At 66.1% G+C, this 56,778-nt stretch carries 52 protein-coding genes (1 of these 52 cut by a window edge); 21 read left to right on the forward strand and 31 right to left on the reverse strand.

Annotated elements, in window-relative coordinates; all coding sequences use genetic code 11:
- A protein-coding gene (locus RJT48_RS14800) for a choice-of-anchor D domain-containing protein (protein WP_311173112.1) crosses the window boundary here: on the forward strand, window positions 1-3,053 show its end. 10,468 nt of this gene lie to the left of the window's left edge; the window shows 3,053 of its 13,521 coding nt (coding positions 10,469-13,521); its start codon lies beyond the left edge, outside the window; the stop codon is at window positions 3,051-3,053.
- A 97-nt stretch (window positions 3,054-3,150) separates the two neighbouring features.
- On the opposite strand, the gene RJT48_RS14805 is transcribed toward RJT48_RS14800, so the two are convergent.
- The 8 genes from RJT48_RS14805 to RJT48_RS14840 form a co-directional block, all read right to left on the reverse strand.
- Entirely contained in the window at window positions 3,151-3,837 is a 687-nt protein-coding gene (locus RJT48_RS14805; RefSeq protein ID WP_311173113.1) for a DUF6663 family protein, read from the reverse strand.
- Window positions 3,834-4,793 carry a bifunctional 2-dehydro-3-deoxygluconokinase/2-dehydro-3-deoxygalactonokinase gene (kdgK1, locus tag RJT48_RS14810; protein WP_311173114.1) on the reverse strand — a complete coding sequence of 320 codons (960 nt, stop codon included), beginning with the start codon at window positions 4,791-4,793 and terminating at the stop codon, window positions 3,834-3,836. Before kdgK1 ends, RJT48_RS14805 begins: the two co-directional genes overlap by 4 nt.
- Window positions 4,794-4,919: 126 nt before the next feature.
- Window positions 4,920-5,354 (reverse strand): arsenate-mycothiol transferase ArsC, encoded by a 435-nt coding sequence (locus RJT48_RS14815; protein WP_311173115.1) that lies wholly within the window; start codon window positions 5,352-5,354, stop codon window positions 4,920-4,922.
- A 6-nt stretch (window positions 5,355-5,360) separates the two neighbouring features.
- Window positions 5,361-6,521, reverse strand: a complete 1,161-nt coding sequence (arsB, locus tag RJT48_RS14820) for an ACR3 family arsenite efflux transporter (protein ID WP_311173116.1) — start codon at window positions 6,519-6,521, stop codon at window positions 5,361-5,363.
- Window positions 6,514-6,915 (reverse strand): ArsR/SmtB family transcription factor, encoded by a 402-nt coding sequence (locus tag RJT48_RS14825; RefSeq protein WP_311173118.1) that lies wholly within the window; start codon window positions 6,913-6,915, stop codon window positions 6,514-6,516. The genes arsB and RJT48_RS14825 overlap by 8 nt, the downstream gene beginning before the upstream one ends.
- A 504-nt stretch (window positions 6,916-7,419) precedes the next feature.
- The gene (locus RJT48_RS14830; protein ID WP_311173119.1) at window positions 7,420-8,505 is read right to left on the reverse strand and encodes a metal ABC transporter permease; all 1,086 of its coding nucleotides are present in this window, start codon (window positions 8,503-8,505) and stop codon (window positions 7,420-7,422) included.
- Entirely contained in the window at window positions 8,502-9,323 is an 822-nt protein-coding gene (locus RJT48_RS14835) for a metal ABC transporter ATP-binding protein (protein ID WP_311173121.1), read from the reverse strand. The genes RJT48_RS14830 and RJT48_RS14835 overlap by 4 nt, the downstream gene beginning before the upstream one ends.
- Window positions 9,320-10,372 (reverse strand): metal ABC transporter substrate-binding protein, encoded by a 1,053-nt coding sequence (locus RJT48_RS14840; RefSeq protein WP_345784754.1) that lies wholly within the window; start codon window positions 10,370-10,372, stop codon window positions 9,320-9,322. Before RJT48_RS14840 ends, RJT48_RS14835 begins: the two co-directional genes overlap by 4 nt.
- Before the next feature lie 115 nt (window positions 10,373-10,487).
- On the opposite strand from RJT48_RS14840, the gene RJT48_RS14845 reads away from it, so the two are divergent.
- Entirely contained in the window at window positions 10,488-10,628 is a 141-nt protein-coding gene (locus tag RJT48_RS14845) for a hypothetical protein (RefSeq protein WP_311173123.1), read from the forward strand.
- A 63-nt stretch (window positions 10,629-10,691) separates the two neighbouring features.
- On the opposite strand, the gene RJT48_RS14850 is transcribed toward RJT48_RS14845, so the two are convergent.
- From RJT48_RS14850 to RJT48_RS14875, 6 genes are all read right to left on the reverse strand, one after another.
- Entirely contained in the window at window positions 10,692-11,021 is a 330-nt protein-coding gene (locus tag RJT48_RS14850; RefSeq protein ID WP_311173124.1) for a carboxymuconolactone decarboxylase family protein, read from the reverse strand.
- 398 nt (window positions 11,022-11,419) lie between these two features.
- Entirely contained in the window at window positions 11,420-13,777 is a 2,358-nt protein-coding gene (gene mutL / locus RJT48_RS14855) for a DNA mismatch repair endonuclease MutL (protein WP_425604720.1), read from the reverse strand.
- A complete protein-coding gene (locus tag RJT48_RS14860) occupies window positions 13,774-14,208 on the reverse strand; it encodes an NUDIX hydrolase (protein WP_311173125.1) in 435 nt (144 codons plus the stop codon). The genes mutL and RJT48_RS14860 overlap by 4 nt, the downstream gene beginning before the upstream one ends.
- Window positions 14,209-14,375: 167 nt before the next feature.
- Entirely contained in the window at window positions 14,376-15,116 is a 741-nt protein-coding gene (locus tag RJT48_RS14865; protein ID WP_311173126.1) for a zinc ribbon domain-containing protein, read from the reverse strand.
- Between the two features lie 89 nt (window positions 15,117-15,205).
- Window positions 15,206-16,633, reverse strand: a complete 1,428-nt coding sequence (locus RJT48_RS14870; protein ID WP_311173127.1) for a PGF-pre-PGF domain-containing protein — start codon at window positions 16,631-16,633, stop codon at window positions 15,206-15,208.
- Complete coding sequence (locus RJT48_RS14875; protein ID WP_311173128.1) at window positions 16,626-21,758, reverse strand: alpha-2-macroglobulin family protein; 5,133 nt, start codon at window positions 21,756-21,758, stop codon at window positions 16,626-16,628. The genes RJT48_RS14870 and RJT48_RS14875 overlap by 8 nt, the downstream gene beginning before the upstream one ends.
- Window positions 21,759-22,114: 356 nt before the next feature.
- Between RJT48_RS14875 and RJT48_RS14880 the strand changes: the two genes are divergently transcribed.
- Window positions 22,115-22,915, forward strand: a complete 801-nt coding sequence (locus RJT48_RS14880) for a helix-turn-helix transcriptional regulator (protein WP_311173129.1) — start codon at window positions 22,115-22,117, stop codon at window positions 22,913-22,915.
- On the opposite strand, the gene mutS is transcribed toward RJT48_RS14880, so the two are convergent.
- Together mutS and RJT48_RS14890 are read right to left on the reverse strand one after the other, a co-directional pair.
- Window positions 22,912-25,758, reverse strand: coding sequence for a DNA mismatch repair protein MutS (gene mutS, locus RJT48_RS14885; protein ID WP_311173130.1), 2,847 nt, complete (start codon window positions 25,756-25,758; stop codon window positions 22,912-22,914). The genes RJT48_RS14880 and mutS overlap by 4 nt on opposite strands.
- Before the next feature lie 221 nt (window positions 25,759-25,979).
- The gene (locus tag RJT48_RS14890; RefSeq protein WP_311173131.1) at window positions 25,980-27,653 is read right to left on the reverse strand and encodes an NADH-quinone oxidoreductase subunit D; all 1,674 of its coding nucleotides are present in this window, start codon (window positions 27,651-27,653) and stop codon (window positions 25,980-25,982) included.
- Between the two features lie 85 nt (window positions 27,654-27,738).
- Here RJT48_RS14890 and RJT48_RS14895 point away from each other — a divergent pair, with 85 nt between their 5' ends.
- The gene (locus RJT48_RS14895; RefSeq protein ID WP_311173132.1) at window positions 27,739-28,419 is read left to right on the forward strand and encodes a helix-turn-helix domain-containing protein; all 681 of its coding nucleotides are present in this window, start codon (window positions 27,739-27,741) and stop codon (window positions 28,417-28,419) included.
- A gap of 91 nt (window positions 28,420-28,510) precedes the next feature.
- On the opposite strand, the gene ubaA is transcribed toward RJT48_RS14895, so the two are convergent.
- From ubaA to leuS, 4 genes are all read right to left on the reverse strand, one after another.
- A complete protein-coding gene (gene ubaA, locus RJT48_RS14900; RefSeq protein ID WP_311173133.1) occupies window positions 28,511-29,323 on the reverse strand; it encodes an SAMP-activating enzyme E1 in 813 nt (270 codons plus the stop codon).
- Window positions 29,324-29,381: 58 nt separating this feature from the next.
- Entirely contained in the window at window positions 29,382-29,813 is a 432-nt protein-coding gene (locus RJT48_RS14905; protein WP_311173134.1) for a hypothetical protein, read from the reverse strand.
- A gap of 181 nt (window positions 29,814-29,994) precedes the next feature.
- Window positions 29,995-30,288 carry a helix-turn-helix domain-containing protein gene (locus RJT48_RS14910; RefSeq protein ID WP_311173135.1) on the reverse strand — a complete coding sequence of 98 codons (294 nt, stop codon included), beginning with the start codon at window positions 30,286-30,288 and terminating at the stop codon, window positions 29,995-29,997.
- A gap of 169 nt (window positions 30,289-30,457) precedes the next feature.
- On the reverse strand, window positions 30,458-33,337 hold the full coding sequence (gene leuS / locus RJT48_RS14915) for a leucine--tRNA ligase (protein WP_311173136.1): 2,880 nt from the start codon (window positions 33,335-33,337) through the stop codon (window positions 30,458-30,460).
- A gap of 119 nt (window positions 33,338-33,456) precedes the next feature.
- On the opposite strand from leuS, the gene RJT48_RS14920 reads away from it, so the two are divergent.
- The 4 genes from RJT48_RS14920 to RJT48_RS14935 all read left to right on the forward strand — a co-directional run bounded on the left by RJT48_RS14920 (window position 33,457) and on the right by RJT48_RS14935 (window position 35,829).
- The gene (locus RJT48_RS14920; RefSeq protein WP_311173137.1) at window positions 33,457-34,329 is read left to right on the forward strand and encodes a TIGR01548 family HAD-type hydrolase; all 873 of its coding nucleotides are present in this window, start codon (window positions 33,457-33,459) and stop codon (window positions 34,327-34,329) included.
- Between the two features lie 15 nt (window positions 34,330-34,344).
- On the forward strand, window positions 34,345-34,554 hold the full coding sequence (locus RJT48_RS14925; protein WP_311173138.1) for a hypothetical protein: 210 nt from the start codon (window positions 34,345-34,347) through the stop codon (window positions 34,552-34,554).
- A 112-nt stretch (window positions 34,555-34,666) separates the two neighbouring features.
- Window positions 34,667-35,335, forward strand: a complete 669-nt coding sequence (gene npdG, locus RJT48_RS14930; protein ID WP_311173139.1) for an NADPH-dependent F420 reductase — start codon at window positions 34,667-34,669, stop codon at window positions 35,333-35,335.
- Between the two features lie 59 nt (window positions 35,336-35,394).
- The gene (locus RJT48_RS14935) at window positions 35,395-35,829 is read left to right on the forward strand and encodes a hypothetical protein (RefSeq protein ID WP_311173140.1); all 435 of its coding nucleotides are present in this window, start codon (window positions 35,395-35,397) and stop codon (window positions 35,827-35,829) included.
- 87 nt (window positions 35,830-35,916) lie between these two features.
- Here the strand turns inward: RJT48_RS14935 and RJT48_RS14940 are convergent, their stop codons facing one another.
- The 6 genes from RJT48_RS14940 to RJT48_RS14965 form a co-directional block, all read right to left on the reverse strand.
- Window positions 35,917-36,318 carry a hypothetical protein gene (locus RJT48_RS14940; protein WP_311173141.1) on the reverse strand — a complete coding sequence of 134 codons (402 nt, stop codon included), beginning with the start codon at window positions 36,316-36,318 and terminating at the stop codon, window positions 35,917-35,919.
- Entirely contained in the window at window positions 36,315-36,593 is a 279-nt protein-coding gene (locus tag RJT48_RS14945) for an AbrB/MazE/SpoVT family DNA-binding domain-containing protein (RefSeq protein WP_311173142.1), read from the reverse strand. Before RJT48_RS14945 ends, RJT48_RS14940 begins: the two co-directional genes overlap by 4 nt.
- 84 nt (window positions 36,594-36,677) lie before the next feature.
- The gene (gene hisE / locus RJT48_RS14950) at window positions 36,678-36,980 is read right to left on the reverse strand and encodes a phosphoribosyl-ATP diphosphatase (RefSeq protein ID WP_311173143.1); all 303 of its coding nucleotides are present in this window, start codon (window positions 36,978-36,980) and stop codon (window positions 36,678-36,680) included.
- A 69-nt stretch (window positions 36,981-37,049) separates the two neighbouring features.
- Window positions 37,050-38,927: a PINc/VapC family ATPase gene (locus tag RJT48_RS14955; protein ID WP_311173144.1), complete on the reverse strand. Its 1,878-nt coding sequence runs from the start codon at window positions 38,925-38,927 to the stop codon at window positions 37,050-37,052.
- A gap of 235 nt (window positions 38,928-39,162) precedes the next feature.
- Complete coding sequence (locus RJT48_RS14960) at window positions 39,163-40,920, reverse strand: methyl-accepting chemotaxis protein (RefSeq protein WP_311173145.1); 1,758 nt, start codon at window positions 40,918-40,920, stop codon at window positions 39,163-39,165.
- A 187-nt stretch (window positions 40,921-41,107) separates the two neighbouring features.
- Complete coding sequence (locus tag RJT48_RS14965) at window positions 41,108-41,365, reverse strand: HAH_0734 family protein (RefSeq protein WP_311173147.1); 258 nt, start codon at window positions 41,363-41,365, stop codon at window positions 41,108-41,110.
- Between the two features lie 140 nt (window positions 41,366-41,505).
- Between RJT48_RS14965 and RJT48_RS14970 the strand changes: the two genes are divergently transcribed.
- Genes RJT48_RS14970 through RJT48_RS14990 form a run of 5 tightly spaced genes read left to right on the forward strand, consistent with a single transcriptional unit; the run spans window position 41,506 to window position 43,771 of the window.
- On the forward strand, window positions 41,506-41,787 hold the full coding sequence (locus tag RJT48_RS14970; RefSeq protein ID WP_188786109.1) for a 50S ribosomal protein L44e: 282 nt from the start codon (window positions 41,506-41,508) through the stop codon (window positions 41,785-41,787).
- 2 nt (window positions 41,788-41,789) lie between these two features.
- Window positions 41,790-41,975 (forward strand): 30S ribosomal protein S27e, encoded by a 186-nt coding sequence (locus RJT48_RS14975; protein WP_311173148.1) that lies wholly within the window; start codon window positions 41,790-41,792, stop codon window positions 41,973-41,975.
- A 24-nt stretch (window positions 41,976-41,999) separates the two neighbouring features.
- Window positions 42,000-42,803 carry a translation initiation factor IF-2 subunit alpha gene (locus RJT48_RS14980; protein ID WP_311173149.1) on the forward strand — a complete coding sequence of 268 codons (804 nt, stop codon included), beginning with the start codon at window positions 42,000-42,002 and terminating at the stop codon, window positions 42,801-42,803.
- A gap of 22 nt (window positions 42,804-42,825) precedes the next feature.
- Window positions 42,826-43,008, forward strand: coding sequence for an RNA-protein complex protein Nop10 (locus tag RJT48_RS14985; RefSeq protein WP_311173151.1), 183 nt, complete (start codon window positions 42,826-42,828; stop codon window positions 43,006-43,008).
- 4 nt (window positions 43,009-43,012) lie between these two features.
- Window positions 43,013-43,771: a proteasome assembly chaperone family protein gene (locus tag RJT48_RS14990; RefSeq protein ID WP_311173152.1), complete on the forward strand. Its 759-nt coding sequence runs from the start codon at window positions 43,013-43,015 to the stop codon at window positions 43,769-43,771.
- 28 nt (window positions 43,772-43,799) lie between these two features.
- Here the strand turns inward: RJT48_RS14990 and RJT48_RS14995 are convergent, their stop codons facing one another.
- Together RJT48_RS14995 and RJT48_RS15000 are read right to left on the reverse strand one after the other, a co-directional pair.
- Complete coding sequence (locus RJT48_RS14995; RefSeq protein WP_311173153.1) at window positions 43,800-44,699, reverse strand: PhzF family phenazine biosynthesis protein; 900 nt, start codon at window positions 44,697-44,699, stop codon at window positions 43,800-43,802.
- Window positions 44,700-44,780: 81 nt separating this feature from the next.
- Window positions 44,781-45,422 carry a metal-dependent hydrolase gene (locus RJT48_RS15000; RefSeq protein ID WP_311173154.1) on the reverse strand — a complete coding sequence of 214 codons (642 nt, stop codon included), beginning with the start codon at window positions 45,420-45,422 and terminating at the stop codon, window positions 44,781-44,783.
- Between the two features lie 199 nt (window positions 45,423-45,621).
- Between RJT48_RS15000 and RJT48_RS15005 the strand changes: the two genes are divergently transcribed.
- The gene (locus tag RJT48_RS15005; protein ID WP_311173155.1) at window positions 45,622-46,158 is read left to right on the forward strand and encodes a zinc finger domain-containing protein; all 537 of its coding nucleotides are present in this window, start codon (window positions 45,622-45,624) and stop codon (window positions 46,156-46,158) included.
- 21 nt (window positions 46,159-46,179) lie between these two features.
- On the opposite strand, the gene RJT48_RS15010 is transcribed toward RJT48_RS15005, so the two are convergent.
- On the reverse strand, window positions 46,180-47,193 hold the full coding sequence (locus RJT48_RS15010; RefSeq protein ID WP_311173156.1) for a disk-shape morphogenesis protein volactin: 1,014 nt from the start codon (window positions 47,191-47,193) through the stop codon (window positions 46,180-46,182).
- 92 nt (window positions 47,194-47,285) lie between these two features.
- Window positions 47,286-48,170: a cell division protein CdpA domain-containing protein gene (locus RJT48_RS15015; protein ID WP_311173157.1), complete on the reverse strand. Its 885-nt coding sequence runs from the start codon at window positions 48,168-48,170 to the stop codon at window positions 47,286-47,288.
- A 97-nt stretch (window positions 48,171-48,267) separates the two neighbouring features.
- Between RJT48_RS15015 and RJT48_RS15020 the strand changes: the two genes are divergently transcribed.
- A complete protein-coding gene (locus RJT48_RS15020) occupies window positions 48,268-48,924 on the forward strand; it encodes a potassium channel family protein (RefSeq protein WP_311173158.1) in 657 nt (218 codons plus the stop codon).
- Between the two features lie 348 nt (window positions 48,925-49,272).
- Complete coding sequence (locus tag RJT48_RS15025) at window positions 49,273-49,878, forward strand: DUF7384 family protein (RefSeq protein WP_425604724.1); 606 nt, start codon at window positions 49,273-49,275, stop codon at window positions 49,876-49,878.
- A gap of 90 nt (window positions 49,879-49,968) precedes the next feature.
- On the opposite strand, the gene RJT48_RS15030 is transcribed toward RJT48_RS15025, so the two are convergent.
- Window positions 49,969-50,559 carry a 50S ribosomal protein L15e gene (locus RJT48_RS15030; RefSeq protein WP_311173159.1) on the reverse strand — a complete coding sequence of 197 codons (591 nt, stop codon included), beginning with the start codon at window positions 50,557-50,559 and terminating at the stop codon, window positions 49,969-49,971.
- Between the two features lie 224 nt (window positions 50,560-50,783).
- On the opposite strand from RJT48_RS15030, the gene RJT48_RS15035 reads away from it, so the two are divergent.
- From RJT48_RS15035 to RJT48_RS15055, 5 genes are all read left to right on the forward strand, one after another.
- Window positions 50,784-51,098: an EMC6-like membrane protein gene (locus RJT48_RS15035; protein WP_311173160.1), complete on the forward strand. Its 315-nt coding sequence runs from the start codon at window positions 50,784-50,786 to the stop codon at window positions 51,096-51,098.
- 3 nt (window positions 51,099-51,101) lie between these two features.
- Entirely contained in the window at window positions 51,102-52,931 is a 1,830-nt protein-coding gene (locus RJT48_RS15040; RefSeq protein ID WP_311173161.1) for a ribosome biogenesis/translation initiation ATPase RLI, read from the forward strand.
- A 90-nt stretch (window positions 52,932-53,021) separates the two neighbouring features.
- Window positions 53,022-54,299 carry a bifunctional cysteine desulfurase/selenocysteine lyase SufS gene (sufS, locus tag RJT48_RS15045; RefSeq protein WP_311173162.1) on the forward strand — a complete coding sequence of 426 codons (1,278 nt, stop codon included), beginning with the start codon at window positions 53,022-53,024 and terminating at the stop codon, window positions 54,297-54,299.
- Window positions 54,300-54,445: 146 nt separating this feature from the next.
- The gene (locus RJT48_RS15050; RefSeq protein WP_311173163.1) at window positions 54,446-55,993 is read left to right on the forward strand and encodes a TrkH family potassium uptake protein; all 1,548 of its coding nucleotides are present in this window, start codon (window positions 54,446-54,448) and stop codon (window positions 55,991-55,993) included.
- A gap of 147 nt (window positions 55,994-56,140) precedes the next feature.
- Window positions 56,141-56,713: a mechanosensitive ion channel family protein gene (locus RJT48_RS15055; protein ID WP_311173164.1), complete on the forward strand. Its 573-nt coding sequence runs from the start codon at window positions 56,141-56,143 to the stop codon at window positions 56,711-56,713.
- Window positions 56,714-56,778: the final 65 nt, after the last annotated feature.

Raw genomic sequence — 56,778 nt, forward strand, 5'->3', positions numbered from 1 at the left:
GCGCGGCGGCCGACGCGAAGGTCGACACGGGATCGATCGACTTCGGCGACGTCCGGACGGACGCCGAGAGCAACAGGCGGACGGTCACGATCACCAACGACGGCGGCGCGGACCTGAGTCTGGATGGCGCCTCGATCGACAGCGAGCAGTTCACGATCGTCGACGGCCTCGATCGGGAGACCCTCGTGCCCGGCGCGTCCGAGGAGATCACCGTCACTGCGCAGCCCGATACGACCGGCACGCAGAGTGGTACTCTGACGATCTCCACCGATGACGAGGACAAGACGGTGTCGCTGACGGCCAACGGGATCGCCCCCGAACTGACCGTCACGCGGCCGCTCGACGGCACCTTCGGCGACGTCCGGGTTGGCAGCTCCGCCCGGAACACGCTGACCGTCGAGAACACCGGGAACGCGACGCTCGTCCTGAACAGGCCCACGATCTCCGGGTCGAACGACTTCACGGTCGTGAGCGGCGATTCGTCGATCCGGCTCGGCCCCGGTGGGACGACCACCTACGCGGTCGCGTACACGCCCACCAGTACTGGCGACGCTCCGGATACCACGTTCACCCTGTCGAGCGCGAGCGGCGCGAGCAACGAGACTGACCTCTCGGGCTTCGGCATCCAGGCCGACGCCTCGCTCGATCCGTCGACGGTCGACTTCGGCGACGTCGCGGTCGGCGACAGCGACTCGACGACGCTGACGCTCGAAAACGACGGGGCAGCGGGCCTCGACGTCACGGGCGTCTCGGTGACTGGTGACGACGCCGCGGCGTTCTCCGTCTCCGACGTCACGACCGGCACTATCCAGGACAGCACGACCTTCACCGTCTCGACCTCGCCGAGCGTGCGCGGGAGCGTCTCCGCCCAACTCGCCGTCGAGACGGAGCAGGAAGGGACGCTCACCGCGACGCTGGGCGCGACCGCGACCGAACCCGACATCGAGGTCTCGCAGGGCAGCATCACCTTCAACCGAACCCGCCTCGGCGAGACCGACACCGCGACACTGGAGATCCGGAACACCGGGAACGCCGACCTCAACGTGACGAACATCGCGAAGGCCGGCGCGAATCCCGGCAAGTTCGCGCTCGAACGCTCGCAGGTCACGGTCCCGGCACAGAGCACCGAAGAGGTCGAAGTGACGTTCCAGCCGACTGACAACGTCACTGCCGCACAGGACGGCACGCCGCAGACCGCGGCGCTCGTCGTCCAGAGCAACGACACCGACGAGCGGGTCAAAAGAACCACCCTCAGCGGCACCGGCAAGACGCCGGCGCTGACCGGCACCGACGCCGTGCAGTTCGGCGCGACGTCCATCGGCGACACCTCGACCCGAACTGTCACGATCACGAACGACGTCAGCGCGTCCGCGGACGTGACACTCGAGACGATCTCCGTTGCCGGCCCCGCGAGCGACGAGTTCGACGTCATCGCGCCGTCCGACCGGACGCTCTCACCGGGCGAGTCGGCGTCGGTGACAGTCGAACTCACGCCGGATCGTCCCGGGGCGAAGTTCGCCTCGCTGATCATCACGACGAACGATCCGCGACAGTCCGGGAAGGCGGTGTTCCTCTCGAACACCCAGACGATCGTCCGGACGCAGTTCGGCAGCGTCGATCTGACGTACAGCAACGTCAATTCGGGCCAGCAGCCCGAAGCTTCGTTCCGCCGTAGTGAGGACCGCAACGCGTCGGTGATCGCCACTCAGCCGACGGTGAGGACCGACGACGACTTCGGGCTCTTCCTGGAGTCGCAGGCGAGTCCGTTCGGCGACACCGCAGTCGGCACCGACAAGATCGAACCGCTCCAGTACGTCTCGGTGACCAAGCAGAACTTCACCGAGAGCGAACTGGAGAACAGTTCGCTGCAGTTCCGCGTCAGCAAGTCCGCACTCGCCGACGCTGACGCGCCGCCCGAACGCGTGACGTTCTACGAGTACAACACGACGACCTCGAGCTACCAGTCGCTCAACGCGACGCTGGTCCGCGAAGAGCGGACGAACTTCATCTACCAGACCGAGACCGATCACTTCTCGCGGTTCGCGATCGGTGTCAGTCAGCAGGCGGACATCAGCGTTGACGACACTAGCCTGAGCCAGTCGGAGATCACGACCGACGAGAGCGCGACCGTGGACGTCACACTCGAAAACACCGGCGGCGCCGACGGTCAGACAGACGTCGAACTCACGCTCACTGGATCGGAAACGGGAACCACGATCACCGATACGAAGTCGAGCGTGACCGTCAACAGTAGCGAGACGAAGACCGTCACGTTCACTGTCGCACCGGACACGGCGGACAGCTACTCGGTCACTGTCGACCAGCCGACCAGCGTGAATGTCGGCACCCTCACCGTCGAAGAGCCCTCGACTGGGCCTAGTGGTCCCAGCGGTGGTGATGATGATGATGCACCCGCCGCAACAGAAACGCCCGGCGCACCGTCCGAGCCGGTCTCGGCGACGGTCGATCTCGACGAGACCGGGTCGGCGACAGTCGAACTCTCCGGAAGCACCGGCGCGACGGGCGCATCGGTGACGGTTCCGGAGACGACCGGACAGACCACCATCGAGGAGCTACCCGACCCGCCGGCCGACACGCCTGAAACGATCGGGCAGTACGTCACCGGTGTCGACATCGAGGCGCCCGATCCGCCGGCCGGCCAGACGGCGACGGTGACGATCACCGTCTCGCAGGACCGCCTCGACGAACTGGGCGTCGCCGCCGACCAGCTGACGATCGAGCACTACCGCGACGGGGCGTGGCAACAGCTCGAAACGAACGTCCAGTCGACCGGCGAAGAGGTCACGGTGAGTGCGCCTGTCACCGGCTTCTCGCCGTTCGCGGTGACGTATCAGCAGCAGACTGCTACCTCCGAGCCAGGAACGGACACGCCCGAACCGGACACCGACACACCCGAACCGGACACCGACACGCCTGAGCCGGACACACAGACAACGACCGACACCGGCACGCCCGGGTTCGGCATCGTTGTTGCGATCATCGCGCTGCTCGCTGCTGCACTGCTGGCCGTCCGGCGGCGCGCTGAGGACTAACTGACGAAAATCTCTTTTCGGTCGGGTCCTTCCGCGATCTCTTCTGTCTCGACTGTGAGTCCGAGTGTGAAGCGTCCGAACGCTCCACTACCAGATTTCAATTGCCGTACGTCGATCGCATCGTCTCGGCGAGCATCCCGTCGCGCCGGAACACGACATAGACCACGAGAAACGGCTCGTCTGCGGGGCGCAGCACGAACACGGCACGTGGCTGTTCACGTTCCGGCGGGAGCGACTCCGCGTCATCGACCCGACGGACTAGGGGATCCAGCGGTGTGACGCCGGTCCGAAACTCCTCGAAGAGGTCTCGGGCGCCGGACTGCTTCGCGAAGACGTACAGCGCGCCGTTGGGGTCGCCGTCGGTGCTCTTGGTGACGCGGCTGTTCATCCCCTCGTTTTCGGCCTCTGCGAGCATCCACGTCTCCTTTGCAGCCTCGAAGATGCCGGTCACGCCGTCGTAGAACTCGAAGGTCGTCTCGGCGACGATATCGACCGTCTCGAATCGCGGCTCGCCGTCGGGCCACGACAGCGTCACCTCGACGAGCGCGCCGGCGTGGAGGTCGTCGATCGTCTCCGCCGACCCGCCGCTGTATCCGGTCGTATCGACGTACACGGGTGCGAACGCCTCTTCGGCGTCGGTTTCGCTGCTGTCCGCGCCTCCGGGACGTTCACCGTCGACCCCCGCGTCGCTGCCGTCCACCGTCACCAACAGGAGTTCTGCCGGATCGCGCGGGCGACCAAGGACGCGGTAGCGACCGCTCGTCGTGGGCGTCGTCGAGGTCATCGGGAGATCTCGGCCCCGCTGTCCTCGATGACCGCCTCGATCTCCGCGGGGGTGATGACTGCCATATCGCCCGCCATCGTGCGCTTCAGCGCCGCCGCCGCGGCCCCGTGGGCGAGTCCGTCCTGGACGGTGCCCCCGTCCAACCGCTTCGCCAGGTAGCCGCCGACGAACGCGTCGCCCGTCCCGATGGCGTCGCACGTGTCGGCGTCGTACGTCGCCTGCTCGAACACCTCGCCGTCGTTGACGGCCACGGACCCGTTTTCCCCGCGGGTGAGTACGACCGTCCGGAGATCGAAGTCCCGCAGGAGGCCGTTGGCCACCTCGATCGGGTCGCCCTCCCGACCGAGACAGGTCGCGGCGTCGCGCTCGGCAGCGACGAGGATGTCGACGTGCGGAAACAGCGACTCGTAGGCCTCGCCGGCCGCGGCCGGCGACCACAGCTTCGAGCGGTAGTTCAGATCGAAAGCGGTGGTCGCACCCGCCTGCCCGGCCGCCCGCAGGAGCGCCTCCGTCGTTTCGGCGAGCGTCGACGACAGCGCGGGCGTGATCCCGCTGGTGTAGAAGACCGACGTAGACTGGAGCACGCTCGCGGGCAACTCCGACGGCGTCGCGGTCGTCACCGACGCGTCCGCGCGGTCGTAAATCGCCTCCGTCGCGCGCGGTTCGCTGCCGTGTTCCAGGTAGTACGTGCCGACGCGTGCGCCCTCGCGGTCGTCCCACGCAACCTCCGTCCTGACGCCGTGGCTCCGCAGCTCGGCGGTGATCCGCCGTCCGAGCGGGGAGTCGGGGAGTTTCGAGAGCCACACCGCCTCACAGCCGAGCCGTGACGCCGCGACGGCGACGTTGCTCTCGGCGCCGCCCGCGTGCACGTCGAGCCTCCGGGCCCGTTCGAGGCGGTCGCCCCGCGGCGGCGAGAGCCGGAGCATCGTCTCGCCGAAGGTTACGATGTCTGTCATACCGCCCTGTTCTGCAAGCCGACACATAAGGATTCGTTACGGAGGTCTGTCCGACACGCAGGAGCCCCGAAGGAGTCGAGCGTGCGACCAGGGACGAATCCACGAAATGCGCGACGGTTCGCGAACTCAAAACCGAGACGCGACTTCGTCGAGCAACCGGGTGACCCGGTCTTCGATATCGTCTCGAATCGTGGCGACCGTATCCGCCGATTTCCCGTCGGGATCGTCGAGATCCCAGTCGCGGTTCTCGCCCGCCCAACCGGCCGGACACACGTCTGTGGCGGAACACCCCATCGTGATGACGTAGTCGCTTTCCCGCGTCTCCTCGAACGTGATCTCCCGGGGCGTCCGGTCGGAGATATCGATTCCGACCGCGTGCATCGCCCGGACGACCTCGTCGTGAACGTGGTCGGCGGGGCGCGTGCCGCCGGTGACGAGGTCGATCTCGTCCGACAGTCCCCGTTCCCCTACTTCCTGTTGTGCGAACGCGTACGCCATCTGCGAGCGGCCGGCGTTCTGGACGCAGACGAACGCGACGGTCGTTTGTTGGTGGTCGGGCATCGTCTCTCAGTCGTCCGTGCCGGGCCCGCCGGCTGTTTCAGTGAGGCTCCCAGTGGTGTAGCCGCGCCAGTCGAAGCGGCGCTGGAAGTACAGCGCGACGTTGACCAGCGCCAGGAGCACGGGTACTTCGATCAGCGGCCCCACGACAGTGGCGAACGCGACGCCGGAGCCGACGCCGAAGACCGCGACTGCAACTGCGATCGCGAGTTCGAAGTTGTTCGAGGCGGCGGTAAATCCGATCGCCGTGGTCGTCGAGTAGTCGGCGCCGATCTCCCGGCCCATCCCGAAGCTCACGAAGAACATCACCACGAAGTAGATCGTCAGCGGCACGGCGATGAGCAGGACGTCGCTGGGCTTGCCGACGATGCGCTCGCCCTGCATCGCGAACATCACGATCACCGTGAAAAGCAGCGCGACAAGCGTCAGCGGGCTGATCGTCGGTTCGAACTCCTCTTCGTACCACTCGACGCCTTTCGTTCGCGTGCCGACGTACCGCGAGAGGATCCCCGCGGCGAACGGAATCCCGAGGAAGATCGCGATCGCCTCGAACACCTGCATCGGCGTGATGCCGAACTGCGAGATGCCGGCGACGAGCGTCTCCATCCCGAAGAGCGGCGGGAGGAATAAGGCGAAGAACCAGACGTAGACGCCGTAGGTGACGATCTGGAAGACGCTGTTGAACGCGACCAGCCCCGCGGCGTACTCCGAGGAGCCCTCCGCGAGTTCGTTCCAGACCAGCACCATCGCGATACACCGGGCCATTCCGATGAACACGAGGCCGAGGAAGAACTCCGGCCGGGCCGGCAGACCGGGGACGAGGCCGCTGAAGAAGATCACCGCGAGCGCGAACATCACGGTCGGGCCGATCAGCCAGTTCTGGACGAGGCTCAGCCCCAGCACCTTCACGTTCTTGAAAACGGTCGGGAGCTGCCCGTAGTTGACCTTCGCCAGCGGCGGGTACATCATCAGAATCAGGCCGATCTCGACGAGATGGAGGTCCTGGATCGGCTGAGTCACCGACGGCGCGACGTACCCGAGACCGACGCCGACGGCCATCGCGCCGAAGATCCACACGGTGAGGTACTTGTCGAGGAAGTCCATCGATCGGGGGTCCCCGCAGTCGGGACACTCACAGTTCGGCCCGTGGTCGTGTTCGACGTTACTCATCGGCGGTCACACTCCCTTCGAGGACGGTGACGAGCGCGACCGCGCGGTTTGTCGCCCGGTACTTCTTCCAGCGGCCGTCCTTCCAGCCCTCGACGAGGCCGGCATCGACGAGCTTCGAGAGCGCGTGGCTGAGCCCGCTCTCGGTCACGTCGACGACCGCGTTCAGTTCGCAGACACAGAGTTCCTCCTCGGCCGCGACGAGGACGCGGACGAGCGTGTAGCGCGTCTCGTTTGCGAGCGCCGACAGCGTATCGAGCTCGGCGTCGACCTGGGGTTCCCCGAGCGCTGCCTCGAGTGTCCCGAGTTCGTCGAGCCGCTTTTCGACGTCCTCGTTGCGACACTCCCCGAGTTCGTCGTCGAGATATCGGCGAAGTCGTTCCGTCGCTTGACTCATCGAGCTCAAATTGAATAGAACCTCAATTAATGGTTCCGATGCAATCGGAGATATTGCGTCTCTATTCTCTTCGTACTGGATATATACGGTGTCTGAGGAGAATGGAGAATATATAATTGATTGTATTCTAAACTCAATCGGGGCCAAACGTGACGGTCGACTCGCGGAGATGCGAGGCGGAAGTCCACGACTGCAGTCGTGGATAGCTGACAGCTAAAGTGGCGTCTGCCAGTCTTCGCTCGTATGATCGCACGATTGCGTGGGGCCGGATGAGCAATCAGTTACTGCGAGTTTGACTGTCAAGCGGACGCCAGCTTCCGAGAGGTACTCTTCTACGACCGGACGTAATAGACCGTTCGACAGAGCCAGCTGACCGCCCTTGTCGCTTCGGACGCGACCGTCGAGTAGCGAGTCGCCACCGTCGTAATGACTGTTGTAATTTTTCACCGGTGCTCGCCGTCCCCAGTACTGGCGGGCACCGAGAAGAGACGACGACAGTCAGTCTCAGTCCCCCTTCGGACTGCTTCCAGCATCTTCGTCTCCGGCCTCGATGCTCCCCATAGTCGGCATTTGCTGTTCCCCGCGGACGGACTGAACTTTGCCTAACACGACGGCGCAGACGTAGATCGCCACGGCAACGAGGACGATGGCCCCGCCGGCCGTAACGCCCCCGTAGTAGGCAACGCTGATGCCCAAAAGGACCGCGAGTTCCGCGAGGACGACCGAGACCACCAGCGATTCGGAGAAACTCCGGGACACCTGCGTGGCGCCCGCGACCGGAACCACGAGCATCGCCGCGACGAGGATGACCCCCATAATCTGCATCGCGCCGACGACGACAAGCGCCGTCAGCATCACCATCACCCGGTTGTACCAGTTGACGGGGATGCCGGAGACCGCAGCCGCCGTCTCGTCGAAGGTCACGTACAGGAGCTGGTTGCGCGTGACAGCTACCGTCCCGACGATGACGGCGAAAAGCACGAGGAGGATAGCCGCGCTCCGTGGCGACACCGTCGAGAGGTTGCCGAAGAGGAACTGGTTGACGCCGACGGCGAGCCCGCCCGCGTTGAGGCTGATGAGCGTCGTTCCCAGCGCGAACCCCGTCGACAGGACGATGGCCATCGAGACGTCGTTGTAGGCGTCTGTGACCTCCGAAATCAGTTCGATAAACAGCGCGGCGATCATCGCCACGACGACGGCGGTGAGGTACGGCGACACACCCAGGTCGATGACGGCGTTCAGGAACAGGCCGACGGCCACCCCCGCGAACGCGGTGTGAGCGAGCGCGTCTCCGATGAGCGCGAGCTGCCGGTGGACGAGGAACGTGCCGATGAGCGGCGCCATCACGCCGACGCAGAGCCCGACAAGTACCGCCCGGTGCATAAACCGATAGCGCGGGTTCAGCATCTCCAGGCCCGTGAAATAGTACACCCAGTCCATCAGCCAGTACCACTGCTCTAAGAACCACAGGAGGACGCCGAAGACGAGGTCGCTGAAAGCGCCCAGCACGCTCTGCAGCGGGAGTGCGACCGACGGATCCACGGTAGCGAGGAGGCTCGCCACCAGCGTGGCCGCCACTTCCCCGATCATCCGTCCTGCCCCGTGAGAAACTGCGTGTCGGCTCCGAACGCCCGGGCCAGCGCGTCGCTCTGGGTGAACTCGTCGGTCGGCCCGTCGAAGTAGACCTCGCGGTTCAGGCAGACGACACGGTCGGCGTGCTCGACGACCGCCCCGAGGTCGTGCTCGATGAGGAGGACGGTGATGCCCTCGGCGTTGAGCGCCGCCAGCAGATCGTAGAAGGCGTCGACCGACTCGGCGTCGACGCCGACCGTCGGCTCGTCCAAGACGAGCAGGTCGGCTTCGCTTGCCAGCGCTCGCGCGATGAACGCACGCTGGCGTTGCCCCCCCGAGAGTTGTGTGATGCGCCGGTCGGCGAACGCACTCATCCCGACGGTCGCGAGCGCGTCCTCGACGATAGTCCAGTCCTCGCTCGACAGTCGACCGAATCCGACGTGCGCGTATCGTCCCATCTTAACGACCTCGCGGACGGTGATGGGCATCTCCTTTGCGGTACTGGCCCCCTGAGCGACGTATCCGATCCGTTCGCCGTCGTCGAAGCGGTCGGCGCGCTCGCCGAACAGGGAGGCTGTCCCCGCGTCGGGCTCGAGCAGGCCCAACATCACCTGCATCAGCGTCGACTTCCCGGAGCCGTTCGGCCCCACGACGGCGACGTACTCTCCCGGATGGATGGCCAGCGAGATGTCTTCGATCACGGGTGTCGCCGTGTACCCGAAGGTGACGCCTGCGAGATCGATGACTGACTCGCTCGCCGTGGCGCCTGGGTCAGTCTCGGTCGTCGCCCGGCCTGTGCTCGCTGCCGTCGGTGGGTCGGCGTCCTGTCTGCTCATATCGCTTCAAAGTTCCGCCACTGCTCGACCCAGCCCTCCCGCGGGGCTGCATCCTCGGGTGTCTCGTTGCCGAGGACGATCTCGAACGTGGGCATATTGATGTTGTACGCTATCTCCTTGTACCCCCAGTTCTCCTCGACCCACTCCTCACGGACGCCGGCGTACGGTGTCACGGGGAAGTACGCCTCCACGGCCGTCTCGCGGACGAGCTGCTGGGCCGGACGCTGGGACTCGAAGATGCCGTTGGCGATGTATCTGATGTCGTTTTCACGGATTACTTCCGCCGCTTCCCGGATGTCGGCGGGCTTGACGTCGTTGCTCGCTGCCAGGTTCGTCACCAGCGGCCGCATCCGCACGCCGTAGCGCACCCCGATATACTGGAACGCGTTGTGGGCGGCCAGTTGGACGATGTCGCGCTCAGCCCGCTCGAAGATGGCCTGGTAATCCGCGTCGATGCGGTCGAGCACGTCGGCCTTGTACGTCTCGGCGTTCTCCCGGACGGTATCGGCGTACTCCGGGACGATCTCGGCGAATCCCTCGGCGATGTTGTCGACGGACTGCTTCGCGCGTTGGGGATCTAACCAGAAGTGCGGATCCTTCCCGCGCCCGTCCCCGACGCCCTCCTCTTCGCGGTCGAGAGACGCGGCGAGGTCCACCAAGTCGATGTCTTTCCGCACGTTGATGAGCGCCGTGTCGATGTCGTCGCCTTTGATCGTCTGGATGGCCCGATCGGCCCAGGGCTGGAAATTCTCCCCGACGTGGACGAACGCGTCCGCCTCGATGATGCGCTGGGTGATCTCGGCGTTGGGCTCCCACCCGTGGCCGTGCAGCCCCGTCGGAACGAGGTTCTCCACCGTCAGCGGGGTATCCTCGGCGACCTGCCGCCCGAAGTCGAAGAAGCTGAAAAAGGAGGCCACGGCGACGGGCCCGTCGCTTCCGTCGCCACCGACACTCGCTGCCTCTCCCGGTGCGCTCGGCAGTGCAGTGCACCCAGCCAATCCCACTAACGCCGCTGCACCGCCGGCGCGTAGTGCGTCCCGACGCGTCACCGCTCGGCCGTCGTATATCTCGCGTTTCATAGTTAGTCACTAAATAATAAATTAGACTACTCTAATCTTTAGTTTTGCACAAGAACATATATACATTTGCATACAGGAAACGGAGGTGGCACGGGTGCGCGACGATCGGTTCGCCCGATTCGCCGGGTTCCCGGATCGCCGGAACGAGTGGGATCCGTCCCAGCAACGGGAGGTCGTACGCGTCGGCGAGGCGCTCGATTCTCACGGAAGCAATCGGGCTGTGTGACGGTCTCAGGTGGCGTTCACACGCCCCAAGTCGCGGAAAATCGGCCGCAACCGACAGAATCAGTCAGTCCGCCAGGTCGTCGATCCACGTCAACGCCGCGACTGCCTTCGGGAAACCTATCGTCGGGGCCGCAAGAATCGCGACGTGACGGAGCGTTTCGGGGTCGACACCTTCGTCCAGCCCCCGGCGGACGTGCGAGTGAACGGCGCCCTCCGACTGGGAGCCGACGGCGAGTGCCAGCTTCACGAGTCGCTTCGTTTCGCCGTCGATCGGTCCGGCCTCCGCACAGGCCTTCCCGAGTTCGGAGTAGGCGTCCCACGCTTCCGGGTACGATTCGGCGACTTCGCTCGCGGTCGCCGGCAGTTCGCTCGGATCATCCACTTCGTCAGTCATACTGTGGACTCTCGGCCACTACTACAAGAGGAGACGTGTGGATTCCACGGAATCGGGAAGGGCCGAGAGATACATATCCACCGTCCGAAGGGAGCGATCGTCGCCGAGTGACGTTTCATACTGACCACTCTCGTCGCTTCCCGCCGAGCGCCATCCCCGCTGACGGCGCTCGGGGGTACAAAGTGAGAGTAACAGTATCAGCGGCGGATCGCGCCGCGGACCCCAACCCCAGGCCTCACTCGGGATCGTCGATTTTCTTCGGTCCTGTCGCAGCGAGTTCGACCAATCGGCCCATACCGGATCTCGGGGAGGAACGAATCAAACGAACCGGGATTGTCCTCGCCGGCGGCTACTGCACGAGATTCGGCGAGCGCGAAAAGGCACTATGACAGTCTGTATCAGTGCCCGGGATAATCCCGCTCGAAGCGGTCGTCGATCTCCGCGGAATCGATGTGGATCAGTACGGGCCGACCGTGCGGACACGACCACGGATTCTCACAGTCGTCGAGCGCCGAGAGCAGGTCGACGACCGACCCTTCAGTCAGGGACGTGTTCCCGGTAATAGAGGGATGACAGGCCATATCGGACAGCAGTTCGTCGGCGATCGAATCGACAGTTCGATCGGCATCCGTTCCGTCGGCGACCAGATCCACCAGCACGTCGCGGACCACTTCCGGTCCCGCCGCTTCGGCCAGCAGTGCGGGAACGGTCGACACCGCGATGGTCCGGTCGCCGATCCGGTCGGCGTGGAATCCCAGCCGGGCCAAGGCCTCTCTGAAATCATCGAACGCCGCCGCTTCGCGGGCCGTCAGTTCGACCTCGACCGGTTCCGCTAACTCCTGGGCGGTCGTGTCGCCGCCGAATCGGTCCCGGAGACGCTCGTAATTCACCCGTTCGTCGGCAGCGTGCTGATCGACGAGGACGAGCCCGTCGTCGGCTTCAGCGACGATGTAGGTGTCGTGCAACTGACCCAGTACACGGAGGTCGGGGAGATTCTCGTATCGTGTCTCCGGCGTCGCATCGTCGCCCGTAAGCGTCGTCTGAGTGTTCGGGTCGGTGACTGTCGACGACTGCGACCGGTGCTGACCCGACGGTCTGGCCTTCGCGTCCCGATCCGGACTGTCTGTATCCGGGAATTCGGTGACGTCCGCATCCGGTGTGTCCGTATCCGAGATATCAGCGACGTCCGCATCTGATGTGTCCGCGTTCGGCTCTCCGGCGTTCGATACATCGGACGCCAGTTCGGATCGTGTCTCCGACTGCGACGCTGGACCTGCGGACGTGGACTCGGTTTCCGGTTCCGCCGACGCAGAGCGGGACGTTGACGACGGCGACCGAACCGAGTCGGAGGGCTGTACCGACCACGTATCCGGATCAGTCACCGTTTCTCCCGTCGAATCGTCGGTCGACAACTCGGGGACTTCCTCCGGCGCCTGATCTGTGGTCTCGTCGGCCGACAACTCGGGGGCATCTTCCGACCCTCGATCGGTGGTATCCTGGGTTTCCGACGCAGTCGAATCGTCGGGCGTTAGTTCCACTGTGTCGTCGGGTGCGACCGGATCAATTGGCGTTTCGTCGGGGGCGCTCCGGCCGCGGGGCGCCGACGACCGGAGAATGCCTTCCTCCCGGAGCGCGTCTTCGATAGCGGTACGGACTGCGTCTTTTACCGCCTCCGGTTCGTTGTATCTCACCTCCATCTTCCGGGGGTGGACGTTCACGTCGACGGAGTCGGCGGGAACGTCGACGAAAAGCACGGCGAAAGGATACCGATCGCCGGCCAACTGGCCGCCGTAGGCGTCGAGAACCGCCTCCCGGAGGACGCTCGACGTGACGTACCGCCCGTTGACGAACGTCGAGAGGTACTCGCGGGTGCTCCGGGTCGTCTCGGGGTGACTGACGAGTCCGCTCACCGATTCGACCGGCCCGTCGCCGTCCGCCGTTGCGGCCCTCGCTGCGGAGTCGCCGGCCGTCGATCCGCCCGCTGGATCCGACTCCGCCGACGTCTCTGGCTCGGCATCCACGCGGATCATCGACTCCGCCACCTCGCGGCCGTAGACCGCGAGCACCGCCGACTGACGGCTCCCGCGGCCCTCGGTTGCGAACACTTCCCGGTCGTCGTGCTCTAAGGAGATCGCGACGTCGGGGTTCGCGAGCGCGTAGTGGGTGACGACCGTGTTGATGTGGTCGAACTCCGTGGCGGTCGTCTTCAGGAACTTCCGGCGGGCGGGCGTATTATAAAAGAGGTCCGCCACTTCGACGACGGTCCCCTCGGGACAGCCTGCGGGCCCGACGTCCGTGACTTCGCCGCCCTCTACCCGGAGTTCGGTTCCGGCACCGTCGCCGCCGCGCGGTTTTGTGCGGACGGTCAGCCGCGAGACTGCGCCGATGGTGTGCAGCGCCTCCCCGCGGAAGCCGAGCGTCCCGACCCCCGCTTCGAGGTCGTCGATGTCGTCGATCTTGCTCGTGGTGTGCTCTTCGACGGCGCGCTCGACCGACTCGCGGTCCATCCCGCGGCCGTCGTCGCGGACCCGGATCCCCTCGGTGCCGCCCGCCTCGACCGCGACGGAGATCCGGTCCGCGCCGGCGTCGAGGCTGTTCTCGACGAGTTCCTTCACGACCGAGGCGGGCCGCTCGACGACCTCCCCGGCGGCGATCTGTCTGACGGTCCGATCGTCGAGTTCCCGGATCGTCGGCGGGTCGTCGGCCGCGCCCGCCGATCCGGTCGCTTCCGATCCGCCCTCGTCCTCTCCGCTCACGGGCCGTACACCTCCGTCGCGATCGAAACTGCCCGCTCCTGGACGTCGCTCAGACGGCCGACGGCGTCCTCGGGCGACAGCCACGCGTGGTCGGTGTGTTCGTGGCTGAGACTGACCGGGCAGCCGTCGTCGTCCGCTCCGGTTGCGGCGCCGTCGGTTATCTCACACCAGTAGTAGACCGCGAACCGCCCCCGGCCGTCGTCGTTCCGCCACGACACCGCGTGGATCGGCCGCCCCACGTCGATGTCGAGCCCCGTCTCCTCGCGGATCTCCCGGTGGACGCCCTCGTGGGCGTCCTCGTGGGGGGAGAGACGCCCACCCGGCAGTTCCCACCCGCCGTCGCTGGTCCGCTTGACAACGAGCACGTCCGCCGAGGGCGAAAACAACACCCCGCGGAGGCTGACCGTCGCTTCGAGGTGTTCCTCCGTCACGCTCGCACCCTCCGGTGGGAGACGCCGACCTGTCGCCCCCGAGTGACCGTTCGGGCGAGAACGCGGCGCGATCGCTCCTCTCTCCTCATTTGCTATCTACTCCCTCGTTTCTCACGCCTTAATCGTTACCGGTCGAACCGGCTCTTCCTCACGGCGACTGCCGCCGATCACAACTGGGTCCCGCACTCGTGACAGAAGTTCACCGTCTCGGCGTCCGGGAGGTCGGCGCCGCAACTCGGGCAGTCCGACGGTTCCGGCGATTCGGGGTATATCTCGGTCGGTCTCCCTCCTTCGTCCGGATCGTCGTAGATTCTTGTCGGCTCTCCGGCGTCGTCCGCGTCCGTGAACACGTCCGTCTCCGAGTCCGTCTTCCCCGAGTTCGCCATCTCCCCTTCGGGATACACGTCCGTGCCGGAGCCGGTGTCGTCGTCGGATTCAGAAGCCCCCGCGGCTGTGACGTTCGAGGAGATATCGATGGTTTCCGAGGAGATATCGATGTCGTCCCTGGAGATATTGACGCCGTTCGAGGAGATACCGATGTCGTCCGTGGAGATGTCGACGTTCGCCGTCGACTCGACCGAGATGTTCGTTCCGTCCGACTCTGCGCGGGTCGTCGCCTCCGCCTCCGAAATCGGCTCCCGGACGACGTCCGCGTTGGTGCCGGTCCGCGTGACGGACGCGTCGATCTCGGGAGCGATCGTTGCCGTTCCGTTCGTCCCCGACAGCGAGAGATCGACCGACCCGCGCCCGTCGATGGCGATTTCGACGTTCGTCCCTCCGGCGTCGATCGACACCGACTGACCGGCCGGGACGGTGCACGTGACGTCCGCGTTGGTGCCGGAGACGACGAGATCCTCCGTCAACACGCCGACATCGTGGTCGGCGTTCGTTCCGCTGACCCGGATCATGCAACCGGGTTTGTTGTCAGGTGATTAAAACGCTGACTCTGAAGAGTTTCTACCGGACCGGTGACCGAAAGCCGACGGCGGCGCGGTCGTTACTTTCGCCGCACGGCGACGAGTGCTGCGCCAAGAACGGCGACAATCGCGACACCGAGGCCGAACCCGGGCGTTCCGGTTTCAGTGGTCGACGCCGACGTCTGGCCCGAATCTGCTGTCGCAGCGGTGTCGTCCTCCGACGTCGCGGTATCCGTCATCGTCGTCTCGGCGGCCGTCTGTGTCGCCGTCGTTTCGTCGTCCGCTTCGGTCACTGCGAAAAGCGAGAACCCGGGCGTCTCGGCTTCGAGCTCTACGACGTCGCCGCCGGTCTCGACGGGGGTCGTTTCCAGTTCCGTCCAGGTGTCCGCCCCGGCGTCGTACCGTTCGATCACCACCTGCTCGGGCGACGTCTCGATCTCGTCGGCATCGACGCTGACCCGGATCGTCGCCGGTTCGTCTCTGAGATCCTCTGGGACGGTAATCTCGACTGTGGTGCGGACCCTCCCGTTCGGCGGGTTCACGTCCGTCGGAACGGTGTCCGCTTCCTGCACCTCGACCGAACCGGTACCGGCGACGTCGTCGTTCGCAAAGCTGAGTTCCCTGACCGATCCCTCCTCGAACTGCACCTGGACGCCGGCACGATCCGGATCGGCGTCGACGAGGTCGCGAGTCTCCTGATTACGGATTGCGTCTGCCGGGAGTAGGCGGTCGCTGGTCGGCATCGTCGTGGAGACATCATCTCCGCTCGATCCGCTCCCGCTCCCGCTACCGCCGCCACCGCCATCAGACGTCACTTCGATCGTCTCCGACTCGTTCAACGTCTGTCCGTTGTCGCCGGTCACCGTGATATCGACCGTCTGATCACCGTCGCTGTTCTCCCCGGTGAGCGTGTACTCCGTCGAGTCGATACTGCCGCCGTCGACCGAACCGCTGGCGGAGGAGGTATCCACCGAGAGCCCGCCTCCTGGCGACACCGACACGTCGTAGTCCGCCGAGACGTCGCCGGTGTTGTGGACCACGACGGTCAGCCCACTCGAACTGTCTTCCTCGACCGAGTTTTGATCGACACTCGTCGAGAGCGTCAGGCTAGCGGGACTGAGGACGTCGATCCCCGACTGGGTCTGATCGTCGAGGGTCTGCCCGTCGCTGGTCCGGTCTGCGGTGACGGTGACGCTGATGTCGCTGTCGTACTCGCCCGGCGCGTCGGCGGTACACGAGAAGGTGGCGGTGCCGTCACCGTTGGTCAAGGTCACGTCCTGAGTTCCCGTGGGCGTACAAGACAGCCCGTCGGGAAGCGAGAGGGTCGCCTCGACGTTCTCGACGTCCGACCCGCTGATACCCACTTCGAGGTCGAACTCGTCGCCCTGTGTGACGCTGCTGGGCAGCGATACCTCGTCGATGCTCAGTTCGGCGGCTGCGACCGGCGTCGCTGCGACGCTCAGGAGAACGACCGCGGCGAGAACGGCCGCGAAGATTCGCTTACGCATCGTCGCTCACCTCGATTATTTGGCTATCGACGTCGGTGGCGTTCGGCCCGTCGAGGCGGACCAGGTAGGTCCCCTCGGGACGCTCCGCGGTGAAGGTTCCGTAGTAGACGTCACCGCTCTGCTGGTTCAGGGCGACGGTCCGCGTGCCGTTCGCACTGATGATCGTCGCACTCATCTCCGCGCTGTCGGTTCGGATCGAGATCCTCTCCGTCGTGTCGAAGGTAGTGGCGTTGGTCCGCAGGTCGGGACCGACTCGGAGCACCGGATCGTCTTCCGTCCCGTCGACGTTCCGCACGACGACTTCCGAGCCGACGCCCGGGACGTCGAGTTCGATGACGTACGTGCCCGGCGACGAGAGCGTGACGTTCGATGTCGTTCCGTTGTCCTTGTCGATGCTCAGGTCACGCTCGGCGACGACCGAACCCGTGCCCGGCGAGTACACCGAAAGCGTCGCGGAGCTGTTGACGGTCGCGTTCGCCGTCGTCTCGAACTCCGTGCCCGCGGTGAGTTCTTCGGGCACCGTCAGTGACGCGTTCTCGGAGGCGTTGCGGACCTGGATGATCGTCGAGTCGATATTGATCGAACTTCCGCTGCGGACGCCGACGTCGATCGTCTGAGTACCGGTGAGTTCCGAGTCTTCGGGCAGCGTCACGTTGACGTCGTAGGGACCGGTCCCGGTCTCGTTGAACGGCTCGAACTTCTCGCCGCCGCCGGGGAGTTTCAGGCGGACGACGCCCTCGACGTCGGAGACGTTGTTGCCGGTCGTCCGGTTGGTCACGTCTACGGTGAGGTTGACGGTCTCACCGACCGCGTAGGCTGGTTCCTCGGACTCGACGTCGACGTTGATCCGGGTGAGCAACAGGCCGTCGGAGGCCGTGATTCCCCGGTTCGGCAGCCGAACCTGCAGTCCGTACTCCCCGGCGGTGAGGTCGCTCGGGACCGTCGGCTCTATTGTCGCGCTGCCGCCAGCATCGGTCGTCGTCCTGCCGATTTCGCGCTCGACCGAGTCGCTGACCAGCACGAACTCGACCGGCTCGTTACGCAGTGGTGAGCCGCCCTGAGAGACGGTCGCGCTGAACGTGCCGTTGTCGCCGGGCGTGTAGATCCGGTCTTCTGCGTTCGCCTCGAGTTCGATAGCGCTGGAACCGCTCACTTCGACGGCTCCAGTCGCCCTGTCGAATCCGTTGGGAGTCCGGACGTTCACGCCCAGCGGGTACGTCCCGCTGGCGTTCGACGGGACGGAGAAGGTGACGCTTGCGGTTCCGGACGAGATGTCACCTTCGCCGAGCCGGATCAGTTCGCCGTCGACGAACACGACGGCCTCGATCCCGCCGTCGTTGATCTGGTTTCCGGCTGCGTCCGTCACGTTGACATAGACCGTTTCCTCCTCGCTCGCGTTGACGGTGTAGGTGTCGACCTGATCCCCGTTACTATCGACCAGCGTGGCGTTCACGTCGCTCACGCGGACCGGCTGATACGCCTTTTGTCCCTTCGCAGCGGCGACGACCACGTGTGAGCCGGTCGCGTCGCTGCCGGTCGCAAGCGTCGCTGTCGCGACCCCATCGCTGTTTGTGGTGACACTGCTGTCGTTCCCGTCGACCTGGATGAGCCGGTCACCGACCTGGTTCAGCGTGAGCGTCACCGGCTGGTTCTCGACGACGCTCCCGTTCGGATACCTGGCCACGGCCGTAACGTTGACCGACTCGCCGCCCGGCTGATAGGAGAACTGGTCGGTCTCAACCGACAGCGAGAGTGAGGCGACCTGCACCCCGGTAGTATCTTGTGCGGTCTCTCCTTGGTTGTTCGTCACCTCGATCAACACGCCGTTCGGCCCTGGCTCCAGGACGCTCGAATCGATCTCGACTCGGAAGTACTCGCCCGCATCGGTCACCGTGTAGTTGCTGTCTGCGACGTTGTTTTCGTCACCTCTGAGCGCCGCGACGGTCACGTTGCTCGTGTCGACGTTCGTTCCGGGCGGCACGAGCACGTTGATCGTGGCGTTGTCTTCCGGCTGAATTCGCGGCTGGGCGGCCGAGGCTCTGGTATCGAACGCCCTGACTTCGATCGGGGCGCCGCTGTCCAGTTGCGTCACCTCGCCGTCCTGCTGGACCGTCGCGGTCACCTGGACAAACGTGGTCCCCGACCACTCGCCGTCGGCGACCGTCGCCGGATCGAGCACGAGCGTCGCTTCGCCGTCGCTCGCGTTCGTCACCGACGAGTTCGACGTGCCGGAGACGGTCGTCTCCACGGTCGCGCCGCCGATTGGATTGCCGTCTGCATCCTCGACCGTCGCCGTCACTTCGACGGGATCCGTCGGCCGGTAGACGGACTGATTCACGTCCACGTCGACGCTCGCGCGTGCCACGCGGAACCACGTCGTCGCGTAGCCCTGCTGGCTGTTGTTCCGCTCGACGAGGACGCTCATCCGGTACTGCCCGACGTTCGTGGGCGCGGCAATCTGGGCCGAACCGTACCCGTTCTTGACGCGCTCGCCGCCTGCTTCGCTGACCGTCGTCTCGTTGATCTTGTTGCCGGCCTGATCGTAAATCGCGACCGAGATGTTCTCCGCGGTGGCGTTGAGTCCCTCCGGCGGGTCCGCGGTCAGGTTGAACGCCCTGATATCCGGCTGGATCGTCTCCTCCGGCGAGATGACCCGCTGGTTCGGCCGGACGTCGACGGCGAAGTCCGAGACTTCGATGCCGTCGCGGACCGTCGTGTTGTACGTCCGGGTCCCGTTCTCGTGGGTGATCGTGATATCGACGACGTACAGCCCCGACTCCAGTCCCAGGTCCGCGGGATTGAGCGTGCTCGTGTTGAACGACTCACCGGCCGCGTTGTACGTGAGCGTCTGCTCGTCGGTGGCGACGGTGCCGTTGAGGTGTTTGAACTGGATTGCGACGCTCACGTTGCTGTCGTCCAACAACTCCTCTGTCGCGGGATCAGCGACCCAGAACCCGATGGAGTTGTCCTTCGATCGGCGGAAGGGGCGTTCAGTCCGTTCGGGGTCGACCTCGAAGAAGAAGTCACGGCCGCTGTCGAGTGCGACCTGCGTCGTGTTGTTTGCGGTCACGGTGTGGTTGCTCGTGTCACGGACCGTCGTCCGATCCTGGAACTGCTCGGACGGCCGCAGTTCGACTGTGTAGTTGCCCGGCGGGACCGGGAGATCGAGAGTTTGTGCGCCCCCCCCGGCGGCGAACGGCTGGACGCTCCCGGGACCGAGGTAGGTGGTCACGTTGCCGGTCGAGGCGTTGCGGACCACCAGCACGTTCCTGAAGTAGAAGCCGCCCTGGCCGACGTCGAGATTTCTCGACCGGCCTGTCTGATCGACGATGCTTTCGTACTGTGTGAGTTCGATCGACAGCGTTCCGTTCGTCTCGAGTTCGCACCCCGAATCCGTCGTTCGCCCCTGCGACACGTCGATCTGTGCGGCGCAGACGTGCGTGACCTTGTCCGTCGACTGATCTAACCCCCAGACGTTGTAGCCGACGTCCGACTGTGGTCCGGTTGTCGGCGAGGGGAGCCGAACCAGCGCCTGCGTCGGCTGGCTGGGGCCCAACTGGAAGGTGGAGAATGACTCGGTCAGCGCTGTCCGCGTTCGCTCGCCGGTGCTGTCGGTCGTCCTGCTCAGACTCGGAATCCCGACCGGAGCGGGCACGTTGCCCCCGGAGGCGTTCGTGACGCTGATATCGACTTCCCCTCCTTGCTTGAGTTCGAGTGTCGGGACCACGGTCTGGGTCTCGTGGACGGCGTACCCGTTCCCGTCGTTGTTCTCCGTGGTGGGGAAATACTCGATGGTCCCGCCGCTCGTCTCGTTGCTCACGATCCGGAATTGGTATCTGAAGTTCGTCGTATCGGTCTCCGGGAGCCGCATCGAGAACGTTCCGTTCTCGTCGGTCGTGCTGCTGTTGAACGTCTGCAGCATCGGAGAGGGATCGTTCAGCCGCTCGGCGGCGACGACCGCGTTCGGGACGGGTTCGCCCGAATCGTTCAGAACCTGGCCCGTCACGGTCGACGTCGGAAGCGGCTGATTGCTCTCCGAGATCAGGAAGACCTGTCGGGTGATCCCCTTCGTGGGAATCGTGGTGTACCGCCGCTTCGTTTCGCTCTGCGTCTCGTTGACGAACGTTATCTTGTAAGGCGTCTTCGGCGAGAGGAACGCCGGCTGCTGCGGCGAGACGACCCGCTCCCACCGGTAGACAACTGCCCCGCTCGTCCGGTTCGTGATCCGCACCTCGTCGGCGAACGACGACGGACCGCCGGAGGGAGTGAACGTCTCGGCGAAGTACGGAGCGGTCGACCGATTGATCCGCAGCGTCGTTGTCTCGTTGACCGCCAGCGCCGTCTGTGCCGTTCCGTTCGCCGTCTGGAGTCGGAACGCCTGGGCGGACAGCGAGGTCGGAAGCGGCTGGGGTGATTCCCCCCGCGTCCTGCCGGCCGAGTAGACGGTCGGATCGACATCGTCCGGAGCCACGCAGGCGTCACCGCTTACGACACCCCCGCAGTGGAGGCTCTGTGCGCCCCCGGAGGTGAACGCGGCGCCGCGCAGGGTCGCCGACGAACTGTTGTACAGGAGCATCGGCGCGGGGTCGGACAGCTGGCTGCCCGTCGCGTTCTGCAGCGTCACCTGGTACGCGTTGGCGGTCAGCACCGACCGGTTCGCCGCATCGGCGCTTGCGTAGCTGGTCCCGTACGCCGAGACATTCAACTCAAGGAGATTCGGGCTGTGCGGCGCCGAGTCGTTCAGCACGAACCGGACCATTCCGTGGTCTCCGTCGCTCTGGTTGAACCCGCTGCCACCATACGGAGATCCGTCGTCGAACTCCGCGGAGACGACTCCGTTGCCGAGAGTCAGCGGTCCGACTTCGTCAGTCTCGTTCTCGTATCGAAACTGCAGCGTGTCGACCGTCTCGTTGCTTTTCGCCTGGACGACGACCACGAGGGAGCCACTCTCATTCTGGTACGCGTCGACGATCTCGACACGATCACCGCTCTCCTGTGCGGCCGCTTCGCCCGGAACGAGGCCGACGAACAGGAGTGCGAGTACCAGCGCGGCCAGCAGTAGCAATACCCTGTGGCTTCGACCTGCGGCGGCCGTCCCCGACGCCCGAGCGCGCCCACGGGTCACGGTTGTCCACCTCCCAAATATGTCGGCAGCAGCGGGTTACCCGTCCGTCGATCACACTGTCGATCGCCCCCCTGACCGATTCCTGAACCCCACATATCGGGGAGGTTCATATGGATCCTAATAATGCTACTTTCCGGGAACGTTTCACCCCGTGATCACTGTGCACGGCGTGCACACTCTCTGTGCGCTGGATATTCTACAAAAAGTCAACGAAAGACAACTTTCGGATATGTGTCGGTAGCGGCGATTATTCGACAGCTGCTTCTTCAAGCGGCGGAACTGTATCCCTAATCTGGGTCACGTTTTCGTTCTCCGACAGATTAAGTATGATCGATGGAATATCCTGCGGACGAGTAATGAGTGGAAACGACGGTCCCCTCGAAAAGGTCCGGTTTCTCGCCGGGGCGACATCCCGCGTTCGCGTTATGGAGTACCTCGCCGGATTGGGGCCGGCCGATCAGCCGGAACTCCGGGCGAACGTGGCGGGATCGCGAACCACAATCTCGCGGGCCCTCCGTTCGCTTGAGGATGAGGGGTGGGTCGCAACCGAGGACAACACCTACCGGCTGACCCACACGGGCAGTGTCATCGCCGACGAGTTCGCCGATCTGCTCGCGACGATCCGACGGACCGAGGAACTCTCGGAGTTCCTGCGGTGGTTTCCAACCGACTCCGACGCGCCCGACTTCCTGCGGGCACGCGACGTCGACGTGACCGCCTCCACCGACGCCAACCCGTACGCCCCGGCGAAGCAACAGGCCGCGATACTCAACACCGCCGAAGAGCTCCGCATTCTGCTTCCCTCGGTGGATCCGGATTCGACCGAGACGCTCACCGAACAGGTCACGAACCGAGGGCTCCGGGTCGAGACGGTGATCTCTCCGGAACTCGAACCAGTCTTTGAGTCCGACGAACTCGCGCCGCTTATCGCGGAGATGGTCGACACCGAGCGGTCCGATATCCTCGTTTCATCCGACCCGCTCCCGTTCTATCTGGGGCTCGCGGACGACGGGCTGGTACAGATCGGTGTCGAGGACGACGAGGGTTTCCCCCGCGCGCTGCTGGAAACGACCGACGGGGACGTCAGAGCCTGGGCCGAGGACACCTACCGGACGTACCGCGAAAACGCCCGGGACAAGCCCTTCGCGGAGTTCTAGCCCTCGTCCTCGCCGAGTTCCTCCTGCCACTCCAGCACTTTCCCCATCAGCTCTACGGGTGGCGTCTCGTCGACGTCGACGGAGCGAAGCTCGTCGAGAACCGACTCGGTGGCCGGATCCGTTTGCGGCTCGCCACCTGACTCCTCCGGTCCCAGTGATTGCTCGGCCGCCCCGCCTCGACTCGTTTCTCCCCCGTCTGCGCTCGCCTCCGCCCGGAATTCCCCGGAGTCGACGTCGAAGACGACCTGGTGGGTGTCGTCGCCGCCGCTTGCGCCTCCGCTGCCACGGATGTCGATCGCCTCGTCCCCCCGGAGTTTCCGGAGGACCTCCCGCGCCCGGGAGACCACCGGATCCGGCACGCCGGCCAGTTCGGCGACGTGGACGCCGTAGGAGCGATCCGCCGGCCCGTCCCGCACCGTCCGCAGGAACGTGACCTCATCGCCGGACTCGTCGACGGCGACGTGGACGTTCTCGACGCCGTCGATGTGCTCTGCGAGCGTCGTGAGTTCGTGGTAGTGGGTGGCAAAGAGGACCTTCGGCGACGGCGTGGCCGCCTGCGCCGAGGAGAGATATTCGGTGGCGGCCCAGGCGATAGAGATCCCGTCGTAGGTCGCGGTCCCGCGCCCGACCTCGTCGAGGACGACGAGCGACTCCGAGGTCGCCGAATGGAGGATATTCGACAGTTCCTGCATCTCGACCATGAACGTCGAGCGGCCCTGCGCGAGTTCGTCGAGCGCGCCGACGCGCGTGTAGATCCCGTCGACGATGCCGATCGTCGCCGATCGCGCCGGGACGAAACTCCCGATCTGTGCGAGCAGCGTGATCAGTGCGGCCTGCCGCATATACGTCGATTTCCCGCTCATATTCGGCCCGGTGACGATCAGGAAGTCGCGATCGGCGCCCGAGGAGCCGCCGCCGACGTCGTCCGGCGCGCCCGCTCCCGGCTGTTCCCCGCTGTCGTCCGGTGCGCTTGGCGCCGTATGCTCCCCGCTGCCATCGACACCGCCCATCCGCAGGTCGTTCGGGACGAACTCGGTGGTCCGCTCGACGACGGGATGCCGGCCGGCCTCGATCCGGAGCGGTCCCGGTTCGGTCAGTTCGGGGCGCGTCCAGTCGTTGCCGGCGGCGTGGGTCGCAAGCGACGCCAGCGCGTCCACCTCTGCGAGCGCTCGGCCGACGTCCTGCAGGAGCCCCGCGTGGGCCCCCACCCGGTCCCGGAGGTCGCAGAACAGGTCGTACTCCAGGTCGCCGCGGGCGTCTTCGAGTCGGAGGATCTCCCGTTCGCGCTCCTCCAGTTCGTCGGTGACGAACCGCTTTGAGTTCTTCAGCGTCTTGATCTCCCGGTAGTGGGCGGGTACCTCGTCGGCGACGGACTTGCCGACCTGGATATAGTAGCCGTCGGTCTTGTTCCGGTCGACCGTGACGTGGCTGAGGCCGTGCTGCCGCGTCTCCCGCTCGGCGAGCGTGTCGATCCACTCACTGGCGTCCGCGTGGCGCTCCAGCAGGTCGTCGAGTTCGTCGTCGTAGCCGCGGCGGAACAACCCGCCCTGCGTGACCGTCTTCGGCGGGTCGTCGGCCAGCGCGCTTTCGAGCTCCTCGCGGAGCTCCGCTGCGGCCGTCCGGTCGGGCCGATCGACGACGGCCGAAAGCGGCGAGTCCGCGAGCGCCGACTCCTCGATCGCGTCGGCGACGTCCGGAAGAATCGCCAGTGTCTCGCGGATCGCGAGCAGGTCCGTCGCGTCGGCGCTCCCCGAGGCGGCACGCGCAGCCAGGCGTTCGAGGTCGTAGCCGCCGTCGAGCGCCTCCCGGACGCGTTCGCGGGCGAGCGCCCCGGCGGCGAGCGCCTCGACGCAGTCGAGCCGGCGGGTCAATTCCCCCCGATCGCGGCGCGGACGAGTCACCCACTCCCGCAGCAGTCGGCCGCCCGGACTCGTTACCGTGTGATCGATCGTGTCGACGAGCGTCCCGTCGCGGCCGCCTTGCATCGTCTCCGTGAGTTCGAGGTTGCGCTGCGTCGTCGCGTCGAGTTCGAGGTGCTCGCTCGTCTCGAAGGCCCGCAGCCGCGTCATCGACGGCAACACGCCCGCGCCCGTCTCCTCGACGTACCGGAGGACGGCGCCGGCGGCCCGGATCGCCGGCTCGGTGTCGAGGCCGACGCTGTCGAGCGTCTCGTCGCCGAACTGCTTTCGGAGGGCGTGTTTCGCCCGCCCGGGCGCGAAGGCGTCGGCCTCGAACAGCGACACGGTGCCGTCGGTCTCCTCTCGAAGCCGGCGGACGAGGTCGTCGTCGCCGCGGGCGTCCGGTCCGGGCAGGATCTCGACGGGATCGAAGCGGTAGAGTTCCGACAGCGCGTCGGCGGCCGTGTCGGCGACGGTGACGAGGAACTGCCCGGTCGTCGCGTCCGCGAACGCCAGTCCGATTCCGTCGGTCGCGGGCCCGCGTCCCGACGTTCCGTTCTCTTCACCGGGTTCGCCCACGACAGCGGCGATGTAGCGCGCGTCGGCGTCGTCGGTCTCCAAGAGCGTGCCGGGAGTGACGACCCGCGTCACCTCCCGGTAGTGGTCGCCGCCGTCGTCCTCGAACTGGTCGGCGACGGCGACCCGGTAGCCGCGCTCGACGAGCGCTTTCAGATACGGCGTGAGGTCGTCGACGGGAACGCCCGCCATCGGGTACGACGAGCCGTGGGAGGACTTCTGGGAGACCTTCAGATCGAGTTCCGAGGCGACCAGTTCCGCGTCGTCGGCGAAGAACTCGTAGAAGTCGCCGCACTGCATCGTCAGCACGTCCGCGTCGGTGTCGGATTTCAGAGAGAGAAACTCCTCGACGATCCCCTGAGAGGCCATACGCGTCCCACGGCAGCGGGCGGATAAAACGCTACGGTCCGCGGAGTCGGGGGCTCCTCCGCCGACGGCGGACGTTTATATACGACCGCGCGGCCAGGCGGCGTGTGACGTAGGGATTACCCCACACCGGGCAGCGGGTGCTCGGCACGTCGGTGTGGGCTGTTGCGGCCGTGCCGACTGTTCGCTTTATTCCACGCCGGAAGGATTGGCCTCGAAGCGGCCTACCGGTCGACCTCGCCCATAATCGTATCGAGACTGCCGAGCGTTGCGACCAGATCCGGGATGTACTCCCCGCGGACCATCTCGGGGAGGGCCTGCAGGTGTGAAAACGAGGGACCGCGGATCTTGAACCGCGCGGGGGTGTCGGTCCCGTCCGACCGGATGTAGATGCCGAGTTCGCCCTTCGCTGCCTCGACCGCTCGGTAGATCTCGGCGTCCGCCTCGGGCTTGATCGTCCGCGGGACGTTCGACTGGACCGTCCGCTCGTCGGCCGGCCACTCGGCGAGGAGGTCCGCGCACTGCTCGACGATGCGGGCGGACTGTTCGAGCTCCCGCAGGCGGACCAGCAGGCGGGCGAAGTTGTCGCCGTCGGGTTCGGTGACGACGTCCCACTCCAGGTTGTCGTAGTACCCGTAGGGATCGTCGCGGCGCAGGTCGTAATCGATGCCGGAACCGCGGGCGACCGGCCCGGTGCAGCCGTAGGCCTTCGCCGTCTCGGCCGGCAACACGCCGGTGTCGACAGTCCGGAGCTGGATGACCTCGTTGCCGGTGAGCAGGTCGTGGTACTCCGCCAGCCGCTCGGGGAGCCCCTCGACCAGCTCGTACACCGAATCGAGGAACTCCTCGCGCGGTTCCGGGAGGTCCCAGGCGACCCCGCCGAGTCGGAAGTAGTTGAACATCAGCCGCTGGCCGGTGAGGTCCTCGAGGACGTTCTGCACTCGCTCGCGGTCGCCGATCGCGTACATAAACGTCGCCGTGAAGTCCCCGATCACGTCGAGCGCGTAGGCGCCGACCGCGAGGAAGTGCGAGAGCATCCGCGAGAGCTCCGCTGCCATCGTCCGAATCACCTGTGCGTACTCCGGGACGTCGATGTCCGCGAGCGTCTCCGCCGTCCGGGCGTACGCCCACTCGTTCAACAGGCCGGCCCCACCCCAGTCCCAGCGGTCGGGATACGGCATAATCTGGTGCCGATACGTCTTCGATTGACACATCTGCTCCTCGCAGCGGTGGATGTAGCCGATGTCGGGGTCGACGTCGACGACCTGCTCGCCGTCGAGCGTGACCTGCAGGTGGAGAACGCCGTGCGTGGCGGGATGATGGGGGCCGATATTCAAAAGCAGCGTCTCGCCCGCTCGCTCGTCGTCTTCGATCGGATTGACGTGTTCGGTGTACGGGACAATCTGCGGACGCGTCTGGTCGTACTCTAAGGAGAGCGGATGCCCCTGCCACGTCTCCGGCAGCAACAGCCGACGGAGATCCGGATGGTCTTCGTACTCGATGCCGACCAGATCGTAGGCTTCGCGTTCGTGCCAGCCGGCAGTCGGGAACACTGGCGCACCGGACTGGCTCGCCGGATCATCCAGTGGTGTCGGAACGACCACGCTGAGTTCCGCCGTCGGGTCGTCGTACTGCTTCAGGTGGTAGATCGTCTCGTACCGGTCGGGATACTGCTGTGCGGTGACACACGAGAGGTGGTCGAACTCCGCCTCTGCACGGAGGTACTCCAGTACGTCCTGGACGTCGTCGGGGCGGACGACGACACCCGGTGCGTGGCGGTGGGCTTCCCGTCGCGTGTGGAACTGCTGGTCGAGGGCACCGATCGCGGCCTCGACGGTCGAGTGCTCGTGCCTCTCGGCTCGCTCCGGCGCCGTCGGCAGATCGTGGGAGGGCTGCATAGGTCCGTATTCGACGACTGGGTGACTGGATCCTTTGCCTCAGCTGTGAGGTGAATTTTTATTTGTCCGCCGAGCAGTGACGCCGATGCGGTCGATGCAACTCCGACTCGATCTGCCCGCGCCGTACGTCCATCCGATGCACGCCTTCGTCGCCGACACGCCCGGATTCCGCGCGACGCACCTGCGGCACTGGAATCCCGCTGTCGGCGAGCGGAACACGCTCGTGTTCTTCGTCGACGGCGATGATCCGGCAGTATACACCGATGCACTCGACGACCAGCCGTCGATCCTCGAATACGAGATCGCGACCGAGAAGAACCGACGCGGCTTCCATCTGGCCGTCACCGAGGACCAGCGGGCCACAGATGCCAGGCTGACAGGGGCGTTTCTCGGAACCGGCGTCGTCGTCGTGCCCCCAGTTGTCTACCGTGCGGATCGGCGTCTCGATCTCTCGCTCGTCGGTACCGGCGACGAACTGGAAACCGCCCTGGATTCGCTTCCGGGGGATATCGGCGTGACGGTCCAGCGGATCCGGCCGTACGACGGGCGACTCTCCGATCCGACCGCGACGCTGACCTCGCGGCAGCGTACGGCCCTCCGAATCGCGGTCGACGCAGGCTACTACGCCGATCCGCGCGCGGCGACGCTCGAAGCGGTCGCCGACGAACTCGGCTGTGCGGTCGGGACCGCGGCCGAACACCTCCGGAAAGCCGAGGCGGGGGTCCTCGGACGCGTCGTCGACTCGATTCCCGGCGGCCGAGGGTAAAACACCCGCCTCAACTGATTACTCTCGTCTCTTCCCGCAGAGCGCACCCCCGGCGACGGCGCTCAGCGGTAAACAGTGAGAGTAATCAGTATCAGTCCGCGCCGATCGCACACACCGCGCTGTACTCGACGTCGTCGATCGAGTCGATCGGGTCGTCGCCGCAGACCGGACACTCGGGGTTCTGCTGATACGGCACCGTCTCGAAGGTCAGATCCATCGCGTCGTAGAAGAGCAGCCGGCCCTCCAGCCTCTCGCCCGCGTCCAACACGAGTTTCACGGCCTCCGTCGCCTGAATGCAGCCCACTGTCCCCGGGAGGACGCCGAGAACGCCCGTGGTGGCACAGTCCGGGACCGTCCCCGGCTCTGGTGCTTCGGGGAAGAGACACCGGTAACACGGCCCGCCGGGCACGAGCGTCGTCAACTGCCCCTCGAACTTGTAGATCGAGCCGTGAGCGATCGGAATCTCCCGGAGCCGACAGAAGTCGTTCAGCAGATACCGGGTCGGGAAGTTGTCGGAGGCATCGACGACGACGTCGTGTCCCGGGACGACGTCGGCGACGTTCTCCTTCGACAGCCGCGTTTCGTAGGTCTCGACGCTCACGTCGGGGTTCAGATCCGCGACGAACTCCGCGGCGCTTTCGACCTTCGGCCGCCCGATGTCGCCGTCGCCGTGGACGATCTGCCGCTGGAGGTTGCTCCGCTCGACGACGTCGTCGTCGACGATTCCGAGCCTGCCGACGCCAGCGGCCGCGAGATACTGGATGACGGGCGAGCCCAACCCGCCGGCACCGACGACGAGGACAGCCGCGTCCAACAGTCGCTTTTGTCCCTCGGGGCCGACCTCGTCCATAATGATGTGTCTGGAGTACCGATCCAACTGCGTGGAGTCGAGTGAGAGTGACATACTCGTATTCTATCCCGGATCGGGATAACTTCACCTGCGGCGGCACCGTTTGTGGCTGCTACTCGAACTGTTCCAGCTCAATCCCGTCGCGGTACTCGTCGAACCCCGCGTTCAACTCCGATTTGATAGCCTCGCGCTCGGCGTCGGTGAGCTCCCGTTTCTCCTGGGCAGCCAACACCGCCCGCGCGAGGAGTTCGTTGTTCATCCGCATCGAGGGGTTCGCGAAGTTGTTCGAGAGATCCTGCCGGTCGCGGGACATCTGGTTCCAGACGCCCCCCTCCGTGTAGAGGTACGTGAAGACCACCGTCCCGGCGAGGGTTACGCCGATCAACGGCCACGCATACTCGCCGTGGCCGTACTGTCGAAGCGTCAGCGTCGCCGTCGAGAGTCCAGTCATCCCGAGCATCGCCAGTCGGACCATCCCGGAGACACCGTCGATCCGGGCTAACCACCGGGCAGCCAGCCTGACCCACCAGCGTTCTGCGGTCATATCCCGGTGTTCACGGTCGTAACTGATTACTCGCACGGATCGCACGCTGTCCGGTGAGAAACGAAGGATACCGCGAACGGGGCTGATTATCGCTCAGATGCGAGTCCAAGCGACTAAAAGCGCGACTCGACAGCCCGAAAACTGCGGGAACGCCGGCCTGCCGGCCGATCGGCCGAGGCCGTCACTCGGCGCAGCAGGCTTCCGCCTCGTCGGCCTCGCTCTCTGCGGGGTGGGTGTCCGGCGCGGCGTCGGTGAGCTGATAGAGGTTCTGTCGTGCGTCCGCGAAGTAAACGTCCTCGTCGACGACGTCGATCCCTTCGAGCCGTTCGAGCGCGTACCGGACCGTCCGAGCCGAAAGCATCGACTCCTGGACGATCCCCTTCTGGGTCAGGGGGCCGTTGTATTCGAGCACCTTGAAGACCAACTTCGCACTCGGTGGGAGGTCGCCGAGACTCTCCTGTTCTGCCTCTGCCATCGTCACGTTTGAGATGTCGAACGGTGATAAACCTTCGTGAGTCGGGTCGCGCGCGGGGGCAACCGACGCCCGAACTGCGGCCGGATAGGGCTGGTTCGCCCCGTCGGCATCGGATTCTGGCTCGGCTGTTTCAGGATTGACCCGGGATCCTGACCGGGGATGGAGTTGACTACGCCGCTTCGAGTTCGATCGCCGGCCGGAACGGCACGGCGCCCTGCTCGTCGGCGTCGTCGCCCTCGCGTTCGACGACGATCTCGGCGTCGAACTCGCTGCCGAGGAAGTCCGCGGCCCGCTCGTATGCGTCTCGTTCGTCGATATCTGCCAGCGCCGCGAGTTCGTCGTCGCGGCCGCGGGCGAACTCGATCAGTTCCGAGACGAGGTCGTTGACGGCGTCCCCGCGCTCGCGGAGGTCGGGATTCTGCATCACCTCGCTCATCACCTGTCCCTGATTGGTGCCGACCTCGGCGACCGTGCCGAATACCTCGTGTTTCCAGTCGGCGGCGACCGTGATCCGGACCCGGTCGGGGTCGGCCTCGGGCACGTCCTCCTCGGCGTTTCGCAGGGACTGCTGGATCCCCTGAATGTCGTCGACGAGGCGCTCGACCTGCGTCTCGGCGGCCTCGATTCCGGGATCGAGCAGGTCCTCGTCGACTTCGGGCCACGGCGCGTCCTCGGCGGGCGTCCCCGTCAACTCCTCGTGGAGTTCGTTCGTGAGGAATGGCACGAACGGCGCGAGCAGCCGAAGCCGGGTTTCGAGGGTCTCCCGGAGCGTCCAGCGGGCGGCCGGCCGGGTGCGGTCCGTCCGGCGGCGGTACCACCGCAGGTCCTCCTCGAAGTCGTAGAAGGCGGCCTGACTCGCCGTCCGGGTCTCCGAGCCCTCCATCGCCTCGGTGACCTCGGCGACGGTGCGCTGGAGGCGGGAGAGAAGCCAGCGGTCCGCAGTCGCAAGCTCCGGGCGCTCGTCGGGGCCGGGTTCTTCGATGACGTCCGAGGCCCGGTTCCAGAAGCGCTCGAGTTGGTCCCGGACGGCGCCGACCTGCTCGGCGCGCCAGTCGTAATCCTGCCACGGTTCCGCGGAGTTGAGCAGGAAGAAGCGTACCGTGTCGGCGCCGTAGTCCTCGATCGCCGCGCCGGGGAGGACGACGTGGCCCTTCGAGGAGGACATCTTCTCGCCCTCAAGCAAGCCCATCCCCATGATGACGATCCCCTCGGGCCACTCGTCGGGGTCGAACAGCTCCGAGTGGTGGAACAGATAGAACGTGAGGTGATTCGAGATGAGGTCGTTCGCGGAGAAGCGATAGGTGACCGGATACCAGTACTGCCACTCCTCGCGGAGTTCGAGCGCGCGCTCGTCCGGATCGTCGACGGCATCGGCGCCGTAGAACAGCGCGTCGAAGAAGTCCCGATCGAGGTCCTCGACGGGGATCTCCTGCAGGCGATGGGCGATGGTGTAGTAGGCCATGTAGATCGTCGAGTCCGACAGCGGCTCGATGACGAACTCGTCGTCCCACGGGAGCCGAGTTCCCAGCCCGTAGTTCCGGATACATGGCCACTCGTTCAGCCAGTCGATCGTGTGATCGTACTCGCCGCGGGTGTTCTCCGGGATCGCCTCCATCCGCGCGACGGCGTCGTGGGCCTTCCGCTTCCAGTCCTCGTCGTTGTAGCGCAGGAACCAGGTGTCCTGCTCGGCGACGACGACGTCGCCGCCGCAGCGGCAGACGACCTCCTCGGAGAACTCCTGCATCGTCCCGAAGGCGCCGGACTCGCGGTGGGCATCGCGGAACTTCCCGCGGACGTCCTCGACGACCTCGCCGGCGAACTCGCCGTACTCCTCGTTGAGCCGGCCGCTGTGGAACTCGCTGTTGTACAGTTCCCGGGTGACTTCCTCGAGTTCGGGGTCGACGCTGGAGTCGATCCCGGCGTCCTCGACCGCTGTCTTCGCCGGAATCTCCCCGTAGCCCTCGACCGAGAGGATCGGCACCGGGTCGATCGCGTCGACCTCGGCGGGATCGATCCCGTATTCGGCCAGCCGCTCGTCGTCGGCTTTCGCCTCCTGCAGCGCGATGTAGTCGTCCGGCGAGTGCGCCGGGACGGACATCACGACCCCGGTCGCGTTCTCGGCGTCGACGAACTCGGCGGGCAGGACGAGCACCTCGTCGCCGGTGATCGGGTTGGTGACGCGCTCGCCGACCAGGTGTTCGCCCGAGACGGTGCGTTTCGGCACCACGTCCCGGCCCTGAAGCTGGAGTTTCTCGATCGCCGGCGCGGAGACGAACCACTCCTCGTCGTCGACGTCGGCGATCACGTAGTCGGCGTCGGGGTCGATGTAGGCGTTCGTCACGCCGCGGACCGTCTCGGGGCGGAGCGTCGCCATCGGGACGATCGTGTCGCCGTGCCCGAAGCGGATCAGCGTGTACTCCTGGAACTCGGCCTCCTCGCCCTCCAGCAGATCGTGGGTGGTGACCGGCTGTTCCTCGTTGGTGCAGTACTTGACGGGGTGGAGGCCCTTCTCCAGCAGGCCGCGCTCTCTGAGCGTCTCGTACTGCCAGGTGATGAACTGCGAGTACCGCTCGTCGTTCGTGGTGAACTCCCGCCGCCAGTCGATCGAGAGCCCGAGGTCCTGCATCCCCTTTTTGTAGTGGTCCTCGATGAAGTGGCGGGCGTAACCCATCGGCGTCTCCAGGTCTTCGAGGGTGTCCTCGGCGACGTTGTAGGTGTCTCTGAGGACCGACATCTGGCCTTCCTCGCGCTTTTTCAGCCGCTCGACCGCGCCGATGATCGGCGTGCCGGTGACGTGCCAGGCGATCGGAAAGAGCACGTTGTCGCCGCGCTGGCGGCGGTACCGGGCGTAGACGTCGGGGACGGTGTACGTCCGGGCGTGACCGATGTGCATCCCGCCGCTGGGGTAGGGATAGGGGACGGTGATGAACGTCGGGTCCTCGTCGGCGTCGCCGCCGCCCGCCGCGTCGGCGGGATCGGCCTCGTAGCGACCCTCGTCGGCCCACCGCTCGCGCCACCGCCGTTCGAGTTCCTGCGGGTCGTAGTCCATACCTACCCTCTGGCGATCCCACGGTAAAATATCTCCTAACTCGGTCGCGGCTGATTCCCTGCGCTCTCACAGCGCGCCGAAAGGACAACGCTAAGGTCGGCCGCCGGTCCGCTACGAGTATGCACGCAGACGCGGTCGTGCTCGACATCGACGGGGTGCTCCTCGACGTCGCCGACTCCTACCGACGCGCGATCGTGGAGTCCGTCGAGCGACTGTACGGCCGGACGATCGACCGCGAGGACGTCCAGCGGTTCAAGGACGCGGGCGGGTTCAACAACGACTGGGACGTCACCCACGCGGCGGCGCTGTACGTCCTCGTCGACGAGCGCGACCCGATCGCGCTGTCGACGTTCACCGACCGGATCGCAGCGGCGGGCGGTGGCCTCGACGCCGCCGAGTCGGTCGCGGCCGACCACCTCGACGAGGCCGATCTCACGGCCGTCCGCGAGGACTGGGACCGCGAGGGACTCCGCGAGGCCTTCCAGGCACTCTACCTCGGCACCGACCTCTACCGCGAACTGGAAGGCGGCGACCCCCCGTTCGAGACGGCGGGGTACATCCACGACGAACCAGTGTTGATCGAGTCCGAGACACTCGACCGGCTGCGGTCCGCCGCCGCCGTGGGAGTACTCACCGGTCGACCGGCCGCAGAGGCCGACATCGCGCTCGATCGCGTCGGGCTCTCAGTTCCCGACGAGCACCGGTTCACGATGGACGACTGGACGGACGGCAAGCCCAGCCCCGAGGCGCTGACGACGCTCGCCGACCGCTTCGACGCCGAGACGGTCGTCTTCGCGGGCGACACCCTCGACGACGTGAAGACGGCGGTCAACGCCGCGGCGGCAGATCCCGACCGGACGTACCACGGGATCGGCGTCCTGACCGGCGGCCTGACCGGCGAGTCCGGCCGAGAGGCGTTCAAATCCGTGGGCGCGACCGCCGTCGTCGAGTCCGTGAACGACCTCCCCGCGCTGGTGTTCGAAGGGGAGTGAGAGACCGGAGATCCAATGGTTGACGCAGCCGGGAGCGACGTCCGAGCGAACTTCCTCCGGTTCGTGGCCGTCGTGCTCGTCGTCGACGCGCTCGGGCTGGGGTTGTGGCAGTTGCTACCGCCGGAGACGCCGATCCGGACCGCTATCCTCTTGGGGACGCTCGTCGTCGCGCCGCTCCTCGGATTCCTGGTAGTGTACGTTCCGGCTGCGGCCGACGGGGCGTAGCGCACCGTGACGGCGGAGCCTCGTTCTGTTTGCCGCCAGACGGACGCCCGGAACACCGGCAGGGGTACCCGGTCACACAATGCTTTACCGCGTCGCCTCCCCACGCTCGCCTATGCGAATCGCACTCCTGGGCGGGACCGGCGACGTCGGCGAGGGGCTGGCACTCCGGTGGGGATATCACACGGACCACGACGTCGTGATCGGCTCCCGGGATCCCGACGACGCACACGCAGCGGCCGACGAGTACGCGGCGACGCTTTCGGCGCACGGTCGCGAGCGGAAGCTCACCGGCTTTCGGAACGGGATGGCGGCCGACCGCGCCGACGTCGTCGTGCTCGCGGTGCCCCCGTACCACGTCGCGGACACGGTCGACTCGGTCGCAGACTCTCTGGACGGCGACGACGTGCTCGTCACGCCCGCCGCGGGGATGCAGCGCGACGAGGACGGGTTCCACGCCCACCTGCCGAGCGCCGGCAGCGTGACCGAACTCGTCGCCGACGCGGCGCCCGAAGGCGTCCCGGTCGTCGGCGCGTTCCACAACCTTGCGGCCGGCCGACTCGCGGATCTCGACGCGGAGCTCGGCATCGACACGCTGCTCGTCGGCGACGACCCGGCCTCGAAGGACCGCGTCGCGGGCCTGGCCGAGGACATCGACGGCCTCCGCGCACTCGACGCCGGCGGGCTGGCGAACGCCGCGGAGGTCGAGTCGCTGACGCCGCTTTTGATCAACGTCACAGAGCACAACGACGGGCTCTCGGATCTCGGCGTCTCGTTCAGGTAGCCGCCGGCTGGCACTTCCGAGAGGTGGCTTCTTCCGTCGGGCCCGCGGACACTCTCCTGATGCTGGGCGATTCGACCGAGCGACCGCTCGCGCTGTGGCTCCTGATCGCCCTGCTGGGTGTCCTCGGCGTCCGGGGGCTCCTCGGCGGCGGCCAGTTCCTGCTGTCGCCGTCGGGGGCGATCATCGGCGTGCCGACGTCGGTGCTGGCGCCGACGCCGGTCGAGACCTTCCTGCTGCCCGGACTCTTTCTGTTCGTCGCGCTGGGCGTTCTCCCGCTCGTCGTCGCCGCCGGACTGTACGACGGTCGCTCGTGGGCCCGCGGCGGCGCAATCGCCGTCGCGATCCTCCTCGGGACGTGGGCGATCGTCGAGGGGTTCGTGCTCGGGTTCGGCGAACGGCTTCAGTACGTCAATCTCGTCCAGTCGGTGGGTATGCTTTCGCTCGCGGTTGCGCCGTCGGTGCGCGAGCACGACGCGTCGGTCGGGGGGACGTAATAGGGATTATCGTAAGTCCTCATAGAATTCTGTCCGGACGGGGCCGCGAGAATCTATGAACAGTTACGATAATCCCTATAAGCCGTCTCACCGCCACACTGTTTTCTCGCCGGTGAACGCTTTGTCGTTCGTCACGATCGCCTCGGTGCCGCGCACCCGGTGGTTCGCGATGAGCAGGGCGTCGTGCAGCGTGTAGTGATCGATGAGACTCCCGAACACGGCGAGATCCTGCTCGTCGGTAGAAGCAATCTGTACGGGACCGTCGTTCACGAGTCCGCGAAGCACCGCGTTCGGTGTCGTGTCGACCTCGACGCCGGCGATCTTTCCCTTGTTGACCGCCGTCCAGATAGCTTCGCTCACCGCAACCGTCGGCGCTTCGATCACGTCGACGCCCTGCTCGGCCTGTTCGAAAACTTCGTCTGCAGCTGGAGGGAGCCGGTCGACGAGATACCGGGCCATCGCCACGCCGTCGACAGTGTACTGGGTCACGGCTGCCACTCCGTACGTCGCTTCTCACGGATCTCGACTTCCATCTCTTCGGCCATTTCCTCTCGCTTCTCCTCGGGGATGTCGTCGTCGACGAGCATCCCGCGACCAGCCGATCGGGTCGCCTTCCGCACCCTGATGCCGTCCTCAGTCTTCTCCCAACGGACTTCATCACCTTCTTCGAGACCGAACTCTTCGCGGAGTCGTTTCGGGATGGTGACCTGTCCTTTCCGGGTGATACGGGTCGTCTCGCTCTCGGTGTCGTTCTCGGTACTCATACTCGGTACTACGGGCCGTAGTACCTAAGAATTGTCCCTGTGACCACCTCCGCCAGGGGTGAATCTGCGTTGATCGAGGATCGATCAGAACCGATCCCGCAGTTCCATCTGGAGATCCTCCAGCGTGGCGTCCTCCATCGCGAGCAACACGAGCAGGTGGTAGACCAGATCCGCGCTCTCGGCCAACAGTTCGTCCCGGTCGTCGTCTTTCGCGGCGAGGATCGCCTCGGTCGTCTCCTCGCCGAGCTTCTCTAAGACGGCGTTTTTTCCCTTCTCGTGGGTGAAAAGCGAGGCCGTATACGAGTCGGCCGGCAGCGTCTCCTTGCGGTCCTCGATCGTCGCGAACAGCTCGTCGAGCACCTCCTCCGGGGGCGTATCGGTGTCCATACCGACCTCTGTGTGGGTCGGGAAAAGAATCGTCCGGTTCCGCGGAACGGGCGCCCCCAACTGTGTCGATCAGGCCGGATGGACCGTGATCTGCTGACTTCGGTCGATCGCGGCTTCGAGTTCGTCGGCGATGGCGCTCCCGCGGGAGACCTGGATGTCGCCGCCGCGGCCGACCGTGGCGGTGAACAGATACTCCCCGCCGGCGCGGATCTCGACGGTCTCGCCGACGTGTTCGTCCAGCCGGATGACGACGTGCCGGGAGGTCACCTCCGGCGTGACGACGATGCCCTCGGCGGCGTCGCCGCCGGGGGTTCCGGACGGGCCCGCCCCGCCGCCCGCCGATCCGCCGGCCGACGCCCCGCCGCGATCGGGTTTCTCGTCGTGCGTGCGGACGTCGATGTCGATGCCGAGACGGTCCTCGACGTCGGAGATGCGCCCGCCGCCCTTGCCGATGACGTAGGAGATGTCGTCCTCCTCGACGTAGACGACCGCGGTGTTCTGGCTCTTCAGTTCGACCTCGACGTGGCCCCGGGCGATCGAGCGGATCTCGCGTTCGATCTCCTGGCGGGCGAGGCGGTCGACGCCGGTCTCCTCGCTCTCGCCGTCGCCGAGCGGCACGGTGACGACCTGGCGGTTGAACGTGTAGATCTCGTACTCCGGCCGCCCGGTCTCGAAGTCCGCCACCTGGATGACCGGCCGCGCGAGGTCCTCGGCGGTGAGCCCCTCGGGGACTTTCACCTCGGTCGTGACGTCGTAGACGGTGTCGACGCGGCCGTCCTCGATGTAGACGACGGTGTCGACGACCTGCGGGATCATCCCGAGTTCGACGCGGCCGACGAGCCGCTGGAGCGCGTCGATCGCCCGGGTGGCGTGGACGACGCCGACCATCCCGACGCCGGCCAAGCGCATGTCCGCGAAGACGCCGAAGTCGTCGGTCTTCCGCACCTCGTCGTAGATGGTGTAGTCCGGCCGGACTAAGAGGAGGGAGTCGGCGGTCTTCGCCATCTCGCCGCCGAGGGCGGTGTACTGGGTGATGTCCGGGCCGACCTGCAGGTCGCGGGGCTTCTCCATCGTCTTGACCGCGAAGTCGCTGTCGGTGAGGAACTCCGCGACCGCCTGTGCGAACGTCGACTTCCCCGCCCCGGGGGCCCCCGAGATGAGGACGCCGCGCTGCCGCTCGGTCAGGCGGTCTTTGAGTTCGTCGGCGTACTCGTACTCCTCCAGGTCGGTCTTGACGATCGGCCGTACGGCGGTGATCTCGATGCCGTCGGCGAAGGGCGGCCTGGCGACCGCGATCCGGTAGTCGCGGAACTGGACGATGCTCATCCCCGGCTCCGACAGTTCCAGGAAGCCGTCGGGGCTCGAGCGGGCGGTGTTCTCGATGTCGTCGGCCCACTCCTTCATCGTCGCTTCGTCGGTCTCCTCGTCGCGGATCGTCTCGTAGCGCATCTCGCCGATGGCGCCGCGTTTGGCCTTCGGCTTCGTCCCGGTCTTGAGGTGGACCGACATCGTCGTCTCGTCGAAGAAGTCCTCGATGACGAGTTCGCCCGAGCCCCGCACGCGCGGTTCGACGTACTCGACGTCGATTCCCTTCGCCTTCGCGACCTCCGCCTGCACCACGTCGCTGGTGAGGAGTGTTCCGCCCTCCTCCTCGGCGATCTCGCGGATCAGCGCGTCGATGTCGCCCTCGTGGGCCCCCGTCGATTCGCTGGGCTTCGTCCGCCGACCGACGTACCGGACGTCGACGGCCCCCGAGTCGGCGAGTTCGGCGAGCGTCTGGAGCTCTTCGAGCCCCTCCCAGCCCGTGTCGATCCCGTCGTTGGCCTGGGATTCGAGTTCGCCGACGACGGCCTCGGGGACCAGCACCGACACCTCCTCGTCGTCCGACTCCACCCGCTCGGAGACGCGGCCGTCGATGACCGCGCTCGTGTCCGGCACTAGCTTCATACCCGCAGATTCGGCCGGCGGACGGATAAGGATATAGACTGCCGACGGCTGATACCGACGGACACACCTGTTTCACGGCACCGTCGTGATGTAATTCCGTGCGGACGCCCGGCCGACAGTACGCGCCTCTCGAACCGGACCTGCTCACAGTGTCATACTGATTACTCTCACTGTTTCCCGCCGAGTGCCATCCCCGTCGACGGCACTCGGCGGTCAGAGCCGAGAGTAATCAGTATCAGTCGTCCGACGAGGCGGGCTTCGGCTTCGTCCCGGCGTCGGTGCCGAACTCGAACTCGCTTTCGGCTTCGACGGCGTCGGCTGCTTCGTCGCCACCGGCCGCCGCGCCGTCTCCGCCCGCCGCTCCTCGTCCCGTTCCCGGCCCGCTTCCCTCGCCGTCGATAACCTCGAAGGAGCCGACCAGGTCGTCGAGGCCGGTCGCGCGCTCGGCGAGCGAGGCCGCCTGCGATTCGAGTTCGTGGAGGGACTCGGACTGCTCGGCGGCGTCGTCGGCGGCGGCGCTGGTCTGCCCGGCGGTCTCCTCGGAGATGTTCGCGACCTCGTCGACGCGTGCGGAGACGTCCTGCGAGGACTGCGCCTGCTGGTCGGTCGCGTCGCTGACCTCCCGGACGCTCGCGTCGATGTCCTCGACGTCGTCGACGATCGACTCGAACTCGGAGATGGCGCGTTCGACGGTGTCGACGCTGGATTCGACCTGCTCGTCGGTCTCGCGGACGGTCTCGAGGGTCTCTTCTGAGCGCTCGGTGACCTCCTCGATCAGTTCGGAGACCTCGTCGGCGGACTCGCGGGTGTCCTCCGCCAGCGACTTGACCTCGCGGGCGACGACGCCGAACCCGTCCCCGGCGTCGCCCGCGTGGGCCGCCTCGATCGAGGCGTTGATCGCGAGCAGGTCGGTCTGGGAGCCGATCTCGTCGATGAACTCCGCGATCTCGTCGATCTCCTCGATCAACGCGGCCAGTTCCTCGACCGCCGTCGCCGTCTCGTCGATCTGTTCCTCGACGGCGTCGAGTTCGTCCATCGCGGTCGTCGCGACGTCGCGGCCGTCCCGCCCCCGCTCGGCGGCCCGTTCGGCCGTCCCGGCGACCTCGTCGGCGGAGGCGGCGATCTCCTCGACGGTGGCCGAAAGCGTCGACAGTTCGGAGGCGACCGTCTGGAGGTGTTCGGTCTGCTCGTCGGCGCCCTCCTCGATCTCGTCGACCGCGGCCGCGACGGCCTCGCTCGACTCGGTCGCCCGCTGGACGTTTCGCTGCGCCTCCTCGCTCATCGCCGCGACCTCGTCGGCGAACTCCTTGACGTCCGCAATCGTCGCAGAGAGAGTGCGGACGAACTCGTTGTACGACCGCGCCACCTCCCCGTAGCGGTCGTCCTCGGCGGCGAGTTCCTCGGCGGGGACGAGCGCCGTCAGATCCCCGTCGCGGGCACGCTGTGTCGCCTCGCCGAAGGCGTCGACGAGCCGCTGGAGCGCGCGGGTGTGCGCCGTGAGATCCGTCGCCATCCGGTCCAGGGAATCCCCGAACTCCCCCGGCATCCTCTCGTCGAGGACCGGATCGTCGAAGTCGCGGTCGGCCATCGCCGTCGCCTGTGCGGCGACGAGTTCGAGGTGCTCGTGCATCTCGTTGAAGTCGGCGACGAGCCGTGCGACTTCGTCTTCCCTGTCGCTCGTCGGCGGCGACGACGAGAGATCGCCGGCTGCGACTGCCGCCGCCGACGTCGAGAGGTCCTCGATCGGTTCGACGATGTCGCGACGGAAGATCAACAGCGTGTTGAGGAACGCAACGAACGCGCCGACGAGGAGCAACGCCGACAACGCCGTCTGGATCTGCCCGCTGACGACCCACGGGAGGGCTACCTGAGCGACGGACACCCCGAACTGGATCCCGATCGCGGCGAGGACCTTTCGGCTGACGGATTTGGTGACGCCGAGGAGATCCATCGACCACCACAGGAGCCGTTCGTACGTTTCGAGCAGCTTCATACACCCGTTCGATCGACCCGCCAAATAAGTCCATCCTCGTGAATACAACAAATGATAACTGAAACAGCCGTAAATCGACCGATAGCAAGTTCTTCAGCCGATGATATCGGTGCTGATAGACGGTCGCCCGGATGATTCCTCAGAACTGGGTTCTGAAACGACCCTCTGAACCGCGTTCGGAAACGACCTACGAGCCGCGTTTGGAGATGACCGTGATCGCCTCCGCGTCGACGGCGACGACGTCAAGGAAGTGCGGGACGAACTCGCGTTTCTCGAAGGTCTCCCGTTCGTCCTCGGTTCCGACCGTACACCACAGTTGCGGCCGGTCGGCGCCGTGGTAGTCGCTCTGTCTGTCGATCCCGAAGCAGACGAGTTCCTCGCCGTCGACTTCGATCGTCGCGCCGCGACCGATGCCCGGGTCCCCGCGGATGATGACCTTCTTCATACCCCGTCGTTGGCCCAGTCGGGGCTTAATCGCTTCGGAGACGCGTCGCGACTGGACTCCGCCGAACCCCCGTTTCGCGGTCGGTGCGAACCAAACGGGTTTTAACCGCCGATATCGAATGGCGCACAAGGTCGATATCTATGGAAATGCCACGCCGATTCAACACGTACTGCCCGAACTGCGACGGGCACCACGAACACGAAGTCGAGAAGGTCCGAACGGGTCGGTCGACCGGAATGAAGTGGAACGCACGCCAGACCCGCCGCGGGAAGGCCGTCATCGGGAACGCCGGCAAGTTCTCGAAGGTCCCCGGTGGCGACAAGCCGACGAAGAAGACGCACCTGAAGTACATCTGCTCGGACTGCGGGAAAGCTCACATGCGCGAAGGATGGCGCGCCGGTCGCCTCCGCTTCCAGGAGTAACGATGGCAGGAAACTTCTACCGCGTGCAGTGTGCGGACTGCGACAACGAACAGGTGCTGTTCGGCAAAGCGTCGACGACGGTCAACTGTGCGGTCTGTGGCACGACGCTCGCGACGCCGACCGGCGGCGACGCCGACATTCACGGCGAGGTTCTCGAGACGGTCGAACGCCGCTCGGCCGAGGCGTAACTCCCCTTTCGGAGGTTCCAATATATGAAGTACAGCGGATGGCCCGAGTCGGGCGAACTCGTCGTCGGCGAGGTCGACGAGATCACCGACTTCGGGGTCTTCGTCGATCTCGACGAGTACGAGAACAAACGCGGCCTCTGTCACATCAGCGAGGTCGCGAGCGGGTGGATCAAGAACGTCCGCGACCACGTCCGCGAGGGACAGACGGTCGTCGCGAAGGTGCTCGACGTCGACGAAAGCGCCCAGCAGATCGACCTCTCGATCAAGGACGTCAACGAGCACCAGCGCAAAGAGAAGATCCAGGAGTGGAAAAACCAACAGAAGGCCGACAACTGGATGGAGATCGCCTTCGGCGAGGATATCGACGACGAGCGCTACAGCGCCATCGCCAACGCGATCCTCGCGGACTTCGAGACGCTCTATGACGGCTTCGAGACGGCCGCGATCCACGGCACCGACGCCCTCGAGGATGTCGACCTCGACGACGAGGAAGTCGACGCCATCGTCCAGACGGCCCGGCAGAACGTCTCCGTTCCGTACGTGAACGTGACGGGCTACGTCGACCTCCGGTGTCCGACCGGCGACGGCGTCGACCGGATCAAGGAGGCGCTGCAGGCGGCCGAAGGCGACGACGACGAGGTTCCCGAGGAGATCGACCTCGAGGTCACCTACGTCGGCGCTCCGGAGTACCGCATCCGCGTCCAGGCGCCCGACTACAAGACCGCCGAGGACGCCCTCGAATCGGCCGCCGACCGGGCGAAAACGCGGATCGAAACCGACGGCGGCACCGCCGAGTACCACCGCGAGCGACGCGAAGACGAGGAGTAGTTCTTTCTCCCGACCCGTTCCGATGAAATCCGACATCCGCGTCTGTTCGGATTGGTCTGATACCCACGACCGGCCGGTCTACACCCTCGGGTCGACGTGTCCCGAGTGTGGCGCGGACACCGAAAACTCCGCGCCCGCACCGTTCGACCCCGAGGACGCCTACGGCGAGTACCGACGCGCTCTTAAACGCCGCGTCCGCGAGTGAGGGTATGGAAGACATCGAGATCGAGACGCTCGCGGAGCCGCCGCTCCGCGATCCGGCGCTCGTCGAGGGGCTCCCCGGCGTCGGACACGTCGGCAAGTTGGCTGCAGAGCATCTCTTAGAGGAATTCGACTCCGACCTCGTCGCACGGGTCTACGCCGACGAGTTTCCCCCGCAAGTCGGCGTCGACGACGACGGCGTCGCCTCCCTGGCCTGCGCCGAGTTCCACGCCGTCGACGCGGGCGACCGCGACCTCGTGGTTTTGACCGGCGACCACCAGGCACAGTCCCACTCGGGACACTACCACATCACGGACGCGTTCCTCGACGTCGCCGACTCCTTCGACGTCGAGGACGTGTACGCGCTCGGCGGCGTCCCGACCGGCGAACTCGTCGAGGAACCCGACGTCCTCGGCGCCGTCAGCGACGCCGACGACATCGACGCGCTCGAGGACGCCGGCGTCTCGTTCCGCGAGGGCGAGCCCGCGGGCGGCATCGTCGGCGTGAGCGGCCTGCTCCTCGGCCTCGGCGGCCGCCGCGGCTTCTCGGCGGCCTGTCTGATGGGCGAGACGAGCGGGTACCTCGTCGACCCGACCAGCGCGCAGGCGGTGCTGGAGGTGCTCGAAACCGTCGTCGGATTCGCCGTCGACTACGACACCCTCGAAGAGCGCGCCGAGGAGATGAAGGAGGTCGCCGAGAAGATCCAGGAGATGCAGAACCAGCAGGGCGGGATGCCGACCGACGACGACCTGCGGTACATCGGCTGAACGGGCCGCTGTTCTGTTTTGCCCGTTCTCAGGCCTCGATGATGTCGTCGTCCTCGTCCGGGGGGACCGTCAGCCGGCCGTCCAGCGACGTCACCGCGCGGCCGCCGACCCGGACGTCCGCCCCGACCCGGACGCGGACCGTCCCCGGTCGATCGAGGAAGTGTCCCTGCTCCAGCCGCAGTTCGTCGGGGAACTCGTCGAAGGCGCCAACCTCGCGCAGGTACGCGCCGCAGGCGCCGCTTGCGGTCCCCGTGACCGGATCCTCGGGGATGCCCACACCGGGCGCGAACGCACGCCCGTGCAGCGTCGAGTCGGCGTCCAGCGCGTCGAAGGTGAACGCGTAGATCCCCGCGGCGTCGACCTCCTCGGCGAGCGCCGCGATGGCTTCCTGATCGGGATCGGCGCCGCCGAGGTGCTCCAGGAAGTTCACCGGAACGAACAGGAAGGGCAGCCCCGTCGAGGCCACCGCGGTCGGGATGTCGGCGCCGATATCTTCGAGCGCGGCGGGGTCGATTCCCAGTGCGTCGCCGAGACGGTCGTAGTCGACCGTGACCCGCTCGACCCGGGGATTGTTCTGCGTCATCCAGACGACGCCGTCCGATTCGATTTCGATGTCGAGGGCGCCGACTTCGGTCTCGACGGTGTGGTCGCCGGACTCGATCGTCCCGGTCTCGCGGAGGTGCGCGTGCGTCGCGATCGTCGCGTGCCCGCAGAGATCGACCTCCTGGGTCGGCGAAAAGAACCGGAGCCGCCGGTCGGCGGTCTCGGAGGGCAGCACGAACGCCGTCTCGCTGACGGCGAGTTCGCGGGCGATCGCCCGCATCTGGTCGGTCGAAAGATCGTCCGCCGCCGGCACGACGCCGGCCGCGTTGCCGGAAAGCGGCTCAGCGGTGAAAGCGTCGACGAGCAACACGCGTCGGGTGTCCATACGAATCCCGACGGGGGCGCGGGTGAAAAATCCCGTCCGCCTGCGGCTTCCCACTGCTGGTGACTTCGCGCCCTCGCCGTGCTATCGGAAGTCCTCGACGAACCGGGCCGGCAGCCGAGTGACGACGGACGCGGGCAGCGCGTCGACGACCGCCTGGGTGACGATCACCATCGGCTTCCGCAGCAGGACGTATACCGCCGAGACCCCGACCGCCGCGAGCACTCCCGTCTGGACCGATCCGTCGTAGACGGCGACGGCGGGGAGGGCGAAGGCGACGGCCACGAGGAGGTCCTCGGGCGCGCCGTCGTAGCGGACCCAGCGTCGCGGGCGGAGCCAGCGCCGGTGGTAGTGGCTGTACACCGCCCGCTCGGAGTTGCCGAGCCACGGCTTCAGTTCGAGGCCGCCACCGAGGGCGTCCATCCCCGAGTGGACGGCGGCGGCCGAAAGAAACAGCGCGACGGAGACGGCGATCAGCGCAGCGGCGGGGACGAACGCGGTCGCGGCGACCGCGACGAGGACGGCCGCGGCGGCGGCGACGCTGAAGTACACCGGAAAGTGCAGCGTCCGCCGGTGGCCCGCATAGAGGTCGAAGTCCGGGAACAGGCCGCCGAGGGCTGCGGCAGCGATGGGGATCACTGACGTTCCGGCCGCGCTCTCCGGAAAGAGCACGCCGAGGAGCGTCGCGAGTGCAACGCCCGCGAGGGCGTGCGTGGTGGCCATCATAGGACACAAATACGCGCACCGAGCGTAAGACCGTTCCGCGTGTCGTGTTGACACATTTTGTTGATTCCGAACTGGCCGATTTTCCGGTCTCTACGCCGCTACAGCGTCGATTCTTGCTGTCTGCCGTACGACAATCGCGGGTTCTGGTTCGGTACCCGTGCGGCGATAAGACAATACGGCTGTGTGCGAAGGTCTACGTATGGACTGTCCTCGGTGTGGCAGAACGCTCGCCAGGATCTCCCTGAACGAGGGCCGTGAGACTGTCTACTGTGAGCACTGCCGGTACGCAAACGTCGAGTCGGACCACACACGACCGCCGGAGAACACGGAGACGTGGGACGACGCCCTCGCGCGTTTTCACGCCACAGTAGCCGACGACGGGGATGCCGAGGTAATTGATGACGGGGAGGGCGACGGGAGCGACGATGGGGATGCCAACGAGACCGAAGACGAGGGAGACGCCGACGAGACCGAAGACGAGGGAGACGCCGACGAGACCGAAGACGGGGATGCAGACGAGATCGAAGACGAGGGAGACGCCGACGGGGGCGGACAAGCGGCATCTGACGACGAAGACGGAGCGGTGGCTGCCGAGCCTGAAAGCGACGAGACGACGACCGACGACGAGTCTGGCGAGGGGGAGGCCGGCTGCGGAAGCGAGACAGATTCGGCTGCGACCGCCGAGAGCGGCGCTGACGACCCCGACAGCGACGACGGGGCTGGAAATTCCGGCTGATCGACCGCTCGTTCCGCTGGCTCACTCCTCGGCGGGACCGGGGGCTGGGCCGCCGGATTCCTCTTCGGAGCGCGCGGCGACGAGTGCGCCGCGCGCGACGCTGTAGAGCGGATCGTCGACGCTGCGCACGTCACTGATAGTGAACGGGATGTCGATATCCTCGAAGTGCTGGGCGAAGAGGTCCTCGAAGCCGTCGGGGCTCGAGGTGCCGCCGGTCACCACCACGGGGACGTCGAGGTCCTCCTCTATGTCCTCCTCGTCGACCTCCGCGGAGATCTGCTCGATCACGTAGTCGAGCAGGTTCTCGTAGTAGATCGAGAGCGCGCCCTCGACGCCGCCGACGTCGGTGGTGAAATCGAGCGTGAAGTCGTCCTCCTTGATCGACGTCACCTTGTCGACCGGCGTGCCAGTCGCCTGTGCGGCCTGCCGGTCGATCCAGTCGCCCCCGCGGGCGATCGAGAACTTCATCACCGGCACGGCGTAGTACGCCAGACAGACGTTCGTCATCCCTGCGCCGAAGGAGACGCCCAGCCCGGTGAAGTTGTTGTCCGACAGTTCGCTGTAGATCACGGCCATCCCCTCGTTGATCGGCTCCGGATCGAACCCGGTCTCCGCCAGCATCGATTCGAGGGTTTTCTGGTGATACAGCGTCGAGAGATCCGAGTCGATCGGGTCCGCCGGCGAGGAGAAGAACAGCTTCTCGTCGGACTCTTCGGGCTTGCCGATCACCTGCTCGGTGATCAGTTTGATCATCGGGATCGCAGAGGCCTCGTCGCTGGAGAGGATCCCCTGCTCCATCGGCCGCCGGGTCTCCTTGTTGAAGATGTTCGCGAAGTTGAGGGCGTCGTCACCGACGACGTACACCTTGTCGTCCTTTCGGATGTGGAGGACCTCACTCCGGGACAGCATCTGTTCTGCCATATCGCTGTACTCGATCTCGACGAACGAGTTGCGCTGCTGGACGAACTTCGTTCCATTCCCCTCCGGCTTGGAGGAGATGATGTTCATCGTACCGACGTCTAAGCCCTTTGCCATACTCGTACGTCTGAAGGCATAGATAAAAATCTTCAGTGCGAAAAGACCCTCGCTCGTCACCGAAACAGCGAGCGGAGAACCACTCTCATCTCTCACCGAAACAGCGAGCGGACCGTGTCGACGAACCCCTCACGGTCGTCCCGCTCGTCGCTTTCCTCCTGCATCGCCCGGAGTTCCGCCAGCGCGTTGGCCTGCTCGTCGGTTCCGGACCCGCTTTCGGTCTTCCGCTCGCCGCCCTGGAGACCGCGAAGCCCCTCGACGGCGTCGTCGACGCTCCCGCCGCGGGTCTCTTTCGCGCCGACGCCAGCTCCCTCGGGCCGGTCGAAGTCCTCCTCGTCGGGCGTCGTGAGCGTGATCCTCCGGTTGTTGTCTCGCTCGACCCCGCCCCAGTTCATCTCGGCACCTGACATCGCCTCCTCGATGTCCGCCTGCACTTCGGCGTCTGTCACGTCCGTCTCCGCGTCCGCGGTTCCGTCCGTATCCTCCCCTCCCAGTTTCCGCTGTGCGATCTGTCGTCCGGTCCGCTCGGCGTGATAGCTCGACAGCGCCGTGCCGGCGGTCGCGACGACGACCACCGCGCCGAGCGCGTAGAGGCCGACGACCTCACTGCTGTACGTGTACCACGCCTGCGGGTACACCTGTCTGAACCGCGCGGTCGCGACGATGCAGGCGACCACTCCGGCGACGCCGATCGCGTCAACGCGCCTGGACACCGGCAAGAGGACCGTAACGCCGAGCAGGACCGTCGGCACACCGCCCGCGCCGGTCGTCACTGCCCACTCCCGCAACACGTACTTGAACGGTTCGCCCGCCGGGTAGGCCGTGCTCCACAGGAACGTCGTGATCGAGACGATTACCAGTCCGACGCCGGCGAAGAAGAGGCCGAACCCCGCGTAGACGGCGCTGCTGTCGGTCACCGGGCCGATGAACCGCCGGTGCCACTCGTGGAGGATCGATTCGGGTCCGTCGTGCTCCATAGGTACACAAACCGCAACGAGCAGCAAATAGCTTCGCCCCGAACCGGGGGACCCGCCCGGCCTACGCTTTTGTACCCCGAGTGTGTTACGTTGGCGTATGACGTTCATCATCGTCGGATACGGGCGGGTCGGCGCGCGGACCGCCCGGATCCTCCACGAGGAGGGCCACCCCGTCGTCGTCGTCGAGAACGATCCCGAGAAGGCCGACCGAGCCCGCGAAGCGGGTTTCGAGGTCGTCGAGGGCGACGGCAGCAACGAGTCGGTGCTGAAACGGGCGGGCGTCGCGGACGCGGTCGCAGTCGGCGGGCTCACCGGCGATCCGAACACGAACTTCGCCGCCTGTATGATCGGCAAACAGTTCGGCTGCCGCGTGGCGATGCGGATCAGCGAGGATTACCGCGAGGAGATCTACGAGCAGTACGAGGAGGACGTCGACGAGGTGATCTACCCCGAGCGGCTCGGGGCCGCGGGCGCGAAGACGGCGCTGCTCGGCGGGAGTTTCAGCGCGATCGACGAACTGACCGAACGGCTGCGACTCACGACGGTCGCGATCCCGGAGGGTTCTCCGGTGGTCGGACAGAAGGTCAACGAGATCGACCTCGGCGACTTCGGCCGGATCTACGCTCACGGCCGCCGTAGCGAGTCGATGACGATCCCGCTACCGGGGACGGTCGTCGAGCCAAAAGATCGCATCGCGCTCGTCGTCGAACACGACGGGCTCGAACGAGCGAAGACGGCATTACTGGGCGCGTAGCGGGCTCTTCTGTGGCCGGCCGTGCCGCTACTTGACTTTCTCTGGACGAGCATCGAGCGACAGCGAGCGGCCAGCGATCGGGAAAACCGCTGGGTGCGCCGTCGGGGGACGACGACGCCTGCCCACCGGGGTGCAACGTCCGCGTGCCGGGCGCGCGTGTGGGAGGATGGGAACTGATTGAGGCCGTCGGCGCGCGCCCAGTCGTTTGGTCTGCCGTGCCATACTTAAAACTGCGTCAGACGGGGGGCAGACTTTCGGGCTGCGGAACCGGCAGACGCCGCGGAGATTTTCCCCGAATTGGCAGGTGGAACGCGAGGATACTTGGGTGTGGGAGACACTCCCGGATGTATGGACTCGTGGCGGCGACTCTTCGATCGTGCCGACGGCTGGGACGTCGACGAACCGGACGTGTCGGCGGCACTTTCGACCGTACGCGACGACCGACAAGCGGCGTCCGACGCCGCAGAGGAGCGGCCGGCGCCACCGGTCGAGTCGGGGCCCGCCCGCGTCGTCGCCGACGCCGACGTGCTCGCGGCGGACCTCCTTGTCGGTGGCGACGCCCGCCGTGCGCTCGATCCGCTCCGCTCGCACTCCTGGACGACGCTCCTTTCGAGCGAGCGCCTGCTGGCCGACGCCGAGGCTGTGATTGCCAACCTCGCGGATCCCGATCTGGCGGCGGACTGGCGCGAACGCGCCGCTGCGTGGGTCGATCTCGTTTCCCACCCCGCGGGCGATCATCCGGCGCTGGCTACCGCCTACCGCGGGGGGGCGATGCACCTGCTTTCCTTCGACGACCGGCTGCTCTCCGCGAAGGCGGGGGCGACCCTCGGGAGCCGGCTGTCGGTCAGCGCGCGGCACCCGCGCGCGTTCGCGACGCTGTTCGACGCCGAGAGCCTCTACCGGGAGGTCGTCGGCGGGGAGTACCCCGGGGCCGATCGTGACCCGCGGGAGTGACCGCCGGACGCTGCCGAGGGCAGTCGCTGGACAGTAGTGCGCGAAAGAAATGCGGTATCTCGCAGCGGGTGACCGCCGCGCCTGCTGTCGCTATTTGCCGCGGTTCCGCCCGGCGGACACGCTCGGTCGCGTGTGCTCGGCACCTTTGCCGCGGTTCTGGAGGCCGCGGTTCGATCGGCCGGCGTTGGTCAGCCCGCGGAAGGCGCGGCCCTTGTGGTCGTCGCTGCAGATCCAGTTGAGGTCGTCGTCGTTCTCGATCGCGGGGTGCTCGGGATCGACGAGGATCACTTCGTGCCACTTCTGGGAGCCGTCCTCCCCGACCCAGTAGGAGGCGAGCGTCCGCAGGTTCGGGTACTTGCGGGCGGCGCGCTCCTCGGCGATGCGCTGGATGCTCTTGCGGCGACCGATGCGGTTGACGCCCTGCCGCTTGCTGCGGCGGCCGGCGGTAAAGCGCTGCTTCCGGGCCCCGCCCTTGCGGACGGAGACGCGCGCAACGACGATGCCCTGCTTGGCCTTGTAGCCGAGTTCGCGGGCCTTGTCGAGGCGCGTCGGTCGGTCGATGCGGACGATGGCGCCCTGATCGCGCCACTCCTGCTTTCGCTGCCACTGCAACTCGGCGACTTTCCCGTCGCCGGGTTGCTTCCACGCGTCCTTGATGTGTGAGTAGAAGCTTCGTGCCATAGGTTCACCACGGGCGCTTGCGATTCGGGCGGCGTTCGACGCCGACCCACATTTCGTCCCGATCCCTCGGGTGCCCGCTGGCGTCCCGTCCGACCAGCGAGTTACCGCTACTTCCGTCGTGGCGGTTTTAACCACTTCGAATGCGACCCGCCACGAGCGCGACGGTTCGGACTCCCCATCGGCGGAACGAACGGCTTTTGACGCCGGGTGTCGGAAGCGTAGGTATGGCTACGGAATCGCAGGGCGGGCTCTCCGATCACCTCCGGGGAGTCACGGTCACCACGCTCGCCTGCCTCGCCGGCATCGCTGCCGCGCTGGCGTCGGCCAGGTTCGTCGGGACCGACGTCGCCGCCGCGGCGAGCCAGCAGTCGCTTTTGCTCGTCGGGGCGCTGATCCTCGCGCAGTTCCCGATTCTGCGCGTCGTCGGCATCGATATCTCCGAGTTCGGCGCCAAGGACTACCTCTACGTGGCGTTTATGACGTTCACGCTGTGGTTCATCACCTTCGGCGTCCTCCTGACTGAAGGAGTCACGGTGTAATCGATGGCGGACGACAGTATCGCGGTCGTCGACCTGGATCGATGCCAGCCCGACCGCTGCAGTTACGAGTGTGCGAACTACTGCCCGCCGAACCGGACGGGGCAGGAGTGTATCGTCACTCGCGGCGAGCACTACGAGGACGACGAACCCTTCGACGGCGACCCCGACCAGATCCGCATCTCCGAGGAGATCTGTCTGGGTGAGACCTGCGGCATCTGCGTCGAGAAGTGTCCCTTCGACGCGATCGAGATCATCAACCTCCCGACCGAACTCGAGGACGATCCGGTCCACCGCTACGGCGAGAACACCTTCGCCCTCTACGGGCTGCCGGTTCCCGAATCGGGCACCGTCACGGGCATCCTCGGCCCGAACGGGATCGGGAAGACCACCGCCGTCCACGCTCTCGCCGGGGAGATGATCCCCAACCTCGGCGACCACGAGGCGGAGGCGGAGTGGGAGACCGTTCTCGACCGGTTCCGCGGGACGGAACTGCAGACGTACATCGAGCGGGTGCAGGACGGTGACGTCACCATCGCCCGGAAGCCTCAGTACGTCGACCAGCTGCCGAACCAGTTCGACGGGACGACGAGCGAACTGCTCGCGTCGACCGACGAGCGCGGCGCGCTCGACGACCTCATCGACCGGCTGGGCATCCGCCCCGTCGTCGACCAGCCGCTGGATACGCTCTCCGGCGGCGAACTGCAGCGGGTCGCGCTCGCGGCCACGCTCGCCCGCGATCGGGACTTCTACTTCCTCGACGAGGTGTCGCCGTACCTCGACATCGGCCAGCGCGTCACCGCGGCGCGGCTGATCCGCGAACTCGCCGAAGACGAGGACCGCGCGGTGCTGGTGGTCGAACACGACCTCGCCATCCTGGATCTGCTGGCGGACTCGCTGCACGTCGCCTACGGTGAACCCGGGGCGTTCGGCGTCATCACGGACCCGAAGTCCGTCCGAAACGGCATCAACGAGTACCTCACGGGCTATCTCTCCAACGAGAATATGCGGATCCGCCCGGGCGAGATCGAGTTCCAGGAACACGCGCCGCGGGAGACCTCGAAGTCGACGCCGCTCGTCGACTACCCGGCGCTCGCGAAGTCCTACGGCGAGGGCGAGTTCTCGCTCGAAGTCGACCCCGGAACGATCTACGAATCCGAGGTACTGGGCGTCGTCGGCCCCAACGGGATCGGGAAGTCGACGCTCGCGAAACTGTTCACGGGCGCGCTCGAACCCGACGAGGGCGACCTCGACTTCGAGCTCGACATCTCGTATAAACCGCAGTACATCGACATCGACCAGCCGATGCGCGTCGACACGTTCCTCTCGTCGATCACGGACGACTTCGGCACCTCCTACTGGAAGACCGAGGTGTCCAAGCCGCTCCAGCTCGACCGGATTATGGAGCGGAACCTCGAGGACCTCTCGGGCGGGGAACGCCAGCGCGTCGCCATCGCGGCGTGTCTCTCCGAGGACGCCGACCTCTACGTGATGGACGAGCCCTCCGCGCACCTCGACGTCGAGCAGCGGGTGCAGGCGACCACCGCGATCCGGCGATACGCCGAGAACCACGACGAGACGGTGCTGGTCATCGACCACGACATCTACATGATCGATCTGCTCGCGGATCGGCTGATGGTGTTCGACGGCGAGCCCTCCGAATACGGTCACGCGACGGCTCCGCAGGAGATGCGCGCGGGGATGAACGACTTCCTCGCGGATCTGGACATCACCTTCCGCCGCGACGAGCGGACCCAGCGGCCCCGCATCAACAAGCCGGAGTCCCAGCTCGACCGCAAGCAGAAGAAGCAGGGCGAGTACTACTACGCGCCGTAGGCGGTTCTCGGGACGCTTCTGCCGGATCGGCCCCCTCATCGCCTGCCACGACCGAAGGCGTGTTAGTGCTGGGGCCGCTATGAGGTCCCAATGGGAACCCAGGAAACTTATCCGATCGACGTTGCGGGCATCCGCGAGGACTTCCCGATCCTCGACCGGCAGGTCGGCGGCGACATCGAGACGCCGGGCGAGACGGCCGAGGACACCCGCCCGCTCGTCTACCTCGACAACGCGGCGACGAGCCAGACGCCGAAAGCCGTCGTCGAGTCGATCGTCGACTACTACTACGGCTACAACTCGAACGTCCACCGGGGGATCCACCACCTGAGCCAGGAAGCCTCGGTCGCCTACGAGAAGGCACACGACCGCGTCGCGGACTTTATCGGCGCCGCGGGCCGCGAGGAGATCATCTTCACGAAGAACACCACCGAGTCGATGAACCTGGTCGCCTACGCGTGGGGCCTCGCGGAACTCGGCCCCGGCGATACCGTCGTGCTGACCGAGATGGAACACCACGCCTCGCTGGTCACCTGGCAGCAGATCGCAAAGAAGACGGGCGCCAGCGTCGAGTACATCCGCGTCGACGACGAGGGGCGCCTCGATATGGACCACGCGGCGGAACTGATCGACGACTCGACGGCGATGGTGTCCGCCGTCCACGTCTCGAACACCCTCGGGACGGTCACCCCCGCCGCCGACCTCGCCGATCTGGCCCACGACCACGGCGCGTACATCTTCGTCGACGGCGCGCAGTCGGTCCCGACACGACCGGTCGATGTCGAGGCGATCGACGCCGACTTCTTCGCCTTCTCGGGCCACAAGATGCTCGGCCCGACCGGGATCGGCGTCCTCTACGGCAAGGAACACCTGCTCGAGGAGATGCAGCCGTACCTCTACGGCGGCGAGATGATCAGAAGCGTCACCTACGAGGACTCGACGTGGGAGGACCTCCCGTGGAAATTCGAGGCGGGCACGCCCGTCATCGCCCAGGGGATCGGGCTCCACGCTGCGATCGACTACCTCGACGACATCGGGATGGACCGTGTGCAGGCTCACGAGGAACTGCTCGCGGAGTACGCCTACGACCGACTGACCGACTTCGACGACATCGAGATCTACGGCCCGCCGGGCGACGAACGCGGCGGCCTCGTCGCGTTCAACCTCGAGGGCGTCCACGCACACGACCTCTCGAGCATCCTCAACGACCACGGCGTCGCGATCCGTGCCGGCGACCACTGCACCCAGCCGCTGCACGACAAACTCGGCGTCGCCGCCTCGACCCGCGCGTCGTTCTACATCTACAACACGAAAGACGAAATCGACGCGCTCGTCGACGCCGTCGACGACGCTCGGCAACTGTTCGCCTGATCCAGCACGCGCGGCAACTGTTCGCCTGACGCGTCGCTGTCGGCGTTCTGTGGGGTCCACTCTTCGATTCTCGCCGTCGGCTTCGGAGATTCCGTGAGGTGCTCCCGAAACGACCATTTGCCCCCGCCAACGATTCAGGATACCTGATGGTTCAGTCGCCGAGCACGTACGTCGACTACCGGGTGAGCATCGCATACGTCGGCACGGTGCTCAGATACCTCGGCGTGACGCCGCTGTTTCCGCTCGTCCTGGCGGTCTACTACGCCGAAGATCCGCTTCCGTTCGTGGTTACGAGCGCTGTGATGGTCGGCGGGGGCGCACTCGTCGAACGGGTCGATTCCGACGAGGAGCTGGGTAACCGGGAGGCGTTTCTCCTCGTCAGCCTCGCGTGGCTGGTGGTGCCGCTTGCGGGGACGATTCCGTACCTCGTCGCCGGCACCGGCACTGTCGCGACCCCGATCAACGCGCTGTTCGAGAGTATGAGCGGCTTTACGACGACCGGTGCAACCGTTCTCGGCGAGATATCGATCGAGCGACACGGGCACGCGATGCTGATGTGGCGGCAGCTCACCCAGTGGCTCGGCGGGATGGGGATTCTCGTGTTGATGGTCGCGATCCTCCCGCAACTCTCCGTCGGGGGCGCCCAGATCATCAACCAGGAGTCGCCGGGGCTCTCGATGGAGAAGCTGACACCCCGCATCCAGGAGACCGCACGCGCGCTGTGGGGGATCTACGCCGGCCTCACCGTCGTCGCTGCCATCGTCTACTACGGGCTCTACGTGAGCGGGGCGGCGCCCAATATGGACCTCTACAACGCGGTCGCACACGCCCTCACGACGTTGCCCACGGGCGGCTTCTCACCGGAGGCCCGGAGCGTCGAGGCCTTCGCCCCGGTCGTTCAGTGGACGTTTATGCCCTTTATGATCGTCGCAGGCACGAATTTCGCGCTGTTTTGGTACGTGCTTCGGGGCCAGCCCCGCCGGCTGACTGGCAACACCGAGTTCCGCGGGTACCTCCTCGCTATCGCCGGCGTCGGCGCGCTTCTTTCGGCGGTGCTCTTTCTCGGCATCGGACTCGCCGGGACGCCCTCGAACGTCGGTCTCATCCCGGGGAACCTCGAGGACGCGCTCCGACAGGGGCTCTTTCAGACCGTCGCCATCGTGACGACGACTGGCTACGCCAGTATGGACTTCAATACGTGGGACGCCTCCGCCCAGACGATCCTCCTTTTCGCGTACTTTCTCGGCGGTTCGGCGGGATCCGCCGCCGGTTCCATCAAGATCATTCGATGGGTGCTCGTGCAGAAATCCATCGGCCGCGCCCTGTTCACCTCCATCCACCCCGAGGCGATCAAACCGATTCGGCTGCGGCAGGGCGTCGTCGAAGAGGAGACGGTCCTGGACGCGGTCGTGTTCGTGTTGATCTTCCTGCTACTGTTCGTCGTCTCGACGGTCCTTCTGTTCCTCGATAGCTTCCGAACCCCCGACCTCTCGCTGACCGGACTCGAAGCGATGAGCGTGGCTATCGCGACGCTGGGGAACGTCGGTCCCGGATTCGGCCCTGTCGGACCGATGAACAGCTTCCTGCCGTTTTCCGACGCGGCGAAACTCTATATGATCTTCCTGATGTGGATCGGTCGGCTCGAGATCCTCTCGGTCCTCGTCATCTTCACGCCGGCGTTCTGGCAGCGGTGACAGCACCAGTGCTCCGCGCGGTCGGAGTGGCAGATCGACACAGCGTCCCCTCTATCGGCCCGCAAGCCGCGGCTGACTGCTCTCGGGAAGTCGCAGGCGATCCCCGACCGTAGTTATTAGTTGCTCACCCGTCTCTCACCGGCACCGATGCCCACCCTCGTCCGGTTTCTCGTCACCACGGTCGAGCAGACGCTCAACGAGTTCGGCGCGGGGCTGCAGGCGGCCGCGCCGACGGTCCTGACCGGCCTCGTCTTTCTCGCGATCGCGTACGTGGGGATCCGGCTGCTCACGGCTGTGCTCCGGCGAACGCTCGAAACCGTCTATCCCGTCGAACAGCGGCTCGTGGTCGACCTCACGGTGACGATTGCGAGCGTCTTCCTCTGGTTCGGGGCGGCGCTGACGCTCCTGAAGATCTTCGGGATGGGCGAGATCGCCGCCAGCCTCGGCACCGCGGCCGGGTTCATCGCGCTCGGCATCTCCTATGCGCTCTCGAATATGATCGCCGACACCGTCGCTGGGGTGTATCTCCTCCGGGACCCCGATTTCAACCCCGGCGACGAGGTGAAGGCCGATCCCGTCACCGGTACCGTGATGACGATCGAACTCCGGAAGACCCGATTCCGGAACGCCGAGGGCGAGACGGTTGTCGTCGCCAACCGCGACGTCGAGAAGAAGTGGACGCAGATCGGAGCGGCAGGCGAGACTGACTCGTCATCCTGACGCGCGGGTACCAGTCGAGTGCTAGCAGTGCTCACTATCTGGTTTAATATAATGCTCAGCATACT

The sequence above is a fragment of the Halobellus ordinarius genome, from assembly GCF_031823395.1.
Classification (GTDB): Archaea; Halobacteriota; Halobacteria; order Halobacteriales; family Haloferacaceae; genus Haloquadratum; species Haloquadratum ordinarius.

Bases quoted from the DNA above. Each gene is read 5' to 3' on its own strand.
- RJT48_RS15000 (WP_311173154.1), bottom strand. From the start codon at position 45,422: ATGATGGCCACCACGCACGCCCTCGCGGGCGTTGCACTCGCGACGCTC.
- kdgK1 (WP_311173114.1), bottom strand. From the start codon at position 4,793: ATGACAGACATCGTAACCTTCGGCGAGACGATGCTCCGGCTCTCGCCG.
- hisE (WP_311173143.1), bottom strand. From the start codon at position 36,980: ATGGACACCGATACGCCCCCGGAGGAGGTGCTCGACGAGCTGTTCGCG.
- RJT48_RS14850 (WP_311173124.1), bottom strand. From the start codon at position 11,021: ATGACTGACGAAGTGGATGATCCGAGCGAACTGCCGGCGACCGCGAGC.
- RJT48_RS14925 (WP_311173138.1), top strand. From the start codon at position 34,345: ATGGTTGACGCAGCCGGGAGCGACGTCCGAGCGAACTTCCTCCGGTTC.
- RJT48_RS14955 (WP_311173144.1), bottom strand. From the start codon at position 38,927: ATGAAGCTAGTGCCGGACACGAGCGCGGTCATCGACGGCCGCGTCTCC.
- RJT48_RS14830 (WP_311173119.1), bottom strand. From the start codon at position 8,505: ATGATCGGGGAAGTGGCGGCCACGCTGGTGGCGAGCCTCCTCGCTACC.
- RJT48_RS14870 (WP_311173127.1), bottom strand. From the start codon at position 16,633: ATGCGTAAGCGAATCTTCGCGGCCGTTCTCGCCGCGGTCGTTCTCCTG.
- RJT48_RS14960 (WP_311173145.1), bottom strand. From the start codon at position 40,920: ATGAAGCTGCTCGAAACGTACGAACGGCTCCTGTGGTGGTCGATGGAT.
- RJT48_RS14890 (WP_311173131.1), bottom strand. From the start codon at position 27,653: ATGCAGCCCTCCCACGATCTGCCGACGGCGCCGGAGCGAGCCGAGAGG.
- npdG (WP_311173139.1), top strand. From the start codon at position 34,667: ATGCGAATCGCACTCCTGGGCGGGACCGGCGACGTCGGCGAGGGGCTG.
- RJT48_RS14835 (WP_311173121.1), bottom strand. From the start codon at position 9,323: ATGAGCAGACAGGACGCCGACCCACCGACGGCAGCGAGCACAGGCCGG.
- RJT48_RS14975 (WP_311173148.1), top strand. From the start codon at position 41,790: ATGGCAGGAAACTTCTACCGCGTGCAGTGTGCGGACTGCGACAACGAA.
- RJT48_RS14815 (WP_311173115.1), bottom strand. From the start codon at position 5,354: ATGCCCGACCACCAACAAACGACCGTCGCGTTCGTCTGCGTCCAGAAC.
- RJT48_RS15005 (WP_311173155.1), top strand. From the start codon at position 45,622: ATGGACTGTCCTCGGTGTGGCAGAACGCTCGCCAGGATCTCCCTGAAC.
- RJT48_RS14910 (WP_311173135.1), bottom strand. From the start codon at position 30,288: ATGGCAGAGGCAGAACAGGAGAGTCTCGGCGACCTCCCACCGAGTGCG.
- RJT48_RS14825 (WP_311173118.1), bottom strand. From the start codon at position 6,915: ATGAGTCAAGCGACGGAACGACTTCGCCGATATCTCGACGACGAACTC.
- RJT48_RS14895 (WP_311173132.1), top strand. From the start codon at position 27,739: ATGCGGTCGATGCAACTCCGACTCGATCTGCCCGCGCCGTACGTCCAT.
- RJT48_RS14880 (WP_311173129.1), top strand. From the start codon at position 22,115: ATGAGTGGAAACGACGGTCCCCTCGAAAAGGTCCGGTTTCTCGCCGGG.
- RJT48_RS15040 (WP_311173161.1), top strand. From the start codon at position 51,102: ATGGCGGACGACAGTATCGCGGTCGTCGACCTGGATCGATGCCAGCCC.
- RJT48_RS14985 (WP_311173151.1), top strand. From the start codon at position 42,826: ATGAAATCCGACATCCGCGTCTGTTCGGATTGGTCTGATACCCACGAC.
- RJT48_RS14920 (WP_311173137.1), top strand. From the start codon at position 33,457: ATGCACGCAGACGCGGTCGTGCTCGACATCGACGGGGTGCTCCTCGAC.
- mutS (WP_311173130.1), bottom strand. From the start codon at position 25,758: ATGGCCTCTCAGGGGATCGTCGAGGAGTTTCTCTCTCTGAAATCCGAC.
- RJT48_RS14935 (WP_311173140.1), top strand. From the start codon at position 35,395: ATGCTGGGCGATTCGACCGAGCGACCGCTCGCGCTGTGGCTCCTGATC.
- RJT48_RS15055 (WP_311173164.1), top strand. From the start codon at position 56,141: ATGCCCACCCTCGTCCGGTTTCTCGTCACCACGGTCGAGCAGACGCTC.
- RJT48_RS15030 (WP_311173159.1), bottom strand. From the start codon at position 50,559: ATGGCACGAAGCTTCTACTCACACATCAAGGACGCGTGGAAGCAACCC.
- RJT48_RS15025 (WP_425604724.1), top strand. From the start codon at position 49,273: ATGGACTCGTGGCGGCGACTCTTCGATCGTGCCGACGGCTGGGACGTC.
- RJT48_RS15035 (WP_311173160.1), top strand. From the start codon at position 50,784: ATGGCTACGGAATCGCAGGGCGGGCTCTCCGATCACCTCCGGGGAGTC.
- RJT48_RS14905 (WP_311173134.1), bottom strand. From the start codon at position 29,813: ATGACCGCAGAACGCTGGTGGGTCAGGCTGGCTGCCCGGTGGTTAGCC.
- RJT48_RS15015 (WP_311173157.1), bottom strand. From the start codon at position 48,170: ATGGAGCACGACGGACCCGAATCGATCCTCCACGAGTGGCACCGGCGG.
- RJT48_RS14995 (WP_311173153.1), bottom strand. From the start codon at position 44,699: ATGGACACCCGACGCGTGTTGCTCGTCGACGCTTTCACCGCTGAGCCG.
- arsB (WP_311173116.1), bottom strand. From the start codon at position 6,521: ATGAGTAACGTCGAACACGACCACGGGCCGAACTGTGAGTGTCCCGAC.
- RJT48_RS14980 (WP_311173149.1), top strand. From the start codon at position 42,000: ATGAAGTACAGCGGATGGCCCGAGTCGGGCGAACTCGTCGTCGGCGAG.
- RJT48_RS14965 (WP_311173147.1), bottom strand. From the start codon at position 41,365: ATGAAGAAGGTCATCATCCGCGGGGACCCGGGCATCGGTCGCGGCGCG.
- RJT48_RS15050 (WP_311173163.1), top strand. From the start codon at position 54,446: ATGGTTCAGTCGCCGAGCACGTACGTCGACTACCGGGTGAGCATCGCA.
- RJT48_RS14805 (WP_311173113.1), bottom strand. From the start codon at position 3,837: ATGACCTCGACGACGCCCACGACGAGCGGTCGCTACCGCGTCCTTGGT.
- RJT48_RS14990 (WP_311173152.1), top strand. From the start codon at position 43,013: ATGGAAGACATCGAGATCGAGACGCTCGCGGAGCCGCCGCTCCGCGAT.
- leuS (WP_311173136.1), bottom strand. From the start codon at position 33,337: ATGGACTACGACCCGCAGGAACTCGAACGGCGGTGGCGCGAGCGGTGG.
- RJT48_RS14970 (WP_188786109.1), top strand. From the start codon at position 41,506: ATGGAAATGCCACGCCGATTCAACACGTACTGCCCGAACTGCGACGGG.
- sufS (WP_311173162.1), top strand. From the start codon at position 53,022: ATGGGAACCCAGGAAACTTATCCGATCGACGTTGCGGGCATCCGCGAG.
- ubaA (WP_311173133.1), bottom strand. From the start codon at position 29,323: ATGTCACTCTCACTCGACTCCACGCAGTTGGATCGGTACTCCAGACAC.
- RJT48_RS14945 (WP_311173142.1), bottom strand. From the start codon at position 36,593: ATGAGTACCGAGAACGACACCGAGAGCGAGACGACCCGTATCACCCGG.
- RJT48_RS15020 (WP_311173158.1), top strand. From the start codon at position 48,268: ATGACGTTCATCATCGTCGGATACGGGCGGGTCGGCGCGCGGACCGCC.
- RJT48_RS14865 (WP_311173126.1), bottom strand. From the start codon at position 15,116: ATGATCCGGGTCAGCGGAACGAACGCCGACCACGATGTCGGCGTGTTG.
- RJT48_RS15010 (WP_311173156.1), bottom strand. From the start codon at position 47,193: ATGGCAAAGGGCTTAGACGTCGGTACGATGAACATCATCTCCTCCAAG.